This is a genomic window from Hymenobacter sp. 15J16-1T3B, assembly GCF_020711235.1.
Taxonomy (GTDB): domain Bacteria; phylum Bacteroidota; class Bacteroidia; order Cytophagales; family Hymenobacteraceae; genus Solirubrum.
The window spans coordinates 284,651-340,918 of sequence record NZ_JAJFAV010000004.1; the positions used below are offsets into that span (position 1 = coordinate 284,651).

The 56,268-nt window shown below is 62.4% G+C and carries 51 protein-coding genes and 1 pseudogene (1 of these 52 running past the window's edge); 21 read left to right on the plus strand and 31 right to left on the minus strand.

Annotated features, from left to right (window positions below):
• Positions 1-18: 18 nt before the first annotated feature.
• The 5 genes from LJ737_RS09240 to LJ737_RS09260 all read right to left on the minus strand — a co-directional run bounded on the left by LJ737_RS09240 (position 19) and on the right by LJ737_RS09260 (position 3,802).
• The gene (locus tag LJ737_RS09240; RefSeq protein WP_227764943.1) at positions 19-429 is read right to left on the minus strand and encodes a hypothetical protein; all 411 of its coding nucleotides are present in this window, start codon (positions 427-429) and stop codon (positions 19-21) included.
• A 241-nt stretch (positions 430-670) separates the two neighbouring features.
• Entirely contained in the window at positions 671-1,528 is an 858-nt protein-coding gene (locus LJ737_RS09245; RefSeq protein ID WP_227764945.1) for a DUF4097 family beta strand repeat-containing protein, read from the minus strand.
• Positions 1,525-2,421, minus strand: coding sequence for a DUF4097 family beta strand repeat-containing protein (locus tag LJ737_RS09250; protein WP_227764947.1), 897 nt, complete (start codon positions 2,419-2,421; stop codon positions 1,525-1,527). Before LJ737_RS09250 ends, LJ737_RS09245 begins: the two co-directional genes overlap by 4 nt.
• Complete coding sequence (locus LJ737_RS09255) at positions 2,369-3,268, minus strand: zf-HC2 domain-containing protein (RefSeq protein WP_227764949.1); 900 nt, start codon at positions 3,266-3,268, stop codon at positions 2,369-2,371. The genes LJ737_RS09250 and LJ737_RS09255 overlap by 53 nt, the downstream gene beginning before the upstream one ends.
• Before the next feature lie 9 nt (positions 3,269-3,277).
• Positions 3,278-3,802: an RNA polymerase sigma factor gene (locus LJ737_RS09260; RefSeq protein ID WP_227765263.1), complete on the minus strand. Its 525-nt coding sequence runs from the start codon at positions 3,800-3,802 to the stop codon at positions 3,278-3,280.
• Positions 3,803-4,601: 799 nt separating this feature from the next.
• Between LJ737_RS09260 and cphA the strand changes: the two genes are divergently transcribed.
• Positions 4,602-7,247: a cyanophycin synthetase gene (cphA, locus tag LJ737_RS09265; protein ID WP_227764951.1), complete on the plus strand. Its 2,646-nt coding sequence runs from the start codon at positions 4,602-4,604 to the stop codon at positions 7,245-7,247.
• Positions 7,248-7,378: 131 nt separating this feature from the next.
• Here cphA and LJ737_RS09270 read toward each other — a convergent pair whose 3' ends face one another.
• The gene (locus LJ737_RS09270) at positions 7,379-8,326 is read right to left on the minus strand and encodes a DUF8428 domain-containing protein (RefSeq protein ID WP_227764953.1); all 948 of its coding nucleotides are present in this window, start codon (positions 8,324-8,326) and stop codon (positions 7,379-7,381) included.
• Between the two features lie 125 nt (positions 8,327-8,451).
• Here LJ737_RS09270 and LJ737_RS09275 point away from each other — a divergent pair, with 125 nt between their 5' ends.
• The gene (locus LJ737_RS09275; protein WP_227764955.1) at positions 8,452-9,048 is read left to right on the plus strand and encodes a methyltransferase domain-containing protein; all 597 of its coding nucleotides are present in this window, start codon (positions 8,452-8,454) and stop codon (positions 9,046-9,048) included.
• Between the two features lie 140 nt (positions 9,049-9,188).
• Complete coding sequence (kdsA, locus tag LJ737_RS09280; protein ID WP_227764957.1) at positions 9,189-10,013, plus strand: 3-deoxy-8-phosphooctulonate synthase; 825 nt, start codon at positions 9,189-9,191, stop codon at positions 10,011-10,013.
• Between the two features lie 215 nt (positions 10,014-10,228).
• Here kdsA and LJ737_RS09285 read toward each other — a convergent pair whose 3' ends face one another.
• Together LJ737_RS09285 and apaG are read right to left on the minus strand one after the other, a co-directional pair.
• Positions 10,229-11,032 carry an O-methyltransferase gene (locus LJ737_RS09285; protein ID WP_227764958.1) on the minus strand — a complete coding sequence of 268 codons (804 nt, stop codon included), beginning with the start codon at positions 11,030-11,032 and terminating at the stop codon, positions 10,229-10,231.
• Between the two features lie 104 nt (positions 11,033-11,136).
• A complete protein-coding gene (gene apaG / locus LJ737_RS09290) occupies positions 11,137-11,523 on the minus strand; it encodes a Co2+/Mg2+ efflux facilitator ApaG/CorD (RefSeq protein ID WP_227764961.1) in 387 nt (128 codons plus the stop codon).
• Positions 11,524-11,639: 116 nt separating this feature from the next.
• On the opposite strand from apaG, the gene LJ737_RS09295 reads away from it, so the two are divergent.
• Positions 11,640-12,302: a uracil-DNA glycosylase gene (locus LJ737_RS09295; protein WP_227764963.1), complete on the plus strand. Its 663-nt coding sequence runs from the start codon at positions 11,640-11,642 to the stop codon at positions 12,300-12,302.
• A 231-nt stretch (positions 12,303-12,533) separates the two neighbouring features.
• On the opposite strand, the gene lepB is transcribed toward LJ737_RS09295, so the two are convergent.
• From lepB to LJ737_RS09370, 15 genes and pseudogenes are all read right to left on the minus strand, one after another.
• A complete protein-coding gene (gene lepB / locus LJ737_RS09300) occupies positions 12,534-13,694 on the minus strand; it encodes a signal peptidase I (RefSeq protein ID WP_227764966.1) in 1,161 nt (386 codons plus the stop codon).
• Between the two features lie 168 nt (positions 13,695-13,862).
• Positions 13,863-14,582, minus strand: a complete 720-nt coding sequence (gene dapB / locus LJ737_RS09305) for a 4-hydroxy-tetrahydrodipicolinate reductase (RefSeq protein WP_227764968.1) — start codon at positions 14,580-14,582, stop codon at positions 13,863-13,865.
• 5 nt (positions 14,583-14,587) lie between these two features.
• Positions 14,588-15,271, minus strand: coding sequence for a DUF5683 domain-containing protein (locus LJ737_RS09310; RefSeq protein WP_227764969.1), 684 nt, complete (start codon positions 15,269-15,271; stop codon positions 14,588-14,590).
• A 51-nt stretch (positions 15,272-15,322) separates the two neighbouring features.
• Entirely contained in the window at positions 15,323-16,270 is a 948-nt protein-coding gene (locus LJ737_RS09315) for a ParB/RepB/Spo0J family partition protein (protein ID WP_227764971.1), read from the minus strand.
• Positions 16,271-16,520: 250 nt separating this feature from the next.
• Positions 16,521-17,873, minus strand: a complete 1,353-nt coding sequence (locus tag LJ737_RS09320; RefSeq protein WP_227764973.1) for a D-alanyl-D-alanine carboxypeptidase — start codon at positions 17,871-17,873, stop codon at positions 16,521-16,523.
• A 92-nt stretch (positions 17,874-17,965) separates the two neighbouring features.
• Positions 17,966-18,187 (minus strand): hypothetical protein, encoded by a 222-nt coding sequence (locus tag LJ737_RS09325; RefSeq protein WP_227764975.1) that lies wholly within the window; start codon positions 18,185-18,187, stop codon positions 17,966-17,968.
• 208 nt (positions 18,188-18,395) lie between these two features.
• Positions 18,396-18,794, minus strand: coding sequence for an OsmC family protein (locus LJ737_RS09330; RefSeq protein WP_227764977.1), 399 nt, complete (start codon positions 18,792-18,794; stop codon positions 18,396-18,398).
• Positions 18,795-19,020: 226 nt separating this feature from the next.
• The gene (locus tag LJ737_RS09335) at positions 19,021-19,590 is read right to left on the minus strand and encodes a DUF4256 domain-containing protein (RefSeq protein ID WP_227764979.1); all 570 of its coding nucleotides are present in this window, start codon (positions 19,588-19,590) and stop codon (positions 19,021-19,023) included.
• A gap of 185 nt (positions 19,591-19,775) precedes the next feature.
• On the minus strand, positions 19,776-20,066 hold the full coding sequence (locus LJ737_RS09340; RefSeq protein WP_227764982.1) for a DUF4242 domain-containing protein: 291 nt from the start codon (positions 20,064-20,066) through the stop codon (positions 19,776-19,778).
• Positions 20,067-20,230: 164 nt separating this feature from the next.
• Entirely contained in the window at positions 20,231-20,677 is a 447-nt protein-coding gene (locus tag LJ737_RS09345; RefSeq protein WP_227764984.1) for a DUF1572 family protein, read from the minus strand.
• Positions 20,667-21,485 (minus strand): annotated as a pseudogene (locus LJ737_RS09350) (PhzF family phenazine biosynthesis protein). The gene LJ737_RS09345 and the pseudogene LJ737_RS09350 overlap by 11 nt, the downstream one beginning before the upstream one ends.
• Positions 21,486-21,554: 69 nt before the next feature.
• The gene (locus LJ737_RS09355) at positions 21,555-21,950 is read right to left on the minus strand and encodes a RidA family protein (RefSeq protein ID WP_227764986.1); all 396 of its coding nucleotides are present in this window, start codon (positions 21,948-21,950) and stop codon (positions 21,555-21,557) included.
• Between the two features lie 172 nt (positions 21,951-22,122).
• On the minus strand, positions 22,123-22,473 hold the full coding sequence (locus tag LJ737_RS09360; RefSeq protein WP_227764988.1) for a nuclear transport factor 2 family protein: 351 nt from the start codon (positions 22,471-22,473) through the stop codon (positions 22,123-22,125).
• 116 nt (positions 22,474-22,589) lie between these two features.
• Positions 22,590-23,015: an NAD(+)--rifampin ADP-ribosyltransferase gene (gene arr / locus LJ737_RS09365; protein ID WP_227764990.1), complete on the minus strand. Its 426-nt coding sequence runs from the start codon at positions 23,013-23,015 to the stop codon at positions 22,590-22,592.
• A 76-nt stretch (positions 23,016-23,091) separates the two neighbouring features.
• On the minus strand, positions 23,092-23,622 hold the full coding sequence (locus LJ737_RS09370; protein ID WP_227764992.1) for a DUF4240 domain-containing protein: 531 nt from the start codon (positions 23,620-23,622) through the stop codon (positions 23,092-23,094).
• 193 nt (positions 23,623-23,815) lie between these two features.
• Between LJ737_RS09370 and pyrG the strand changes: the two genes are divergently transcribed.
• The 3 genes from pyrG to LJ737_RS09385 all read left to right on the plus strand — a co-directional run bounded on the left by pyrG (position 23,816) and on the right by LJ737_RS09385 (position 29,134).
• Positions 23,816-25,477, plus strand: a complete 1,662-nt coding sequence (pyrG, locus tag LJ737_RS09375) for a CTP synthase (RefSeq protein ID WP_227764993.1) — start codon at positions 23,816-23,818, stop codon at positions 25,475-25,477.
• 391 nt (positions 25,478-25,868) lie between these two features.
• Complete coding sequence (yidC, locus tag LJ737_RS09380) at positions 25,869-27,704, plus strand: membrane protein insertase YidC (protein WP_227764996.1); 1,836 nt, start codon at positions 25,869-25,871, stop codon at positions 27,702-27,704.
• Positions 27,705-27,844: 140 nt separating this feature from the next.
• Positions 27,845-29,134, plus strand: a complete 1,290-nt coding sequence (locus LJ737_RS09385; RefSeq protein ID WP_227764998.1) for a DUF6438 domain-containing protein — start codon at positions 27,845-27,847, stop codon at positions 29,132-29,134.
• A 71-nt stretch (positions 29,135-29,205) separates the two neighbouring features.
• Here LJ737_RS09385 and LJ737_RS09390 read toward each other — a convergent pair whose 3' ends face one another.
• Positions 29,206-30,984 (minus strand): ABC transporter substrate-binding protein, encoded by a 1,779-nt coding sequence (locus LJ737_RS09390; RefSeq protein ID WP_227765000.1) that lies wholly within the window; start codon positions 30,982-30,984, stop codon positions 29,206-29,208.
• A gap of 88 nt (positions 30,985-31,072) precedes the next feature.
• Here LJ737_RS09390 and LJ737_RS09395 point away from each other — a divergent pair, with 88 nt between their 5' ends.
• The 4 genes from LJ737_RS09395 (at position 31,073) to LJ737_RS09410 (ending at position 36,819) form a co-directional block, all read left to right on the plus strand.
• A complete protein-coding gene (locus LJ737_RS09395) occupies positions 31,073-31,753 on the plus strand; it encodes a metal-dependent hydrolase (RefSeq protein ID WP_227765002.1) in 681 nt (226 codons plus the stop codon).
• Positions 31,754-31,850: 97 nt separating this feature from the next.
• Positions 31,851-32,660 (plus strand): ParA family protein, encoded by an 810-nt coding sequence (locus tag LJ737_RS09400; protein WP_227765004.1) that lies wholly within the window; start codon positions 31,851-31,853, stop codon positions 32,658-32,660.
• A 326-nt stretch (positions 32,661-32,986) separates the two neighbouring features.
• Positions 32,987-34,843: an FG-GAP-like repeat-containing protein gene (locus LJ737_RS09405; RefSeq protein ID WP_227765007.1), complete on the plus strand. Its 1,857-nt coding sequence runs from the start codon at positions 32,987-32,989 to the stop codon at positions 34,841-34,843.
• A 356-nt stretch (positions 34,844-35,199) separates the two neighbouring features.
• The gene (locus LJ737_RS09410) at positions 35,200-36,819 is read left to right on the plus strand and encodes a PA14 domain-containing protein (protein ID WP_227765009.1); all 1,620 of its coding nucleotides are present in this window, start codon (positions 35,200-35,202) and stop codon (positions 36,817-36,819) included.
• An 81-nt stretch (positions 36,820-36,900) separates the two neighbouring features.
• On the opposite strand, the gene LJ737_RS09415 is transcribed toward LJ737_RS09410, so the two are convergent.
• From LJ737_RS09415 to serA, 4 genes are all read right to left on the minus strand, one after another.
• Complete coding sequence (locus LJ737_RS09415) at positions 36,901-38,133, minus strand: YHYH protein (RefSeq protein ID WP_227765011.1); 1,233 nt, start codon at positions 38,131-38,133, stop codon at positions 36,901-36,903.
• Between the two features lie 128 nt (positions 38,134-38,261).
• On the minus strand, positions 38,262-38,741 hold the full coding sequence (locus tag LJ737_RS09420; RefSeq protein WP_227765013.1) for a hypothetical protein: 480 nt from the start codon (positions 38,739-38,741) through the stop codon (positions 38,262-38,264).
• A gap of 5 nt (positions 38,742-38,746) precedes the next feature.
• A complete protein-coding gene (locus LJ737_RS09425; RefSeq protein ID WP_227765015.1) occupies positions 38,747-39,340 on the minus strand; it encodes a hypothetical protein in 594 nt (197 codons plus the stop codon).
• Between the two features lie 2 nt (positions 39,341-39,342).
• A complete protein-coding gene (serA, locus tag LJ737_RS09430; protein WP_227765017.1) occupies positions 39,343-41,250 on the minus strand; it encodes a phosphoglycerate dehydrogenase in 1,908 nt (635 codons plus the stop codon).
• A 197-nt stretch (positions 41,251-41,447) separates the two neighbouring features.
• Here serA and LJ737_RS09435 point away from each other — a divergent pair, with 197 nt between their 5' ends.
• Entirely contained in the window at positions 41,448-42,197 is a 750-nt protein-coding gene (locus LJ737_RS09435) for a hypothetical protein (protein WP_227765019.1), read from the plus strand.
• Between the two features lie 90 nt (positions 42,198-42,287).
• Positions 42,288-42,557: a hypothetical protein gene (locus LJ737_RS09440; RefSeq protein ID WP_227765021.1), complete on the plus strand. Its 270-nt coding sequence runs from the start codon at positions 42,288-42,290 to the stop codon at positions 42,555-42,557.
• Between the two features lie 79 nt (positions 42,558-42,636).
• Here the strand turns inward: LJ737_RS09440 and LJ737_RS09445 are convergent, their stop codons facing one another.
• The 3 genes from LJ737_RS09445 to LJ737_RS09455 all read right to left on the minus strand — a co-directional run bounded on the left by LJ737_RS09445 (position 42,637) and on the right by LJ737_RS09455 (position 44,524).
• On the minus strand, positions 42,637-42,960 hold the full coding sequence (locus LJ737_RS09445) for a hypothetical protein (RefSeq protein WP_227765023.1): 324 nt from the start codon (positions 42,958-42,960) through the stop codon (positions 42,637-42,639).
• A gap of 102 nt (positions 42,961-43,062) precedes the next feature.
• Positions 43,063-43,482 (minus strand): DUF983 domain-containing protein, encoded by a 420-nt coding sequence (locus LJ737_RS09450; protein ID WP_227765025.1) that lies wholly within the window; start codon positions 43,480-43,482, stop codon positions 43,063-43,065.
• 178 nt (positions 43,483-43,660) lie between these two features.
• Positions 43,661-44,524: a helix-turn-helix domain-containing protein gene (locus LJ737_RS09455; RefSeq protein WP_227765027.1), complete on the minus strand. Its 864-nt coding sequence runs from the start codon at positions 44,522-44,524 to the stop codon at positions 43,661-43,663.
• 134 nt (positions 44,525-44,658) lie between these two features.
• Here LJ737_RS09455 and LJ737_RS09460 point away from each other — a divergent pair, with 134 nt between their 5' ends.
• The 8 genes from LJ737_RS09460 to LJ737_RS09495 form a co-directional block, all read left to right on the plus strand.
• Positions 44,659-45,675, plus strand: coding sequence for a transglutaminase-like domain-containing protein (locus tag LJ737_RS09460; RefSeq protein ID WP_227765029.1), 1,017 nt, complete (start codon positions 44,659-44,661; stop codon positions 45,673-45,675).
• A gap of 815 nt (positions 45,676-46,490) precedes the next feature.
• Positions 46,491-48,740 carry a peptidase domain-containing ABC transporter gene (locus LJ737_RS09465; protein ID WP_227765031.1) on the plus strand — a complete coding sequence of 750 codons (2,250 nt, stop codon included), beginning with the start codon at positions 46,491-46,493 and terminating at the stop codon, positions 48,738-48,740.
• A 7-nt stretch (positions 48,741-48,747) separates the two neighbouring features.
• A complete protein-coding gene (locus tag LJ737_RS09470; protein ID WP_227765033.1) occupies positions 48,748-50,025 on the plus strand; it encodes an HlyD family secretion protein in 1,278 nt (425 codons plus the stop codon).
• A 182-nt stretch (positions 50,026-50,207) separates the two neighbouring features.
• Positions 50,208-51,989 (plus strand): hypothetical protein, encoded by a 1,782-nt coding sequence (locus LJ737_RS09475; protein ID WP_227765035.1) that lies wholly within the window; start codon positions 50,208-50,210, stop codon positions 51,987-51,989.
• Between the two features lie 399 nt (positions 51,990-52,388).
• Entirely contained in the window at positions 52,389-52,559 is a 171-nt protein-coding gene (locus LJ737_RS09480; protein ID WP_227765037.1) for a hypothetical protein, read from the plus strand.
• Between the two features lie 230 nt (positions 52,560-52,789).
• Positions 52,790-53,809: a grasp-with-spasm system ATP-grasp peptide maturase gene (gwsG, locus tag LJ737_RS09485; protein ID WP_227765039.1), complete on the plus strand. Its 1,020-nt coding sequence runs from the start codon at positions 52,790-52,792 to the stop codon at positions 53,807-53,809.
• Between the two features lie 207 nt (positions 53,810-54,016).
• Positions 54,017-55,105 (plus strand): grasp-with-spasm system SPASM domain peptide maturase, encoded by a 1,089-nt coding sequence (gwsS, locus tag LJ737_RS09490; RefSeq protein ID WP_227765042.1) that lies wholly within the window; start codon positions 54,017-54,019, stop codon positions 55,103-55,105.
• A 205-nt stretch (positions 55,106-55,310) separates the two neighbouring features.
• On the plus strand, positions 55,311-56,268 hold the 5' portion of the coding sequence (locus LJ737_RS09495; RefSeq protein WP_227765043.1) for a helix-turn-helix domain-containing protein. It continues 245 nt past the right edge of the window; 958 of the gene's 1,203 nt are visible here — the first part of the coding sequence; it begins with the start codon at positions 55,311-55,313; its stop codon lies off the right edge, out of view.

The window sequence follows — 56,268 nt, forward strand, 5'->3', positions numbered from 1 at the left end:
GAAGTTGTCGGCAGTAGTCTACTGCGCCGTGAGCCACTCGGCGGCCGGCACGGCATCGGTGAAGTAATGGAAGGCGAGGGGGCTCTGCAGGGCGCTGCCCACCGCCCGGGCCGCCACGGCCGCCCCGGGCAACTCGCTTTCCACGATGGCGCAGCGGGTGTAGCCCGCCGTGCTGATGGCGGCCGGAATCCAGTGCTCGGCAATCCAGCGCTGGGCGTCGGCGGGCAGCGGCTGGCGGCGGCGCTGGTCGGTGAGCAGCTTGCCGGTGTGGTAATGCTGCAGGGCGTGAAGCGTGTGCGCGTACAGGGCGCGCAAAGCCTCTTCTTCGATGGGTACATCGGTCCACTGCAGGCACACGTAGCCGTTGGCGTGGTACGAGACGGTGGCTAGGCTGTTGTGAAAGTAAACGGAAGCGGGTGTGGTGGGCATCGGGTAAGCGAGTAGGCACGGCACATACGCACGAGTCCGGCATTCCGTTGGCGCCCAACTGGATTCGGGGCGGGCAAGGGGATGAACGGCCGGGGCGTACTTGCAAAACAATGCAAATAGCGCAAATTATCCAGGCCCCGGCGCGCCGCAAACGCGCTACACGCAACGCGCCCCGACCGTGAGGGCCGGGGCCCGCGACACTATTCAGTTGCATTCACTCAGGGGTGCTTCATAGGCAGGGCTATTTGGTGCGGCGGATGTAGATGTCGCCTTGTAGGGACTTAAGCAGGATTTCGGCGCCGCCGCCGTTGAGTTTGCCGTAAGTCCACTCGTCCACGTTGAGGCGGTACATGCCGTCGGTGTTGCGGCTGGTTTTGGCCTGCTTTTGCTCGGTCACCAGCTCAAAGTCGCTGTACACCTCGCCGAAATCCGACTTGAGCTTGAGCGAGGCCTTGGTTTTGGCCGGCAGCGAGAGGTCGACTTTGCCGTTGACGGTGGAAAAGGCCATGGGGGCGCCGGCCGTCACGTCGCGGAAGCTGGCGGTGATGGGGCCGTTGACGGTGTTGGCCACCGCCGAGCCGGCCACCTGCGTGAGGGCAATGCCGCCGTTGACGTTGTTGATTTCCAGCTCGCCGTCGACGTTGCTGACGCTGATGTCGCCGTCTTGCACGGTGGCCACGCGCAGGGAAAAGCGCTGCGGCACTTTGATGGTCAGGTTCACGGTGCGGTTGCCGGGCGGCGCCTTCACGTACACGTGGTTGTCTTTTTCCTCGACGGACAAGTCCAGGTTCGAGCCCGTGTCGACGCGGCGCAGGCCTTCGGGGGCCGGGCCGCGGGACGGCCGCCGGGTACCGCCCTCGGCTTCGATCAGCACGTCCTTGCCGTTGTAGCCGGTCACGTTGATGGAGCCGCCGATCAGCCGCACGTGCAGCACGCCGGGCTTGCCGGGGGCGCTCAGGGCGACGGTGAGTTGCTCGTTGGCGGCGCTTTTCGACTGGGCCCGGGCGGGGCCGGGCCCGCTGAGCAGGGCCAGCAGCAGCAGGGTGGAACAGAGGCTGGCGCGGGGAATCAAGGAAAGGGGTGGAGCAGAACGCTTCATCGGGGTTGCTGTTTGATGGTCACGTCGCCGTTGAGGGTTTCGAAGCGGAAATCCTTGCCGCCCTTGCCCAGGCGCACGACCCGGTCTTTGGAGAGTTTGTATTTGGTGCCGCCGGCCGCCGCCTGCTGGGTTTGGCTGACCTGCACGGGGCGCAGTTCGGCCTCCGGAAAGTCGGTGTACAGCTCGCCGTGCATACTCTTGAAGTGCACGTCGGCAGCCACGTCGCGCGGGTAGGTCACGTTGAGCTGTCCGTTGATGGTATTATAGGAGCAAGGACCCGTCGGGCTGCTGGTGTAAGTGGCGTCCACGCTGCCGTTGACGGTGCGGGCCGTGGTGGTGCCGCGCACGTTCAGCAGGCTGATGGAGCCGTTCACGTTGTAGGCCTCGAGCTTGCTGCCCGTCACGTCCTGCACCAGCACCTTGCCGTCGGTGACGGTGGCCACGTGCAGGTTCATGGCCGCGGGCACTTTGATGACGAAGTCGAACTGGAAGTTGTAACCGGGGTCTTCGCGCCGCTCGTTGCGGTTGTTGCGGCCGCGGTTAGGGCGCGAGTCGTGGGGCCCGGCCAAGTACACGACGACGCTGTCGTTGCGCTGCAGAAAGCCGAGCACGGCTTCCCGCTTGCCGGTTTCCAGCGTCTGCGCCGATTCGGCCCGGATGGTTTTGGTGGCTTCCACCACCACTTCGTTGCCGCTGTAGCCCTGCACCGTCACCGCGCCGATGATGTTGTACACGGCCAGGGTGCTGCGGGCCGCGTCGCCGCTCAAGCGGAATTGCTTGCTGATTTTTTCCTCGGCGCGCAGGGGGTTGTCGGTGCGGCTTTGGGCTTGGCACTGGGTGCTACATGCTAAGCTCAGCAGGATGAGCAGGGCGGGCAAGAAAGAACGTTTCATGGGTTTGGGCGTCGGAGGAGAGGGACTTGATGCTTTCCTGAATTTTGGTCTTGACGGCCTCGTTGAGGTCGGGCTGGCGCAGCAGGCGGCGCAGCGGCTGCACCGAGCGTTTTTCCTGCAGCTGCACCATCACGTCGGCCAGGGCCGACTGCACCAGCGGCGAATCCTGCTGGGCCAGGGAGCGGACCAGCCCCTGGCGCACGGCCGGCTCGTTGGGGGCCAGCTGGGCCAGGGCTTCGAGGGTGGCCAGGCGCACGTTCACGTTGTCGTCGTGGTTGAGCGTACCCAGCAGGGCTTCCACCACCTTGGGGTTGGCCTGCCTGAGCTCCTTGGTGTAGCCCACCGCCCGCAGCCGCTCGGTGGCCGAGGGCGCGTCGATAAGCGAGAGCAGCAGCACCTGGCGCATGTCCTGCACCTGCTGGGTGAGCTGGGCCAGCTCCTGCTGGCTGCCCGTGGCCGGCGCCGCCGGCTGCGGCCGCGACATCCAGTAGCCGCCGGCAATGCCCACGAGCAGCAGGCAGAGGTTGTAGGCTACCCGGGCCGCAAACTGCGGCGTGAGCCAGTTTTGCAGCCAGCTCCGGGCCTGGGCCAGCCACACCCGGGCCGGGGAGGGCTTGGCGGCTTGCTTAAACTCGCCGAGCATGGCGTAGAAGGCGGGCCGGAGCTGCTCACTGGGCTCGGGCGTGGGCACTTTCCCCAGCGTAAGCCACAGCTGCCGGGTGCTTTCCAGCTCGGCCTGGCAGTCGGGGCAGTGGGCGAGGTGGGCATCCAGCACCAGCTGCTCGGGCGGACTGAGCTCGTGGTGCAGGTAATCGAGCAATTGCTCTTGGGCTTGTTCGCAACGCATGGCTTCCCGTCAGTTTTCGATTTTCAGATACATGGCCTTCAGCTCGTGCATGGCGCGGTGCACGCGCACCTTCACGGCGCCTTCGGATACGTCGAGCACGCGGGCTATTTCGGCGTACTTCAGTTCCTGAAACCGGCTCAGCAGCAGCACCTCGCGGTGGTCCTCGCTGAGGCGGGCCAGGGCCCGGTGCAGGGTAGCCACCTCCTGCTCCTGCTGCAGCCGCTCATCGGCCCCGGGGCCGCCGGGGATGGTTTCGGCCAGCGAGGCCACGTCGTGGTGGCGGCTGGCGTGGCGGTTTTGCTTCAGGTGGTCGGCCAGCACGTTGCGCGCCAAATGGTACATCCAGGTGCGGAACTCGCCTTCCCCGGTGTAGGTGTGCCGGTACTTGAGCATGCGGTAGAATACCGTCTGCACCAGGTCTTCACTGGCCTCGGCCCGGCCCAGCATGTGGTAGAGGAACTGGAACAGCTTGCGGTGGTACCGCTCGAACAATAGGCCCATCCGGTCCACTTCCCCGGCCTTGACCCGGAGCATGAGCGCGTTATCCGTAAGCGTATCCAAGGCGAGGCAGCAGGGTGGGAGGGTGGCTTTCTGGATGTGGACACCGCCCTTCGCGGCGAAGGTTACAGCCCGCCCGAAAATTATTTTTTCAGCGGCCGTCCCCGCGCATCCCGCCGCCGTTTGGCGGCCGTCATCTTGGCCGCGTGGCTAGGCCTGCTTTCCGCGGCGGCGGGCGCTGCGCCGGTTACCAAATTGGTTACCACGGGCCGCGGAACCCCACTGGGTGGCAAGCAGAGGCCATAAAACGCATAAAGCCCCGACTCAGGGAGTTGGGGCTTTGGGCAAACCTAGCGTGCCGGCTCGTGCCGGACAGCCAGACCTACGAAGCGCAAGTCGGTCTTGGATTTCGGGGCTGAAAATTTTTTCGGGAACGAAGCCCGGGGCCAAACGGAAAAAAGCCGCAACCCAAGGGGCGGCGGCTTTTCTCCTTATTCCAAACAAGGTGCTTTTCAGCACCCTGTCCCCATAACCACGCGCAAACCCGATAAGTGCCTGAACAACTGGCAGTAATTGAGGGAGCTTTTGCATATTTTGAGGGAGTTGGGTCGTTCGGACCAGTGAGGCGGGCGAAAAGAACGGGTAAGCTCGGCCGTAAGCACAGCCGCTATTAGGCTTATTGGCGCGCAGCGCCTAATTTGAAGCGGGGTCGGTAAAACCGGCCCGAAACACGCCGGAAAGGCCGTTTTTGCTGCTCTCGGCTATATCCTTCGCGCTGCCCGGTCCGTAGAAGCGGGCACTTATTTCCTCCCTCTCCTCAACACCACCCCCTTGTATGAAAATCGTTGACCTGCGCACCATGCGCGGCCCGAGCTACTGGTCCGTCAAGCACCGCAAACTCATCGTGCTGAAGCTGGACCTGGAAGAATTGGCCGGCACTTGGAGCAATGCCGTGAAAGGCTTGCCGGCGCGCCTGCTCAAGCTGCTGCCCGGCCTGGAACAGCCCCGCAGCTCTAACCCGCGCGAACAAGCCAAACACCCGCCCCTGACCCTGGAACAACTCACCGACGGGGAACCGTGGGGCCACGTCGTGCAGCAGGTCGCCATCGAGTTGCAGCGCCTGGCCGGCATGCCGCTGAGCTGGGGCAAATCGCGCCCGGCCCACGAGGAAGGGCAGGAAATCGTGCTGTTTGAGTATCAGGAGGAGCGCGCCGGCCGCGTGGCCGCCGAAGCCGCCGTGAACCTGCTCAACGCCCTGCTGCGCAAAGACAAGTACGACCTCAAGGCCATTGTCGACGAGCTGCACGAAATCCGGGAAGAGGAATTCTTCGGCCCGAGCACCTGGAGCATCGTGGCGGAAGCGGCCTCGCGCGGCATTCCCTACATTCAGCTGGAGGGTTCCAACATCATTCAGCTGGGCTACGGCGTAAACCAGAAACGCATCTGGGCCACCACCTCGTCGAATACCTCGCACGCGGCGGTGGAAATTGCCGGCAACAAGAACCGCACGAAGCGCATGCTGCGCAACGCCGGCGTGCCCGTGCCCCGCGGCACCACGGTGTACTCAATAGAAGGCCTCAAGGACGCGGTGGAGGAGCTGGGCTACCCCATCGTGACCAAGCCGCTCGACGGCAACCACGGCAAGGGCGCCACCATCAACATCGCAACCTGGAAAGAGGCGCAGGCCGGCTTCAAGGCGGCGCAGGTGTACTCGCGCGCAGTTATCGTGGAGCAGTTCATCGAGGGCTTCGACTTCCGCCTGCTCGTCATCAACGGCAAGCTGGTGGCCGCCGCCAAGCGCACCCCGGCCGCCGTAACCGGCGACGGAAAGCGCACCATTCAGGAGCTCATCGACGAGGTGAACAAGGACCCGCGCCGGGGTGTGGGCCACGAAAAGGTGCTCACCCAGATCAAAATCGACAAGCACAGCCAGCAAATTCTCAAGGCCCGCGAGCTGACGCCCAAGTCGGTGCTGCCCGAGGGCGAGGTGCTCTACCTCAAGAGCACGGCCAACATCAGCACCGGCGGCACGGCCTCCGACGTAACCGACCTGGTGCACCCCTACAACGTGCTCATGGCCGAGCGCGTGGCCGGCACCGTCGGCCTCGACATCTGCGGCATCGACGTGCTGACCACCGACATTGCCATTCCGCTCAACGAAACCCGCGGGGCCGTCATCGAGGTGAATGCCGCGCCGGGCTTCCGCATGCACATTTCGCCGGCCGACGGGCTGCCGCGCAACGTGGCTGCCCCGGTGGTCGACATGCTGTTTCCGCAGGGCTCGACGGCGCGCATTCCCATCTTCGCCGTGACGGGCACCAACGGCAAAACCACCACCACGCTGCTGCTGGCGCACATTGTGGCCTCCAAGGGCTACAAAGTGGGCAACACCACCACCTCGGGCATCTACATCCAGGGCCGGCAGCTGCAGAGCGGCGACTGTACCGGGGCGCAGAGCGCAGAGTTTGTGCTGAAAGACCCGACGGTGAACTTCGCCGTGCTCGAAACCGCCCGCGGCGGCATGCTGCGCTCGGGCCTGGGCTTCCACTCCTGCGACGTGGCCGTGGTGACCAACGTGGCCGCCGACCACCTCGGGCTGAAAGACATTCACACCGTGGAGGAAATGGCCGAGGTGAAGGGCGTGCTGCCGCGCACCGTGCGCAAGGGCGGCTGGGCCGTGCTCAACGCCGACAACGACTACACCTACGCCATGCGCGAGCGGCTCGACTGCCAGGTCGCCCTCTTCAGCATGGACGACGACTCGCCCCGCATCCGGGAGCACGTGGAGGCCGGCGGGCTGGCCGCGGTGTACGAGGAAGGCTACCTGAGCATCTACCGCAACAGCTACAAGCTGCGCATCGACCGGGCCGTGGAGCTGCCGATTACCTTCGGTGGGCGGGCCCGCTTCAACATCGAAAATGCTCTGGCCGCCGCCCTGGCCGCCTACTGCTACGGCTTCGACAAGGACGACATCAAAACCGCCCTGCGCACCTTCGTGCCGTCGGCCACGCGCACGCCCGGGCGCATGAACATCTTCCGCTTCCCGAGCTTCGAAGTCATCGTCGACTACGCCCACAACACCCACGGCATCGAGAAATTCGCCGAGTTTCTGGAGGCCACGCCCGCCACGCACAAGGTGGGCATCGTGTCGGGCCTGGGCGACCGGCGCGAGCAGGACACCATCGACTACGCCCGCGTGGCCGGCCGCATTTTCGACGAGGTGGTGCTGCGTCAGGACCGCGACCTGCGCGGCAAAACCGCCGCCGAGCTGGAAGCCCTCATGCGCCAGGGCCTCGTCATTGATAAGCCCGACCTGCCTATCACCTACATCGAAAACGAGCCCGACGCCATCGACTACGTGCTGCAAACCGCCCGCGAAGGTTCGGTCATCACCATTTTCACCGAGGACATCAAAGCCACCATTGCCAAGCTGGAAGCCTTCGAAGCCAGCGTGCGGCAGCAGCAGCCCCAGCCCGCGTAGCGCCTCCCGCAGGAATTGGGTGCCTGCCAGTGGGCGCCATGCTCGCCGAAATGCAAAAAGCCCCGCCGGATGGTCCGGCGGGGCTTTTGCTTGCTTGAGTCAGCGGCTTGGTCGGCCACGGAGTCCGCGGTTTATTTCAGCGTGAAGGTGGTTTTGCCAATCAGGTAGCCGTCGGCGTACAGTTCCACGGTGTGCTGGCCGGTTTTGTACTCGGTGCCCTTGGCGTAGACGAATTGCACGCCCTGGCGGGTGTTGTCGTATACCAGTTCCTGCTTGGCGGTGTAGAACGCCTCGTTGCCGTCGATAAGGAAGGTGCCGCCGCCGGTGCTCAGGTTGTACAAAGCCGCGCCGTCGGGCTCCAGCAGGCGCATCATGATCTGCTTGGTTTCCTTCGGGGCCACGTCGTTTTGCGAGAGGTTGAAGGTCACTTTGATCTTCTCCACCTTCTTGGCCTTAAACTCGTTGTTGTCGTCGTCGTCCTCCTTGTTGCGGCGGTTGATGACGCCGATGCGGATGTTCTCGGCCCGCAGGCGCGAGGCAATGGCCACTTTCTCGCTCAGCTCCTGGTTGGTGCGCGCAATGGTGCCGATGGTGTCGGTGAGTTTGTTCTGCCGCTCCTTGAGGGTTTGCGTCTCGGTGAACAGCATCTCGTTGTCCTTCTTCAGCTGGGCAATTTCGTCGTCCTTCTGGCGCAGCTGCCGCTCGAAGTTCTGGGCGCGCTGCTGAAAGCGCTTCTGATCGGCCACCGAGAAGGAGCTGGCGCGGAAGGAGCGCAGCTTGAGCAGGTCGGCGTTGACGGAGGCAATTTTGGCTTCCAGCGAGTCATTGGCCAGGCCCATGCTCTGCAGCTCCTGGCTCTGGCGCTCAAAATCGGCCTTCAGTGTTTCGTACTGCTTGATCTGTTCCTCCAGCTTGGTGTCTTTGACCTTGATGTCGGCGGCCAGCTGTTCGTTCTGCTTCGTCTTCTGCTGGTTCATGTAGAAGAGGATGCCGTTGATGCCGACAAGCACGAGCACCAACGCCGCCAGCAGCAGCCAGCGGTTGTTATTGCGGCGTTCGGGAGCTTGTTGTTGTTCCATAAGCGGGGGAAAAGTGAATGAAGCCGGGCCGGTCCGAGGTGCGGCCACAACGTTACCTTTACGCCAAAAATACACGGATTAGTTAGGCGAGCAACTTTACGAGCCCGCGCCGCGCGGTTTTCCCTATGCCCGAATCCAATTTCGACGCCGCCTACTGGGCCGCCCGCTACGCCACCGGCCAGGACCAGTGGGACGCCGGCCGCATCACCGAGCCGCTGCGCGCCTACTTCGCCCAGCTCGGCCCGCCCGACGCGCGCCGCATCCTCATTCCCGGCGCCGGCCGCGCCTACGAGGCTGAGTACCTGCACCAAGCCGGCTGGCCCCAGGTCTTCGTGGCCGACTTCGCCGCCGAGCCTCTGCAGGCCCTGCAGCGGCGCGTGCCCGGCTTCCCCGCCGCCCACTTGCTGCAGGCCGACTTCTTCGCCCTGACCGGTGAGTTCGACCTTATCGTGGAGCAGACGTTTTTTTGCGCCCTCGACCCGGCGTTGCGCCCCGCCTACGCCCGCAAGTGCGCCGAGCTGCTGCGCCCCGGCGGCAAGCTCGTCGGCCTGCTGTTCGACGGCCCGGTGGGCCCCGGCGACGGGCCGCCCTTCGGCGGCACCCGCGCGGAATACCGCCAGCTGTTAACCCCGTACTTCGACTTTCTGCACTTCGAGCCGGCCCACAATTCCATCAAGCCGCGGCAGGGGCGGGAGCTGTTCGTCAGCCTGCGGCGCAAGTAGAGCGCAGCTCTGCTTCGCGCAACCGTGGTGAACCCAGACAGCAATGCGGCGGTGGAGCGTAGTTAAGTGTCGCGGCGCGCTACTATTCCTGGCACTTCCCGACCTTTGCCCGGCGCTTCTTCCAACCGCGCCCGATTCCCATGATTGACACGCTCGCCCAAGCCCTGCCGCACTTCCGCAACACCAACTCCGGTCAGTTCTTCCTGATGGCCGGGCCCTGCGTCATCGAGGGCGAAGACATGGCCCTGCGCATTGCCGAGCAGGTGCGCCGCCTCACCGACCGCCTGCAGATTCCCTACGTCTTCAAGGGCTCCTACCGCAAGGCCAACCGCTCCCGCATCGATTCCTTCACCGGCATCGGCGACGAGACGGCGCTGAAGATTCTGCAGAAAGTCGGCCGCGAAATCGGCGTGCCCACGGTCACGGACATCCACGAGTCGAGCGAAGCCGCGCTGGCCGCCGAGTACGTCGACGTGCTGCAGATTCCGGCCTTCCTGTGCCGGCAAACGGAGCTGCTCGTCGCCGCCGCCGAAACCGGCAAGGTGGTCAACATCAAAAAGGGCCAGTTTCTCTCGGGCGAGGCCATGGGCTTTGCCGTCGACAAGGTGAAGCAATCGGGCAACCCCCACGTCATCCTCACCGACCGCGGCAATAGCTTCGGCTACACCGATCTGGTGGTCGATTTCCTGAATATCCCGGCCATGCAGCGCTTCGGCGTGCCGGTGGTGATGGACGTGACGCACTCCCTGCAGCAACCCAACCAGAGCAGCGGCGTCACCGGCGGCAAACCCGAAATGATCCAGACCATTGCCAGCGCCGCCATTGCCGCCGGCGCCGACGGCCTCTTCATCGAAACACACCCGACGCCTGCCACCGCCAAATCGGACGGCGCCAACATGCTGCAGCTCGACCGCCTCGAAAAGCTGCTGGAGCGTCTCACCCGCATCCGCGAAGCCGTGCGCTAGGCGTTGGCCGTTTGCATGCAACGGCTCACCTGGTAGTCATGGCGAGGACGAAGCAATCGGTCCTGTACAAAGAGCCAACCGTAAAATGAGCACCGCCCGAAGCTGGTAACTCCAGTTTCGGGCGGCTTCTTTTTTAGCAGGTGCTTCTCGTACCGTTGTGCCGTGAGAGGAAGGACTGCCGCGCTTCGCTCGCAATGACGGCCAGTGAGCCGTTATTACACGCCCAGCCCGCGGCCTTCGATGCGCAGCGTGAAGTGCTGCTTGGGCGCATTGTTGCGAAAGAACACCAACCCGATAAAGAACAGGTCTACGGTCGTAGTCACGGCCGGGTGGGCTTTGATGGCCTCCCAGGCCTGCTCCATTTCAGCGGACCAGTGAATATCGTCGAACACGAACACCGACTCCTCGGTGGCGTAGGGCAGGCACTGCTCCAGGTAGCGCAGCGTGGGCTCGTAGCGGTGGTTACCGTCGAAAAAGGCGAAGTCTACGGGCTGCGCAAGCTGGGCCAGGGCGGCGGGCAAGGTGTGGTCGAAGTTGCCTTCGATCAGCTCCACGTTCTGCAGGTTCAGCTTCTCGAAGGTTTCGCGCGCCACGGCGGCCGTTTCGGGGCAGCCTTCGAAGGTGAGCACGCGGGCTTGCGCGGAGGCAGCGGCCAAATAAGCCGTGGTCAGGCCCAGGGAGGTGCCCAACTCCAGTACGGTGCGCGGGCGGCGGTAGTTCACCAGTCGGAACAAGAGCTGCGCCAGCCGGGCAGGCTTGGCCGCGTGCCGGGCGACGTCGCGCACGGCCCGCTCGCGGCCGGCGCCCGTCTGGGAGCCCGCGCCGTAGTCGGTGATGCGCAGGTGGCGCTGGTCGGCCCGCAGCGCATCGCGGCGGGCCTCGATATTATCGAAGGCGTAGAACTCGCCGGTGTGGCAGATGACGTCGAGGTAGAGGGAAAAAACAAACGGGGAATGCAGCCCGTGTGCATTCCCCGAGCGAAGCCAGTAGCGGAAGTAGCGCAGTGCTTGCTGAAGCAAGGGAAATCGGTGGTTAAACGGCGGAATGGTTAAATGGCGGATTGCTCTGGCATCGTCAGAACAATCCGCCATTTAACCATTCCGCCGTTTGGCCAGGGGGCCAGTTAATTCAGTCGGAACGGTACCACGAGGGTAAACTCGGGAATTTCGACTTCAAAGGTACGGCCGTCGGCCACGCGCTCCATCAGGTAGGTGCCGCGCATCTTGCCGATGCCGGTCTTCAGGTTGCAGCCCGACACGTACTGGTGGGCGTCGCCGGGTTCCAGGGTAGGTTGCTGGCCCACCACGCCTTCCCCCTCCACCTCGCGCACCACACCGTTGGCGTCGTAGATGTGCCAGTGGCGGCGCAGCAGCTTCACGGTGTACTCGCTGTGGTTGCGAATGTCGATTTTATAGGCAAACACGAAGTGCTCCTGCTGGGGGCTGGAATACTCCGACAAATAGTTGGTCGAGACGCTGACGGTGACGCCCTGGGTGGTTGTTGAGTTCATGGCGCGGGAATGACAACAGGTGTGAATGGAGCTAACAGCAGCCTTTCAGATTTGGTTTACGTACGCTCCTCGGCTACGTTTGGCCCGCCGAACCGCATTCCGTCACCCCAAGAGGCATGAGTGTAAAGATAGAAGAAAGCTGGCGCAAGGTGCTACAGCCCGAGTTTGAAAAGCCCTATTTTCAGGAGCTTATTGCGTTTGTCAAGCAGGAGTACGCTACCCAAACGGTGTATCCGGCCGGCAACCAGATTTTCCACGCCTTCGACGCGGCGCCCTTCGACCGGGTGAAAGTCGTCATCCTGGGCCAAGACCCCTACCACGGCAAGGGGCAGGCGCACGGCCTCGCGTTTTCGGTGCAGCACGGCGTGCGCACGCCCCCCTCGCTCATCAATATCTTCAAGGAGCTGGAGGACGACCTGGGCACCCCGCGTCCGCCCGACGGCAACCTGGACCGTTGGGCCGAGCAGGGCGTGCTGCTGCTCAACGCCACTCTGACGGTGCGCGCCGCCACCGCCGGCTCGCACCAGAAACGGGGCTGGGAGGAGTTTACTGACGCCGTCATCCGCAAGATTTCCGAGCAGAAGGAGCACGTGGTATTCATTCTCTGGGGCGCCTACGCCCAGAAGAAGGCCGAGCTTATCGACCAGCGCAAGCACCTCGTGCTCAAAGCCGCTCACCCCTCGCCCTACGCCGCCGACAAAGGCTTCTTCGGCTCCCGCCCCTTCAGCAAGACGAATAAGTACCTGCAGGAGCACGGCGAGGCCCCGATTCAGTGGTAGTCAACTGGCGTTGCAGGCTGCAGCGGTTCACCTAGCAGTCATTGCGAGGAGGCACGACGACGCAATCCTTCTTCTCGCGGCACAAACGGCCCAACTGGTACAACCCCAAAACAGCCCCGCCCGAAACTGGAGTTACCGGTTTCGGGCGGGGCTGTTTTGGGGTTGTGCTACTGGAGGAACGATTGCCGCGCTTCGCTCGCAATGACTGCTAGTGAGCCGCTGCTTTCGGACTTAGTTAATCGTGTTGAAAATGCGGTTCCAGCGGATTTTGCCGCCCACGCCACCGTTCGGGTCCACCGACATCCAGATCAGCACCGCCTTGCCCACCACGTGGTCCTCGGGCACGAAGCCCCAGTAGCGCGAGTCGAGCGAGTTGTGGCGGTTGTCGCCCATCATGAAGTAGTAGTTCTGCTTGAAGGTGTAGCTGGTCAGCGGCTTGCCGTCCTGCAGAATCTGGCCCACGCCCAGCGAGATGTTGTCGTTGTGCTCGTAGCGCAGGATGATCTTCTCGTAAATCGGAATGTTTTGGGCCGTGAGCTGCACGGTCTGGCCTTTCTTGGGCACGGGCAGCGGGCCGTAGTTGTCGCGGTTCCAGTTCACCACTTGCGCCGGGGCCGAATGGGGGTAGTCGGGGTTGTTCGGGAAAATGTCGATTTCAACCTTGCCGGGCTCCGCCGTTTCGCGCTCCAAGCTGCGCACGTAGGATTGCTGCTTGAAGAAGGCGGCCGTGGTAGCCGTCATGTCCACCAGGTAGGTGGGCGTCGGAAACATCGGGTTGGGCGTCGGAATGCCCTCCGCGTCGTTGTAGCTCACCACGCCGTGCTCCCGGAACGCCATCTTCAACTCGTCGTCGGGCTGCGGAATGTCCAGGCGGTAGCTGGTTTGCGACTCGGCCGGCGTCTGCTGAATCTGCCCGTTGATGAACACCTGCTGGTTTTTGATTTCCAGCACGTCGCCGGCCACGGCCACGCAACGCTTGATGTAGTTGGTGCGCAAGTCGGCCGGGTGCTGGTCCTCGAAGGGCACGTTGAACACCACCACGTCGCCGCGCTTGATTTCGGAGAAACCCGGCAGACGGAACGAGGGCAGCTGAATCAGGTCGGAGTAGCTCTTGATGCCCGTGCCCCACAGCGTCTGGTGCGTCAGCGGCACCTGCAGCGGCGTTTGGGGGGTGCGCGGCCCGTAGTGCAGCTTGCTCACAAACAGGTAGTCGCCCACCAGCAGGGAGTGCTCCATGGAGGGCGTCGGGATGGTGTACGCCTCAAAGGTGGCCCAGCGGATGAGCGTGGCGGCCACCACCGCGAAGAGGATGGCGTCGCCCCACTCGCGCCAGAAGCCTTTGGGTTTGGTCGGCTGCTCGGCCGGCTTTTTCTTCCAGAAAGTAACTGCCATCAGGCTGTCGGGGTGGTTAGGTGATTGGGTAAGTAGGTGATTAAGAAAGCGGCAATCCAGAAAGTTCAGGGCGAGCCGAACGCGGGCCGGAAGCACGACGGCCCAAGGCCGCCCGTAACCACCAAGCCCAAACCTACTCACCTAATTTCTTAATCACCTAATCACGCATTAAAGTCCGAGCAAATCCTTCATGCCGAACACGCCCTGCTTGCCGGGCAGCCACTCGGCGGCCAGCACCGCGCCGTGGGCGAAGCCTTCCCGCGAGAGGGCCTCGTGCTTGAGCTCCAGCACGTCGACCGGCGAAGAGTAGGTGACGACGTGCGTGCCCACCGTTTCGGCCAAGCGCTCCGAGATGATGGCTAGCTCGTCCGGCGCTTGGGCCGGGTCGTTGCGCCATCTTTTCTTTTCGGGGTAGTGGCGCATGATGCCTTCGGCCGTGGTCAGAGCCGTGCCGCTGGGCTGGTCTACCTTGTGCACGTGGTGGATTTCGCGCACCTGCACGTCGTAGCCGCCGAACTGGTGCATTTTGGCCGCGATGTACTCGTTGAAGTGAAAAAACAGGTTGACGCCCACGCTGTAGTTGGACGCGTAGAACAGGGCGCCGCCCTTCTCCTGGGCCAGCGCCCGGGCCTCGCCGAAGTGGTGCAGCCAGCCCGTGGAGCCGCACACCACCGGCAACCCCTGGCGCAGGCAGGCCTGCACGTTGGCAAAGGCCGCGTCGGGGTGGGTGAATTCGATGGCCACGTCGGCGTTGTGCGGGCCGAACTGGTCCAGCTGCACGTCGGGGCGCGAGGGGTCAATGATACCGGCAATCTGGTGCCCGCGGCTCAGGGCGAGGGCTTCAATGGCCCGGCCCATTTTGCCGTAGCCAATCAAAAGAATGTTCATGGTTGCTAGAAGCGACGCGGCGCGACGGGTTTCGTCGCCAAGCGCGGGGTAAAGGTAAAAGCCAGGCCGACTGCCGGGCTACCCGGTATCGGGAGGGCGTAGGGTTGCACGTTCAGCGACAGGTTGTCACTCACGTCAAAGTCGTGCAAGTGCCCGTCCACCAAGGCGTCGAGAATCTGCGCGCCGTAGGCCAGGCCGATGTAGGCGAAAAACACGTCGCGGTTGGTGCGGTAAAAGTTTAGCGCATTGGCCTGCTGGGCGTCGCCGGCGGCATCCTGCGAGTACTGTTTGGAGTGGTCACCGGTATCAATGGCGCGCGGGTCCTCGGCCGGGTCGATGCCGCTTTGGCGCAGGCGGCGGGCATCGATGCCCGCCTTGAACTCTTTGTAGCGCTTCCAGTAGAACACCTCGCCGTAGACGGTGCCGCCCAGCGCCGCGTATACCAGCGGCAGCTTCCAGTACTTGTGGTTGTATACCTGACCGGCGCCCGGGAGCATGGCGGCCAGCAGCACGGCCTTCTGCGGGCGCGTCACGCGCATCCACAGCAGGCGCTGGTTGCGGCGCAGCGAGTCGGCCACGGTCGGGCCGGCTTGCACTTTCACTGAGTCGGGGCCGGCCGTAACGGTCTGGGCCTGCGCTGCCGGGACAGTCAGACAAAACAGCCCCACTGCCGGTAGCAATGGGGCCATTCGAAGCCAACTAAATCTTGGGTTGCTCATAATTGCTCCCCACAACGCTGCTTACGCCGGTTGCAGTATGCTGATGATGCGGTGCATGTCTTCGGCCGAGTCGAAGCTGATGCGAATCTCGCCCCGTCCCTGCGCCGTAGGTTTCACTTGTACGCGCGAACCAAACCGGTCGGACAGGTGCCGTTCGGCCCGCTTGATTTCGGCCACCGGCACCAACGGCGCGTCCGTGGCCGGCGTGTCGGCGTTTTTGGCCGCCGGGGCCGATACGCCTTGGCGCACCAGCTGCTCCACGCGGCGCACCGACATTTCCTCCGTCACGATGCGGCGGAAGAGGTTCAGCTGCGCCGCCGCGTCGTCGACGCTGAGCAGGGCGCGGGCGTGGCCCATGCTGATGACGCTGTCGCGCAGCCCGATCTGAATATCGGGCGGCAGCTTGAGCAGGCGCAGGTAGTTGGTGACGGTCGAGCGGTTTTTGCCCACTCGGTCGCCCAGCTCTTCCTGCTTGAGGTTGCACTCGCTCACCAGGCGCTGGTAGCTGAGGGCAATTTCAATGGCGTTGAGGTTTTCGCGCTGAATATTCTCGATCAGCGCCATTTCCAGCATCTGCTGGTCGTCGGCCTTGCGGATGTACGCCGGAATGGCTTCCAGGCCCGCCAGGCGCGAGGCCTGCAGGCGACGCTCGCCCGAAATCAGCTGGTAAGCCGCCGGGCCGGTCTGGCGCACCGTGACGGGCTGTATGATGCCCTGCACCTTGATACTCTCGGCCAGTTCCTGCAGCGCCTCCTGGTCGAAGTGCGTGCGGGGCTGGTAGGGGTTGGCCTCGATCTGGTCGGTCGGAATCAGCCCGACGGAATTGGCGGGGTGGGGCACCAGGCCCAGCCGCTCGCTCTTCTTCTCGTAGCTGCCTTCGATGAGGGCATTCAACCCGCGACCCAGGCCACCCACGCGGCGCTTGGCCAACGGCGTCGGGGTGGTTTTCTCTTCGTGCTTCTCTGACATACTCACTCTGAGGTCCATCGGCCAATCACCAGCCGACGTGAAATCAAAAATAGCAGAATCGACCGTGAAACTTCCGATTAATTTTGTGGAACGTTGGGGTACTGCGTTGTTAATTTATTATTTATCAATATTTTATTCGTGGAACATTTTCTCGTGGGCACCCTGAACGAGCTGCTTGGTTGCGGCAGGACGATTCGCGTTGTAGCACCTGAAAGCCCACTGGTCGGGCTGGCCCCGCCGCCCTGGTGGCTCACAGCTGCTCGCGTACCAAGGTTAGCACGCGCTCCATCTCGCGGCGGATGACGCTGGTTTCGGCCAGGTGGTTGTTGTTCATGAAACTCACGGCCAACAACCGGCCCGAACGGGTGCGCAGGTAGCCGCAGAGGTTGTGGTTGTTGGTAAGGGTGCCGGTTTTGCCCCAGAACCACAGGCCTTTCGGGTCGCGGTAGGCGCGTTTGAGCGTGCCCTGCCGGCCGCCCGCCGCCAGCAGGTCGAACAAGCGGGCCTCGGGCACCAGCTTGTGGAGCTCTAACAGGAGGGCCACTTGGTTGCGCGGGGTGGTCAGGTTTTGGCGCGAGAGGCCCGAGCCGTCGACCCAGGCCACCGAATCGGGCAGGGGGCGCAGCCAGCCCTGCTGGCGCACGTATTTCATCGTCCGCGCCACGCTCAGCGTGTCGTGGCCGAGCTGGGCCGAGCAGAGCAGCAAGGTTTGCTCGGCCAGGAAATTGTCGCTGACGCGGATGCAGCGGCGCAGCAAAGAGTCGACGTTCAGGCCGTAATACGTCTTGGCCGTTTCGCCGGGGAGCAAGCGCCAGCGCACGGGCTGCACGTCGCGCTTCAGGGTGTCGCGCAGCAGCGTGAGCAGCAGGTTGCGGTCGGTGCGGAAGGGCACTTCGTCGACCCAGGCCCGCGGCGCCGGGAACCAGGTGTAGCGGTTGGCTTCCAGTTCGCGGCGCACGTGGTCGGGGCTGGTGGCAGCGGCGGGCGCTTTTTGGGTGGCCGCCGCAAACCACGCCGGGCGGACGGCTACGGTGTTCTGGCCGGGGCGGCGGTAATAAAAGCGCACGGTGTGGCCGTAGATGGGAAAAGGGCCGCGCTCGGGCTGGAAATAATAGGGATAATCGTCCCAGCTCCAGCCCGGGCCGAGCTTGGCATCGGCCATCGGGGTTTCGGCGTAGCCAAGCCGACCGGGCCAGCGGCGCAGCAGCGCGTAGGCGCGGGTGCTGGGCACGTCGCCGTGGAGAAAGGTCGGGTCGGCGGTGCCCCGAAACAGCAGGGTGTCGCCGTGCACCACGTAGCGCAGGGCCGGCACCGAATCGGGCAAAATGCGCAGCGCCGCGTAGAGCGTGAGCATTTTCTGGGTGCTGGCCGGGGTGAAGTACTTGTCGGCGTGCCAGGCGGCCAGGACTTCGCCGGTGGCCACGTCGCTGAGCTGCAGGCCGGCGTGGTGCTGGCGCAATACGGGCGAGTTGTCCAGCTCGCGCAGTAGCCAATCGGTGGGCGCGGCGGGCAGGGCCGGGGGCGCGGCGGGCGGCGTAATCTGGGCCGGAGCAACGGACGCACAACCAGCCCAGCCAAGGAGAAGCAACAAGAAACGGCGCATGGGGCGCCTAAGCTACGGCGAATGGCGCGGCAATACGCGGGATGCGCAAGAATCCCGCGTATTGCCGCGCCATCAAGCTTGACTGGGGCTGGTTAGCGCAGCAGTTCGTTGCGCCGCAGGGCGCGGTTGTAGTCGGATTCCTTGGCTTTGCGACGGGCAAACAACGGGGCGCGGGCCTTGGCCTTAGGCGCTTTCCGCACTTTGGCGTTGCTGGCTTCTGGCTGGGTTTTACCCGGTTCGTCGGGGAGAGAACCAGCGTTAACAGGGGCATTGGTGCCCATTAGCGCTAGCAATAGCAGGGTAACAAGTTTCATACGCAACGGGACTAGGATTAGGAAGGGGTTGATAAGAGCCAGCTCAGCGCAACAGCAACTGGACAGGATTGCTGTATACGAGCTTCTAATTGTTGTGATGCAATTATGCGTTAAATATTTTCTTATTAAAAGTATATAATAACTAAATGCGTAGCCCAGCGTGCTTGCTAGGCTGCGCTGTAGTGGAGCTAAGGGAGTTGGGTGGCGCTTAGGGCAGGCGCGTGACGGTCACGCCCTGGCGCAGGGTGTTGTGCACTTCCGCCACGCGGTCCGTGTGGGCCAGTAGTTCTTCCAGGTCGGCGGCCGGCGCGTCGGCTTCAACTTGGGCGCGGTAGCAAAAACCAGTGCCGGGCTGGCCTTCAGCTCCAAATTCGGCGCTGCATTCTACGGCTACGCTCTTCAGAGCAAGTCCCCGCCGGGCCGCTTCGCGGTACAGATCGTTGCAGAAGCAAGTAGCTAGGGCTAGCAACAACAATTCGCCTCCGTTTACTGCGCCACCCTGCCCGGTTGGTTTGGGCGGCAGCGGCAGGATTTGGACCGTGGCATTGGTTTGCACCGCCGTTTCGAAGTGGTCGGCGCTGCTGTGGATGCGGGCGTGGATGTGCATAAACGGAGCCGTAAGTAGCGGTTAGCAAGCGCTTTAAGTTAAGCAGTGCCGAGTGGCTTACGTAGGGCGCTGCCCCTGCCGCCGCAAGCCCGACGCTGGACTGACAGCGTCGGGCTTGCGGCGGCAGGAGTTGCCGGTTCCTGCGCCAAGCAGATTGCGCGGGCTGTTGGCTGGGCAGGACTAGCAAGCGCAAAAGGCTCTCAGAAGCTGCTCCCGTGGTTCGGACTCAGACCCGGAGCCAGCCGCGGAAGCCGCGGGCGGCGTAGTACGACGGCGCCCCGTTGTGGTACACGAACACGCGGCCGTAGCGGTGGTCGCCGAACAAGGCGCCGCCGAGCTGGCGCACGGCGGGGGGCGTCAGTAGCCAGCTGGATGTTTTTAAGTCGAACTGGCCTAAGCGCTGCAGCGCGCGGTACTGCTCCTCGTTGAGCAGCTCGATGCCCATTGCCGCGGCCAGGTCGAGGGCGTTGGCGGCCGGCTTGGGGTCCTTCCTCGATTCCTGTGCTTCCCGGTCGTAGCAGACGCTGCGGCGGCCCTGGGGGCTTTCCGCTGCGCAATCGAAGAACAGGTACTCACCCGTCTGCTCGTCGCGGCCGACTACGTCCGGCTCGCCGCCGGTGCGTTCCATCTCGTGCAGCGACCAGAGCTTGCCGGGGCTGGCCTCCAGGTTGGTCAGCACGCCGGCCCATTCCAGGCCAGGGTGGCGGTGCGGGTGCTTCGCGAAGCGGGCTTGCAGTGCGCCAAGCAACTCCTGGCGTTGCGCGGGAGCCAATGCAGTTTCGGTTTGGGGAAACATAATGCGCGGATAGGGGAGGGGGCAGGTCGGTTGGCCTGGGGCAAGTACGCTTTCTGGCGCCACAAAACCCGCACGCCGGCGCGAGCAACAAATCATCCAGCTCGGCGTCCGGCGTGCGGGGAGGTAGCAAAAAGCCCCGGCCGGTAACGGCCGGGGCTGCTAAGGCTGGCGGGAGCGGCCGGGGCTTAGTGCTGCAGCACGGTTTCTTCCGCCGTAACGGGGTCGATGATTTCTTTGACTTCGCTTACGGCGTTGGCTGGAAACCCGCCTTGGCGGGCATGCTCGCGGATGTGCGCCTCGTCGGGCGCGATGTACACGCAGTAGATTTTGTCGGCCGTGACGTAGCTGTGCAGCCACTGGATTTCGGGGCCCATGTTGCGCAGCACGTTGCAGGAAGTTTGGGAAATACCTTTCAGCTGCTCGGCGGTCAATTGACCGGCGCCGGGAATTTCCCGCTCGATGACATATTTCGGCATGGCTTCAGAAGTAGCTTTTTCCCTACTCGTATGGCTTTTCGGCGCGCCCCGTTTTTGTTCTGGTCGCTGGACTCCAGTAGATATATCAAAGTACTATTATTTATAATTTAAATCAAGTAAATGGCTTGGCGCAAAGCGCTTGGGGCAAGGCTATCCAAGCGGCTTTACACGTCGAGCAGCCGGCGGTGGTAGTTGATCTGGCCGAGGTGGTAGGTGAGGTGGGTGGTCAGGTGCGTCAGCAGAAATTCGGTGGAAGTGGGGTGCTCCAGGACCAACACGGGGTACTCCTGCTGCAGCGCCGCCGGCGGCAGGCTCGCCAGCGTGGTAGTCACGACCTGCAGCGTCGCGTCGATGCCCAGCAGCAATTCCGGGCGGGGCACACCGCGTTGGGAAAACTCCAGCTCCCGGTTGCGCACGTAGCCCGTGTGGCCCAGCTCCCGCCCGATGTAGGTATTGAGGTTGCCCAGCAGGTGCAGGCACAGGTTGCCGGCCGAGTTGGCAATGGCGCCCGTTGTGCGCCACAGGATTTCCTCGCGGCGGTACAGCTCGATTTCCCGGCGCAGGCGCAGCAGGTCGCGGCGGAACAAGGTCGATAACGTATCAGTGCTCATGGGAGTCCAGGAAAAAAGTACCGGCCAGCACCGTCACGGCCTGCCCGTAAATGGCCACGCCGTCGGGCAGCAGCTCGGTACGCATGTGCCCCGTGCGCGCCGACGACTGAAACGCCCGCAACTGCGGCTGCTGCAGCCGTTCGGCCCAGTACTTGGTCAGGAAGGTTTGCACGCCGCCCGTCACGGGGTCCTCGTTGGTGCCGGCCTAGGGCCAGAAGTAGCGGTAATGAAAATCGTAGGCAGGCGTATCGGAGCGGGCCGTCACCAGCACGCCGTTGATGCCCTCGTAGGCGCGCAGCAAGGCCGCAAAATCCGGCTGCAAGCGGGCCAACGCGGCTGCGCTGTCGATTTCGAGCAGGATGATCTTGTTGCGCGGGCTGTAGCGCGTGTTCAGGCAGTCCGTCAGCCCCAGCGCCTGTAACAGGGCATGGGGTACGCCGAGGGGCTCGGTTTCGTACACCGGAAAGCGCAGGCGGATGCTGCCGTCCTCCTCCTGCGCGCACGCCAGCTCCACCCCGGCGGGATTGACGAACACTGCCCGCCGCAGGCCGGTAGCGTCGAAGGTGATTTTGGCCGCCGCCAGGGTCGCGTGCCCGCAAAGCGGAATTTCCTGCTTGGGCGTGAAAAACCGGATGTGGTACTGGGCATCCGCCCCGGCCGGCCGCACAAAGGCCGTTTCGGAAAAGCCAATTTCGGCGGCCACGCGCTGCATGGTCGCCGCACTCAATTCGTGCGCGGGCAGGCACACGGCGGCCGGGTTGCCCGCGAAGCGCGTGGTCGTGAAGGAGTCAACAAAATAGGTTTGCATGGCCCAAAGATGGGAATGGGCCGCGGGTGGTGCTGACCCGGGAGCAACCGGGCTGCCATTGCGCCCGGGCTACTTGACCGCCGTGGCTTCGATTTCGACCAGCAACTCAGGAAACACGAGGCGGTTCACACCGAGCAGGTTGACAACCGGCTTGGGGCTGGTGTTGGCCAGTTTGGCTTCGAGCAGGCCGTAGTGCTGAAACAACCGGTCGAAATCAACCGTGTAGACCGTCAGGCGGACCACGTGAGGCCAATCGTAGCGGCTCTGGTGCAGCACCGTTTCCAGGTTGGCAAGCGCCAGGCCGAGCTGAGCCGCCATATCGTCGGGGTGCAGAGGCTGGCCTTCGGCACTGATGGCGGCCTGCCCGGCGCAGTACAGCGTCTGCGTGCCGCCGCTCACGGCTACGGCCTGGGAAAAGCTGAAATTATCCTGCCATTGCCACGGATTTACTGCCTGCTTGTCCATGATTTTCGGGCTATTATCGGGTATGAATTGGTTGCCCGGTGGGGTAGCAGCCTTGCGCACTGGGAAGCCAGTTCAATACTACGACGCGGCAGCGGCAACTCCTGGCGGCAAACGGGCGCGGCACCGAAACCAGCAAGCACGGGGGCCGCTATGTCCGGCAGCGCGGGGGGGGCTAGGGCTTGATGACGAAAGCCCGTAGCTCGGCCATTTTTCCGTCGCGAAACCGCCACACGTCGCAGTACGCGTGCTCCACGGCGGCCCCGCTTGCGTCGGGCAAAGTGATGGTGCCCAGCGCTGTCACAAAGTCCTCCTCGGCAATCAGTCGTTCAACCCGAAACCGGGGCGGCTGCTGGTACGCCGTGGCCATCCACGCGCGCACGGCCTGCTTGCCCCGCAGCGTCTGCTCGCCCACGAAGGTCCACTCCGTATCGTCGGTGCAGTGCGCGAGGAAGCCTTCGGTGTCGCCGGTGGTAAGGGCGGCGTTGGCCTGTTCCAGCGTGGTTTTGTTGGCGGCAGCGGGCATAAACTAGTTGGCTAAGGTGGTAAGAACAGTACGCAAGACGGCCTGGAAAACAGCGGAACTGCATTGCCGGTTGCGGCTCGCCGATGATACAGTAGCGAGAGGGCGCCGCTACGGGCTCAGTTGATAATTTCCCCTTTGTTCTTGGCCAGCAGCTCACGCCAGTGTTGGATTTGCTCCGGCGTCTGCCGCAGCCAGTCGGTCAGCTCGCCAACGATGCGCAACGGCGCCTGGCTGCGGTAGGAGCGCGTTGGATTGCCCGGAAATTTCTTGTCCGTCACGTTCGGGTCGTTTTCAAAGCTGCCCGTCGGCTCCACAATGTACACCCGCTCGGGCCCCGGGCCTTGGGCCAGGGCCGCGGCCAAGCCCGCCCCGTTGGGCAAGGCCGTGAAGTAGATGTGGTTCATGACGATTTCGGGCTTGTAATTCGAGTTGAACCCAGCGGTCAGCAAGTCGCCAATTCGCAAATCGGCCCGGGTGCCGTGGTAGAAGGGGCCTTCGTCCAGCACGGTTGTGGGCGTAGGTGCGGTAGTCTCGTCTGCCATCTTTCAGGGTGGAAGTGTTCGTGATGGGGGCTGTGCGGAACGCGTACTGGTAGGATGGATGGCCCGGCAACCCGGGCTACCGGAATTTCTTCCAGAGCTTCGGCAGCATCTTGGGCAGGTCTTCCTCTTCCCAATCGGCCCCGGTGGTCGGCGGGGCCAGGAAGTCATAATCCAGGCCCTGGCCTCGGGCTACCGCGCGCGGAAACGTCTCGTCTTCCTCCCGGCCGGTTTGCTGCTCGTAGGCCTTGGTCGCCACGAGCAGCAGGCTTTCAAAGTCACACTCGTAGGGGCCCGGTGCTACGGCGGCCAGGGAGTCGGGGTGTTGCAAGGCCGCCGTGAACACGGCCTGCCCCTGCCCGATCAGCCAGCAGCGGAAGTAGAGGTAGGGGTCGTCGGAAACGTAGCCGTCGATAATCTTCTGCGCGGCCATGATGCCGTAGTCGTCCGCCTCGATGATAAACCGGCGTAGCGTCAGCTCGAAGCCGATGATGTCTTCCAGCGGCCGGGCGGCAAGAGCACCGATCAGGTGTTGGGCCTTGGCATCGGGGTCGGCGGGAGTGGCGGCGGCGGCCTGGTCGATAAGCTGCCAGAAGGCGGCGGTGGGCATGGCGTTCATTCGGTTGGGGCTTTTTTTCGGGGGGCTGTTGCAGACGGCGGCCAAATTTGGCGGTGAACATAGGCAAACTTGCTAGCGCACGGGATGGCCGATTGCGGAATTAGCAGTCGGGAAAAGGAAAAGCACCGAGTCGGCTGGCCGAGCACGGGTCTGCCCAACTCTTTCCCTACCTTTGTTTCCCGTTATGCCAGACCGAACCCCCACTTCCACGGCTGCCACTACGGCCAAGTTCATTTTTGTCACGGGCGGCGTGACCTCCTCGCTGGGCAAAGGCATCGTTTCGGCCTCCCTGGCCAAGCTGCTGCAAGCCCGCGGCTTTCGGGTCACCATCCAGAAGTTCGACCCCTACATCAACATCGACCCGGGCACGCTCAACCCCTACGAACACGGGGAGTGCTACGTGACCGACGACGGGGCCGAAACCGACCTCGACCTGGGCCACTACGAGCGGTTCCTGAACGTGCCCACCTCGCAGGCCAACAACGTGACCACCGGCCGCATCTACGACTCGGTGATTCGCAAGGAGCGCGAGGGTGCCTACCTCGGCAAGACCGTGCAGGTCGTCCCGCACATCACCGACGAGATTAAGCGCCGGATGCTGCTGCTGGGCCAGAAAGGCGAGTTCGACGTGGTCATCACCGAAATCGGCGGCTGCATCGGCGACATCGAGTCGTTGCCCTTCGTGGAGGCCGTGCGCCAGCTGCGCTGGGAGCTGCCGCCCACCGATTCGCTGGTCATTCACCTCACGCTGCTGCCCTACCTGGCGGCGGCCAAGGAGCTCAAGACCAAGCCCACCCAACATTCGGTGCGCGACCTGCGCGAAGCCGGTCTGCAGCCCGACATCCTGGTGTGCCGCTCCGAGCACCCGATTCCGGCCGAGATGCGCAAGAAGATTGCCTTGTTCTGCAACGTGCAGGTCAACTCGGTTATCGAAAGCCTTGACGCCGACAGCATCTACTCCGTGCCCTTGCTCATGCGCAAGGAAAAGCTCGACGAGCGCGTCATCAAGAAGATGAAGCTCGTGGGCGGGGCTGCCGACCCTGACCTCGACGCTTGGAAAGACTTCCTGGGCCGCCTCAAAAACCCCACCGAGGAAGTTACCGTGGCGCTGGTGGGCAAGTACGTGGAGCTACCCGACGCCTACAAATCCATCCTGGAAGCCTTCGTGCACGCCGGGGCGCAGAACGAGTGCAAGGTGACGGTGCGCATGATTCAGTCGGAGCACATCACGGCCGAAACCGTGGCTCAGCAGCTGCACGGCGCCGACGGCGTGCTGGTGGCCCCGGGCTTCGGCGAGCGGGGCTTCGAGGGCAAGCTGGCCGCCATCCGCTACGTGCGCGAGTCGGGCATTCCCTTCTTCGGCATCTGCCTGGGCATGCAGTGCGCCGTGGTCGAATTCGCCCGCAACGTGCTGGGCCTGACCGGCGCCAACTCCACCGAAATGGACCCGCAGACGCCGTATCCGGTTATCGGGCTGATGGAGGAGCAGAAGACCATCACCCAGAAGGGCGGCACCATGCGCCTGGGCTCCTACGTGTGCGAGCTGCGCAAGGGCTCGAAAGCGGCCAAGGCCTACGGCACAAACCGCATCGAGGAGCGCCACCGCCACCGCTACGAGTTCAACGGCGACTTCCGCGAGCAGTACGAAGCCGCCGGCATGGTGGCCTCGGGCACCAACCCCGACACCGGCTTGGTGGAAATGGTGGAGCTGACCAACCACCCCTGGTTTGTGGCCGGCCAATTCCACCCCGAGCTGAAGAGCACCGTGCAGAACCCGCACCCGCTTTTCGTGCGCTTCGTGCGCGCCGCCATTCAACACCACAAGCAGCAGGTGGCCGTGGCGTAAGCGGCCACCACAACGGTAAGCAGAACGTCATTCCGAGCTTGTCGAGGAATCTCGCGTGTTTAGCCGGATAGTAAACTTCTCGTTGAACGAGAAATACGCTACCGGCCGTCAGCACGCGAGATTCCTCGACAAGCTCGGAATGACGTTCTGCTGTTAACGCTTTGGTGTTAACGCTCTTTTTTGGCGGATGCTTACCAATGCGCAGCCCTCTCGGCGGCCAATTTGGCATAGCCCCCTGGCCGCGCCCGGTTGTTGCAGACGCGGCCCGGCTGCGCAGTTCAGGCAGGGTGCAGTCACTTCGCTGATTACCACGTACTTTTGCGGCTCCATTTGGTGGCGCTGAACTGCGTAGGCGGCGCTAACTGCTTTTTACCCAATACCTAATCCATTCATGGATAAGAATCAGGCCACGGGCCTCATGCTCATTTCGGCGCTGCTGCTGGCGTACTTGTTCTTCTTCAAGCCCAAGGCCGAAGAACAAGCCAAGCAGGCCGAGAAACCGGCCGCTGCGGCGGCCGCCAAACCCGCCGCCGCGCCCGTCCCGCTCGACTCGGCCGCCACCGCGCGCCTGCTCGGTGCTTTTGCCGCCGCCGGCCAGGGCCAGGAGCAGAATGTGGAGCTGCGCAACAGCAAAGTGAGCGTGATGCTGAGCACCCGCGGCGGCCGCCCGCAGGTAGTGCTGCTCGAAGGCGAAAAGACCTTCACCGGTCAGCCGCTGTATTTGCTCGACAAGCAGAGCGCCGACATCGACGTGCAAGTGCCGACTTCGGAAGGCCGCCGCGTGAAGCTCAGCAGCCTCTACTTCCGCCCCTCGGCCGTGACGCCGGTGACGGAAAACGGCAAGAAGGGCCAGCGCGTGCAGCTGACGGCTGAGTTGAGCCCCGGCCAGCAGATTCAGCAGACTTATACGCTGTTTGATGACTCCTACCAGCTGGGCTACAACCTGAAATTCCAGAACCTGAACGGGCTGGTGACGGCCGAGCCGCTGACCTACACCTGGCTGGACCACGTGCGCCAGACTGAGCAGAGCGCCAAGCAGAACCGCAACCACTCGACCATCAACTACTACCTCGCCGAAGACGACCTGGGCTCCATTGCCGAGGCCAGCGAGAAGCCCGAGGAGCAGACGGCCCCCGGCGCGGTGAAGTGGATCGGCCACAAGCACGACTTCTTCACCGCCGGCCTGATTGCCGACAAGCCTTTCCCGAGCGGCAAGTTCAACACCAACGTCAACGCCGCCGACTCGTCGTACCTGAAGACCATGCAGAGCACCCTGCAGATTCCGGCCGCCGATGTGCAGTCGGAGCAGGGGGCGAGCTTTCAGTACTACTTCGGCCCGAACTCCTTCCGGGTGCTGAAGGACGTGGCGCCGCATTTCGAGCGCAACGTGTACCTGGGCTGGGGCGTGTTCCGCTACGTGAACCGCTTCCTGGTCATCCCGGTGTTCAACTTCCTGGAGCAGTACATCAGTTCTTACGGCCTGATCATCGTGCTGCTGGTGGTGTTCCTGAAGACGCTGCTGTGGCCGCTGGTGTACAAGTCCTACCTCTCGCAGGCCAAGATGCGGGTGCTCAAGCCCGAAATCGACGAGATTAAGGAGAAGCACGGCGACGACCAGATGGCCGTGCAGCAAGCCACCATGAAGCTTTACCAGAGCACCGGCTCCAGCCCGCTGGCCGGCTGCCTGCCCATGCTGGCCACCCTGCCGATTCTCTTCGCCTTGTTCCAGTTTTTCCCCAACGCCATCGAGCTGCGCGGGGAGTCCTTCCTCTGGGCCAAAGACCTAAGCACCTACGACGCGCCCATCATCCTGCCCTTCACGCTGCCCTTCCTGGGCAACCACATCAGCCTGTTCACGGTGATGATGACCATCAGCACCCTGCTGATGACCTGGCAGAGCAACCAGATGAACCCGGCGGCCATGCAGGGCCCGATGAAGATGTACAGCTACCTGATGCCGCTGATTTTCTTCTTCGTGCTCAACGACTTCCCCGCCGGCCTGACCTGGTACTACTTCGTGTCGAACGTGGTGACCTTCGCCCAGCAAGCTATTACTCGCCGCTTCGTCGACGAAGACAAGCTGCACGCCCAGCTGCAGGCCAACAAGGAAAAAAACAAGGACAAGAAGCCCGCCGGCTTCCAGGCCCGCTTGGCTGAGGCCATGAAGGCCGCCCAGGAGCGCGAAACCGAAGCCCGCAAAAGCGGCCAGCAGTCCAAGAAAAAATAATTTAGGCTTCTGCCTCAAGTAGTTAAAAGCCCTTCCGCGCCTTGCGGAAGGGCTTTTTTGTAGTCGAATATTAGCAACTTGCAGTGTTGGTCCGCTTTTTGGAAAAAGCCAGCCGCATCCCTTCTCCCTCTACAACCGCTATGCGCGCAAACTTACTTCCGTTGGCCCTCGGGGCCCTGTTGCTCGGCTCGCTCTCGGCCTGCTCCGTGAACTACTACGTGGGCGGCACGCGCTACCAGCAAGCTCCGCCCCAGCCCGGCTACGACTACGATTACCCCGCCACCCAGCCCGGGCCGGTGGTCGTGGTGCCCGGCCCCACTTCCCAGCCACCCATCCGCACGGCGCCGCCCGTGCGCAACCCGCCGGTACGCACGCCTCCGGTGCGCACCACGCCCGGTACCGGGCACGGCGGCGGCTCCGGCCCGGGCCACTCGGGCGGCTCGGGAGCCGGCCCTTCGACCCCGCCCAACGCCGGCGGCGGCACCTTGCCGACGGCCCCGCCCAAGCCCATTCCCGGGCAGACCACCACTACCGGCCCGACCCGCCAGCCCGTACGGCAGCAGCCCGACTTGCTGCCCACGGCGCCCCCGAAACCCATGCCGAGCCAAAGCGGCAACCCGGGGCCCACGCGTCAGCCGCCGGTAAAGCAGCCCGACTTGCTGCCCACGGCCCCGCCCAAGCCCATGCCGGAGCAGGCCCCCAGCCCCGGCCCGACGCGCCAGCCCGTGAAGGAAAAGGACTCGGACCTGCTGCCGACCGCGCCGCCCAAGCCCATGCCGACCTCCGCCCCGCAGGGCGAGGCCGTGCCCGCCAGCGGTACTGAGCTGCTGCCGACGGCCCCGCCCAAGCCCGCGCCGAGCCACAGCGAGCAGGCTCCCGCGGCTCCCGAGCCAACCAAGGAGCCCGACCTGCTGCCCACGGCGCCACCCAAGCCCGCACCGCAGAACGAGTCGGAGGGCGCCGGGCCGCGCCGCCGAGGACGCGTAGAGGAAGGAGCAGAAAAGACGCCGTTGGGAGTAAACCAAGGAGCGCCGGCCCAAGCGGCCGGCGCTCCTGTTTTGGTGCTGCGCAAAACGCCCTGCCTGGGACCTTGCCCGCACTTCGAAGCCTCGATTTACGCCGACGGGCGCGTGCATTATGTGGGCTACCGGAACGTGGCCAAAGTGGGCACCTACGAGCTGCAGCTGCCCGCCGACGCCGTGCGCGAAATGATGCGCCGGGCCGATGAAATCGGCTTCAGCAACTTTCAGGACCAGTACGTGAGCGGGGCCACCGACATGCCCTCGACCTACCTGACCTACAACCGCCCGGGCCAGCCCGGCAAAACGGTGCAGGTCGAAGAAGGCGCTCCGGGCGAGTTGATGGGCCTGCTCAATTACGTCGGCAACCTAGTCGACAGCGTGAGCGGGGGCGTAAACCCGGACCGCTAGGCGGCTTTGCCCCGACGCAAAACGGCCCGGCTAGCTAGCCGGGCCGTTTTGCGTCGGGAGTCACTCGGAAGTTAGTCTTTCCACACCCGCTCCAGCACCAGCTGGTTCATGGGGTTGGGGGTGAGGCCGTGCACGTTGTTTTGGGTGAGGCGCACCACTTGGTCGTAGTAGAGCGGAATGACGGGCACGTCGCGCACCACGAGGCGGTCCATGGCTTGGTAGAGGGCCCAGCGGCGGCGGTCGTCGCGCTCCAGCTTGGCTTGCTCGTAGAGCTTGTCGTACTCGGCGTTTTTGTAGTGCGTTTTATTCGGGCCGGCGGGGCTGAAGTTGGGGCTGTAAAACAGGGCCAGGTAGTTTTCCGCGTCGGGGTAGTCGCCCAGCCAGCTTTTGGTGAAGAAGCCCACCCGGCCGTTGTCGACGACCTCCTGCTGGGCCGCCGACTGGTTCACGTCGATGCCGACCTGAATGCCCACCTCGGCCCACTTTTTCTGCAGGTACTCGCACACTTCCTTGCGCTCGGCCACGGTGGTCAGCGTGAGGGCGAGCGGCTTGGCGGGCCCGTAGCCGGCCTGGCGCAGCAGCTCCCGGGCTTTGGCGGGTTGGTACGAGTAGCCGGGCACTTCCTTTTCGCTGTAAGAGGGCAGCGAAGACGGCACGAAGCCCGAGGCGCCGGGCACGCCTACGTTATTGAGAAAGTAAGCCAGCAGCTCAGGCTTGTTCAGCGCGTAGTTCAGGGCCTGGCGCACGCGCCGGTCGCGCAGGGCGGGCTGGTTGGCGGGGCCGCGCAGGTTGGTAGGGTCGAGCTGGAAGCCGAGGTACTCCGTGTTCAGGTACGGCACCTTCTCGAAGCGGAACTTGCCGGCAAAATCCTCGCGCACCTGCCCGTTGGGGTACAGAATCAGGTCGCGGGAGCCGGCGCGGATGCCTGAAAGGAAGTCCAGCTTGCCCTGCTGAAAGGTCAGAAACTCCGATTTACGGTCGGCAATGAAGCTGATCTGCACCGCGTCGAGGTAGGGAAGTTGCTTGCCCTTGGCGTCGCGGCGCCAGTAGTTCGGGTTGCGGTGGTACACGATGGCCGAGCCCTCGTCCCAGCGCTTGAACACGAACGGCCCGGTGCCCACCGGATGCTCCCGGAAGTCTTTGCCGTAGCGCTGCACCGCCTCGCGCGGCACCACGTAGGCGTAAGGCATGGTCAGAATGCCCAAAAACGGGATGAACGGCTCCTTCAGGTAGATGCGCACCGTGGAATCATTCGCCGCCACGAAGGCTGTGTCGGAAGGCTCCCCGTCGGGCGTTTCCAGAATTTTGCCGCGGAAAATCCAGCCGCCGGGGCTGGCCGTGGGCTTGTCGAGGATGCGGCGGAAGGAGTAGACCACGTCCTGGGCCTTCACCTCCCGGCCCTTGCCGCCGGCAAATACCTCCGAGTCGTGGAAGTGCACGCCCGGGCGCAGCACGAAGGTGTAGGTTTTGCCGTCGGGGCTGATTTGGTAGCGCCGGGCCAGGGCGGGGGCGGGGCGCAGCGAGTCGTCGAGGTCGACGAGGCCGTTGTAGAGCTGGGTGACGGCCCAAATATTGGCCTGGTTGCGCGAAAAAGCCGGGTCGAGCGAGGTCAGCGCCTCGGGCTGGTTGTAGCGAAACACCCGGCGCGCGTCGGCCGGCTTATCGGCTGAGCCACAGCTGGCTAAAAAACTTAGGCTCAGCAGGCCGAGCCCCGCGGCGCGGGGGGCACGGCCGTTGAACGGCAAGCGGAAAAGCCGCGGGAAAATCGGCGTTTGCCGGGCCGCAATGGCCGAAACAGCTGATTCTGAGGAGCCCTGAAAGCGGCCCAAACGGGCTAAAAAGCGGGGCATGCGAACGGGAAAGAGGTGTATATTTGTAGCAAAGTACGCCGAAAACCGCGGGCCGCCGCGGCCGTACTACGCAGCTAAAACTCGTCGCATGGAACTCACCTACTACGGCCACGCCAGCTTTGGCCTGCAAGTCGCCGGCTCCCGGCTGCTCTTCGACCCCTTCATCAGCCCCAATCCGCTGGCCAAGGACATCAAGGTCGACGAAATCGAAGCCGATTACATCCTGCTCTCCCACGGCCACGGGGACCACGTCGCCGACGCCGAAGCCGTTGGCAAGCGCACGGGCGCCGAGCTGGTGGCCATAGCCGAAGTGGCGGGCTGGTTCGGCCAAAAAGGCCTGAAGGCCACTTACCAAATGAACATCGGCGGGCGGGTGAAGCTGCCCTTCGGCTCGGTGAAGATGGTGGCCGCCCTGCACAGCTCCTCTCTGCCCGACGGCTCCTACGGCGGCCTGGCGGCGGGCTTCGTGCTCGAAACGGCCGAGGGCAACCTGTACTTCGCCGGCGACACGGCGCTGACCTATGACCTCAAGCTGCTCGGCGAGCAGCACAAGCTTGACGTGGCCCTGTTGCCCATCGGCGACAACTACACCATGGGCATCGACGACGCGCTGACGGCCGCCAAGTGGGTGGGCGTCAAGAAAGTCATCGGCATGCACTTCGATACCTTCCCGGTCATCAAAATCGACCACGCGGAGGCGTTGCGCAAAGCCGAGGCGGCCGGCATCGAACTCATTTTGCCGACCATCGGGCAGAAGATTAATTTGTAAAGTGGTCCGTTGCGCGTTGTCAATTGGCAGTTTCTTACCTTCGAAAACTGAATTGTAGACTGACAACGGACAACTGACCACTGTCAACTAGAAAGAAATGGGCAAAATCATTGCGGTAGCTAACCAGAAAGGCGGCGTGGGCAAAACCACCTCGTCCATCAACCTCGCGGCCTCCCTGGCGGCGCTGGAATACCGCACCCTGCTGGTGGATGCCGACCCGCAGGCCAACGCTACCTCCGGCGTGGGCTTCGACCCCAAGGACATTCAGCACAGCATCTACGAGTGCATGGTCGACGGCATCAATGCCCAGGACATCATCCTGCCGACCAACATCCTGCCCCACCTCGACCTGATGCCCTCCCACATCGACCTCGTCGGGGCCGAAGTGGAGATGATCAACCTGCCAAACCGGGAGGAGAAGATGAAAACCGCGCTGGCCCCCATCGTGGAGCAGTACGACTTCATCATCATCGACTGCTCGCCCTCGCTGGGCCTCATCACGGTGAATGCCCTGACGGCGGCCAACTCGGTTATCATCCCGGTGCAGTGCGAGTACTTCGCCCTGGAGGGCCTGGGCAAGCTCTTGAACACCATCAAGATCATCCAGAGCCGCCTGAATCCGCAGCTGGAAATCGAGGGCATCCTGCTCACGATGTACGACGTGCGCCTGCGCCTCTCCAACCAAGTGGTGGAGGAAGTGAAGCTGCACTTCCAGCAGCTCGTGTTCGACACCATCATCCCGCGCAACGTGAAGCTGTCGGAGTCGCCGAGCTTCGGCATTCCCGTCATCCTGCACGACGCCGAGAGCAAGGGCTCGATCAGCTACCTGAACCTAGCCCGCGAAATCGTGGAGAAGAACGTGGTGCCCGGCGGCGAAGGCGCCTACGCCGAAGACGATGCCGCGTAAGCACCGCCAACGTGAAACCCGAAAGCCCCGGCCAGCGCCGGGGCTTTTTTTATGAGCCGGCGCGAGGGTAGAACGTGACGCCAAGCCTTGCCACGCGGGCACCGCTGATTGGCGGACCCGGGAACGGAAGCAGCAGTGGGCTTGGCCAACCGGGAGGCGTTTCACCGTTTGCCCAGCAAAAGCCACCGTTCGCACAGAGGGGGCGGGCCCCAGCCGAAACGCCCGGTTGGGCGGGGGAGGGGCCACCTAATTTTGGCTCAGTCAACCGGAGATAAGGGCGCGAGACGCCGCCGGATGCCGCTCAACCACTGCTTCTTCTGCTCATCATGGCCCCTGTTTTTGCCTCCGCTTCGTCCTCCATCCGCCGCGCTGCTCTGGCCGGTTTCCTGGGCTTGCTGGCCACCGCCGCCCAGGCTCAAACCATTTCGAGCTTCTCGCCCCAGGGCGGGGTGACGGGCACGCAGATTACCATCACCGGCCTGGCCCTGGGCAACACCTCGGCCGTGCTGCTGAACGGGCAGCCGATGCCCATCGTGTCGAAGGGCACCACGCAGGTGACGGTGAAAATTCCGGCCGCGGCCAGCTCGGGCAAGATCCTGCTGGTGTCGACCGTCAGCGGCGTGTCGACCAGCGCGGTGAGCAGCAACGTGCTCTTCGCCACCCGCACCTCGGCCGGCGTGTACCTGCCGCAGGTGGGCACCGCGGCGGTTATTGCCGCGGCGGGCACCACGGCCGGGCAGTACTCCACCCCGACCTTCGCCGACCTGAACAACGACGGCGCGCAGGACTTGCTGGTGGGCTACTCCGACGGCACCATCAAGAGCTACACCTTCAACAGCGCGGCCGGCACCTTCGGCGCGGGCGTGAACCTGACCAACACCACCGGCAACACCGTGTTTACCACCGTGGCCGGCACGGCGGGCAGCTACGCCAAGCCCACGGCCACCGACCTCGACGGGGACGGCCTGCTCGACCTCATCGTGGGTACGGGCACCAACCAGACGCTGGCCCGCTACGAGCAGACCACGGCCGGCGGCACGGCTTTCGGCGCCCAGCAGCTGCTGACGGCCAGCTATACCAACACCCCGACCAGCTTCTTCAACATCGACATGGGCTACAACTACCCGCGCCCGGTGGTGACGGACCTCGACGGCAATGGCAAGCTGGACCTCATCGTGGGCGACGACAACGGCATGCTGGCCCGCTTCGAGCAACTCGACAACACGACCAACGCCGGCAAGTTCTCGACCCTGACCACGAGCACCACCGCCGCTTTTTCCTACCTGAAGCTGGCCAATGGCACCACCATCGACGTGGGCAATACCTCCAAGCCCCAGGTGACGGACCTCGACGGCGACGGGAAAATTGACTTGCTGGTGGGCACCCGCACCGGCTACGTGCAGCGCTACGAGCAAAGCGTCACCAACGGCGTGGCCTTCAACGACCTGGGCACCGTGGCCTACACCAATACCAACACGGCCATCAAAGTCGGCACCGCCGGCACCGACAACAACTACGCCGCACCCGCCATCGGCGACGTGGACGGCGACGGGGTAGAAGACCTGGCCATCGGCAGCAACGACGGCGCCGTTATGCGCTTCGAGCAGGTGGCTGCCACGCCCACGCCCCTGCCCGTGGTTCTGACCAGCTTCGGCGGCCAAGCTACCCCGGCCGGCGTGAAGCTGAGCTGGATTACCGCCCAGGAGAAAAACAGCGCCGCCTTCTACGTGGAGCGCTCCGCCGACGGCAAAATCTTCGCGACGGTGGGGGAAGTAGCCGCCGCCGGCAACAGTACCACCGCCCGCAGCTACCAGTTCCTCGACGCCGGCGCCGCCGGCACCCGCTACTACCGCCTGCGCCAGGTCGACCAAGACGGCACCACCGACTACTCGGCCGTTGTGGTGGTGAGCTCCCAAGCCACCGTGGCCGGCCCCGGCGCCGCCGCTTACCCCAATCCCTTTGTGGATGCGCTCTACGTGGCGCTTCCTGCCGGCACCGAGCCCCAGGCGGCCCACGCCGAGCTGCTAAACCTGGCCGGCCAGCCTATCTTCAGCGCTAAACTGCAGCTGCAAGCCACGCCCCAGCCGCTGAGCGGCCTGCCCGCCCTGACGCCCGGCATCTACGTGCTGCGCCTCACCACGGCCGCCGGCACCACCACCGTGCAGCGCCTCGTGCGCCGCTAAATCCTGTTGCCTCATCGGTTGCCGCCCCGCCGTCGTTCAACTCCGGACGACGGCGGGGCGGCGGCATGTAGACTGCGGAGCCGGCCCCGCTCGCCGGCGAAAGAGCCGCCAGCATGACCAGCGCCCAGCCTACTGCCGGGCCCTGGCCGTCGCGCAGGTTAGCACAGGCCCCCGATGCAGTTAGGCTCAGCCGGGAAAATATGAAAAAAGGTGGGGGGCGGCGGGGCCGAAACTTGGCATGGCTGGCTGATAAGCCGTAGATTCAACCCACCGCTTGCCCTGCTCCGCCACTGCGGGGTGGGAGCAGCGGCCGCTTCAGCCCCGCGGCCAGCGGTACCACCTCTAATTCTCCTGCCGTGCGTAGACTTCTACTCTGCTCGCTGCTCGCCGGAATCAGCTCCGGCAATGCCTTTTTGACCACGGCCGCCAGCGGCCCGACGCTTGCGCCGGCGGCGCTGGCCGCCCCGGTACAGGGCATCGGCACCGGCCTGACGGCTTCGTATTTCACCAACGGCACGCTGGCCGGCGCGCCCGTGCTGCGCCGCGTCGACCCGAGCTTGGATTTTCGCTGGAACCAGGGCGTACCCGCGCCGGGCATTCCGCAAGACAACTTCTCGGTGCGCTGGGAAGGCATGCTGGCCTCGCCCGGCACCGGCAATTACCGCTTCGTGGCCCGCACCGACGACGAAGTGCGCCTCTGGATCAACGGCAAAATTGTGCTGGATACTTTCAACGGCAAAAAGAAGAACGGGGAAGGCTCGGTAGGGCTGGCGGCCGGCGAAAAAGCCACCATCAAGCTCGAATTTGCCGAAGCCGACGGCGACGCCCACCTGCAGCTGCTCTGGGCCGGCCCGGGTCAGGCGCCGCAAATTATTCCGACGAGCTACCTCTACCCGCTGGAAGGCCCCGGCATGCCCACGGCCACTCCCCCGGTAGCGGCGCCCGCGCCGGCCCCCGCCCCCAAGGCCGTAGCCAAGGCCAGCGCCGAGGTTGACAAAGCCGAAACCAAGGCCGCTAAGGCCGAGGCCAAAGTCGAAGACAAAGTGGACAAGGCCGAAGCCAAGGTGGCCAAGGCCGAAAGCAAAGCCGATAAGGCCAGCGCCAAAGTAGCCGAAGCCGAAGCCAAGGCCAAAGCCAAAGCGGAGGCTACCGCCAAAGCCAAGGCCGACGCCCAGGCCAAAGCCGAGGCCGACGCACCCGTTGCGGTGGAGCCCGGCGTGTACGTGCTCACCTCGCGCACCACTGGCAAGCCGCTGGAAGTGGTGGACCCGGCCCGCCCCAACAGCCGCGCCTACCAAGCCGCCGGCCTGACCACCACCGACACCAACAAGGGCGCTCCGCAGTGGCGCATCGAGAGCCTGGGCAACGGCTATTATCGCCTGCTGGTGCCCGGCAACAACAAAGTGCTGGAAGTGCTCGGCTCGTCGACCTCCAACGGCACGCCGATGAACGTGTGGACCTACTACAGCGGCAACAACCAGCTCTGGCGCATCGAGCCCACCGAGCACGGCTACTACAAGCTGCTGGCCAAGCACAGCAACAAGGCCCTCTCGGTGCGCGACTCGGTGGACGGGGCCGTGCAATGGCGCTACAGCGGCAAGGAAAGCCAGATGTGGAAGCTCACGCCGGTGCAGGACGAAGAGCCGGCCCCGCTCATCATGGCCGGCGCCCGGCCCGGCGTGGGGGCCAACAAGATGAGCATCTACCCCAACCCCTCGAACGGCGTGGTGCAGCTGCGCTACGAGCTGCCCGAGGCCATTCCCATGGGTTGGGTGCTCTACAACCAGAGCGGCGCCCCGGTGCGCGTGTCGGACTACCGCCGCCAGAACGCGGGCCTGCACCACCAGACCCTGGACTTCACCGGCCTGCCCCCGGGCGACTACAACCTGCGCATGACCGTGGGCACCGTGACCACGCGCGAGCAGCTGCAGCTGCGCAAGGTGCGCCCGGCCGAGGCCGCCCCGCTCGGCGAGTAAGCCCCGCAAACCTTCCATAGAAAACGCCAACGGCGGCCCTGCTCAGGACCGCCGTTGGCGTTTTTAGTTCGTAGGCCGGCCTCAGTGCGTGACGAGTACCCGGCCCACGGCGGCGGTGCCGGCCCCCTCGATGCGCAGAAAGTACACGCCGGCGGCCAGCCCGGATACGTCGAAGGTGTGCGGCACGGCGGGGTGCACGGCGGCGCTCAGGCCGGTGGGCTGCCCCAGACTGGTGAGCAGGCTGGCGCGCAGGTCGTTGGCCGTGCCGCCGTCGGGCATTACCGTAAGGGTGCTGGTAGCAGGGCTGGGGTAGGCCTGAATGCGCACGCCGGTGGCTGCGAAGCTGGCCGTCACCACGTAGGTCGTCACCGGCTCGGTGACGGTAGCGTGGCCGGAAGTGGGGCCAATGGCGCCGGCGGGCACCACGCCGTAGTACGTCGGGCCGGCCGTGTAGGGGTAGGCGCCTTCGTAGAGGCGGTTGATGGTCACGAAGTAGGCGTAGGTGCCCTGTGGGTACTCGGGCGTCACGCAGAAGCGGCCGTTGTGGCTGTCCAGGTCGCCGCGGCCGGCCACGTACTCGTAGTCTTCCACGTAGTAGCCCAGCGGCCGGGTGGTGGATACCGGCGGGCCGTATTGGCTGGCGCTGAGCACCGTGCCGTTGGGCAGCGTGGTGCGGGCGCTGAGGCTGCGGGTGCGGTAGGCGGTGCGCATGCTCTTGACCGGGCCCGGCGTGCTGGCGTTGGCGTAGCCGTAGGCCCCGTAGATGGGGTAGCCGTCGAGGGCGAAGCCGATGAGCGGGGAGTGGCGCGAGCTGTCGTGGTCGTCGTAAAGGCAGCGCGGGTTCAGGTGGTGGTGGTACTCGCCGTTGCCGGCCGGGTGACCCAGGCAGCTGTCGAAACTGGGGCCTTCCACCACCACGGCGTTCTGGTTCCACACGCCCTGGTTGTTATAGCTCATGGCATCCAGGGCGTTGAACATGCTCACCCCGTTGCTCCAGAGGCCCGAGTGGCCCAGCGGCGTGGCGGTGGGCGTGCCCGCGTTGGGCTGGGGCGTACGGGTGATTTTGAACACGAAGTTCTGGTTGGTCGCCGTGTTCGGGTTGTTCGGCCAGGGCCCGATGGTGTAGCTCGGCACGCCGGTGCACGTCACGTACACGTTGCCGGCCGAGTACTGCACCCGCTGCACGTTGCTTGGAATGCCGTTGAAGCCGGCCGCCCCGGTGGTATTCACAATCCAGGCGCTGACGTTGGGGGTAACCTGAGCCCGGGCTAGCGCGGGGAACAGCAGCAACAGAACGTAGAGGTATTTGGGCATGCGGCGGGGAATGGCGCCGGCAGCGGCGTTGTCGCCGGCCCGGCGAAGCTACGGGCGCGCCGCCGCCGCCGCGTGCCTAATCGACGGAAAGCTAGCGTGAACCGACCAACGGCGCGTATGCCCACGCCTCAGTCGCCCTGCTGCAGCCAGGTGTAGCGCCGCCCGTCCCAGTACACCAGCCCGCCGCTATACTGCTCGTCGGTGGCCAAGATGAGCAGGCCCGGCCGGCGCAGCCGCACGGGGCGCGTGCCCGCCACGTCGCCGCCGGCAGTGGTGACGGTGGCCTCCGCCGAGGTTGCCTTGTACAGCTTCCACTCCGTGAGCCAGTCGAAATTGTCGCCGCCGTTGCCGAAGCGGTGGCCGGCCCCCAGCACCGCCGGCGCGGCCGCGCCCTGGTGCAGCACCACGATACCCCGGCGCTGCCGCCGGTCGACGACCAGCACGGCCACATCGGTTTTGCCGTCCCCGTCGAAATCTGCCTGCTGCGTGGCCGGCTGCAGGTAGGCCTTGCGGGAGTAGGTGCGGCCCAGGCCGGCGGCCTGCCAGCGGGCTTCGGCCCAGGCGGGCAGGGGAGGAGTGGGCGCCGGAGGCAACGTGAAGGGCATCATGAAGGCTAGCGGGACTGTTTGTACTCGCGGTTGAGCTGGGTGAAATACTTGTCGAGCAGAATGTAAGCGGCTTGGGTGGTAAGTAGCTCATCCAACTGATGCACGTCGGCATCGGGTACCAGCTGCGGCCCGCGGCGCCGCAGCAGCTGTGCGACGCTTCTTTTTAGCACGGTTGGCTGGAAAGGGCCTTTCATGTTATCCAGCACATGCAGGCAAGCCAAGGCCGGTTCGCCGGGGTCGGTGCTGCGCAGCAGCAGGCGTACAAAAAACGGCAGGTGCTTGGTGCAGTCGTAGGAGCTGCAGGCCCAAATGAAATTGGCCGCAAAACCCGTGTTGCCGGGGTCGGCAATAGCTTTCAGCAGGGGCCGCAGCACCCGTTCGTCCTTCGCCTTTTCAAAGACCCGGCTGATGAAATACTTCACCTCCTGGTGAGGCGTCGCGTTCAAGCGCTTCATCAGCAGGCCGATGGCCTTGGCCCGGGGCTGCTCCAGCCCGTGTAGCACCTGCTCAAAATCCGCGGCCAGCGCGGTATTGCCGGCGGCCTGGGCTTCGCGCCAGTACTGCCGGGCGCGTTGGCCGTGGGTTTGCTTTTTGGTCATTATTAGTACAGCACCCGGAACTTGATGGTATGCTCCACCACCCGCAGGGCCTGAATCACGTCCTGGTCGTACTGGCGGTTCACGTCGGTAATCACGTAGCCGATGTGCTCGTTGGTTTTCAGATACTGGCCGAGGATGTTCACTTGGTGTTCGGCCAGCACGTTGTTGATGCGGGCCAGCACGCCGGGCACGTTGTGGTGAATGTGGATGAGGCGGTGCGCTTCCTGTTGAGCCGGCAGCTGCAGGTTGGGCAGGTTCACGCTCTGCTGGGTGTTGCCGGTGTTGATGTACTGCATGATGCGCTCCGGCACAAACTCGGCGATGTTGCGCTGGGCCTCGGCCGTGCTGCCGCCGATGTGGGGCGTGAGCAGCACGTTCGGGAGGCTGCGCAGCTCGTTTTCGAACGTTTCGTGGTTGGTTTTGGGCTCGTAGGGAAACACGTCGACGGCGGCGCCGCCGAGGTGGCCGCTGCGCAGGGCGGTGGCCAGGGCTGGCACGTCCACCACGTGGCCGCGGGCGTTGTTGATGAGCAGGGCCCCGGGCTTCATCTGGGCCAGCTCCTCGGCGCCGATGAGGTTGGTGTTTTCCTTACGCCCGTCCACGTGCAGGGTCACGATGTCGGCCTGCTGCAGCAGCTCCTGCAGCGTGCGGCACTTCACTGCGTTGCCCAGCTGCAGCTTTTCGGCAATGTCGAAGTACAGCACCTGCATGCCCAGGTTTTCGGCTAGCACCGAGAGTTGGGCCCCGATGTTGCCGTAGCCCACGATGCCCAGCTTCTTGCCGCGCACCTCAAAGGCCCCGGCGGCCGACTTGTCCCACTCGCCGCGGTGCATCTTCTCGCTCTTGACGGGCAGGCGCCGGGCCAGCGAAATGATTTCGCTGATGGTCAGCTCCACCACCGAGCGGGTGTTCGAGAACGGGGCGTTGAACACGGCAATGCCGCGCTGCATGCACCCCGTGAGGTCAATCTGGTTGGTGCCGATGCAAAACGCGCCCACGGCAATAAGGCGGTTGGCCCGCTCCAGCACCCGCGGCGTCACCTGCGTCTTCGAGCGGATGCCCAGGATGCTCACGCCCTCGATGCGCTGCATCAGCTCCTCCTCGTCCAGCCCGCCCGGCACGATTTCCACCTGGTAGCCCTCCTCCCGGAACAGCTTTTCGGCGGTGGGTTCGATGTTTTCGAGCAGCAGAGCCTTGATGCGGTTCTTGGGGTAGGAGAGGGTCATCGGAAGCTTGTTCTGGTAGAGAAATTCGTCGAAGGTGGGGGCCACTTGGTCGGCGTTGGCCACCACGGCCGGGCGCGACACGTTTTCGGTGAAGGCGTAGAAGCGGTTGGCCAGCCCGGCCTCGCGGATCTGGTAGTCCGTGATTCCGTCGCCGAGCACGTACACCTCAGCGCCTTCCAGGCCCAGCTGCTGCAACTGCCGGATTTTGCCGCCGTCCTGGCTGAGCGGGTTCGTGGGGTCGAAGCCGGTGATGTTGCCGGCTTCATCGAAGGTGAAGGTGTTGGCCAGCACCTGCTCGGCCGGAATGCCAAACTCGGCCACCACCGGCACGATGAACTCCCGAAACCCGCTGCTGACGATGTAGATGCGGCCCGGGGCGTGCTCGTGGAAAAAGCTCTGGTTGCGGCGGATGCTCTCCGACACCTTGCCGCGCAGGTGCTGCACCAGCTCGTCGAGGTGCTCCCGGCGGGCGGGCAGCAGGGCAATCCGGCGCTTGAGCGACTCGCTGAAGGAGAGGGAGCCGTCCATGCCCGCGTCGGTCAGGGCCTTGATGTCGGCCACCACTTGGGCCCGCTCGGGGCGGCCACGCAGGGCAATGTCGGCCAGCTCGTCCAGGGCTTCGACCTGGGTGAACGTGCTATCGAAGTCGATTACCAGAAAGGGTAAGGGCGCAGGTGCAGTCATGGCCGCAATATCGGGCAGAATGCGCAGCGGCAGCCCCCATTCGAAAATTACCGCAAAACGCGGCGGGGTGCAACGTTCCACCGCGCGCCGGACTCTACCCTACGCGGGCCGCCGGCCCGGCGTGCGGCGGTTGTGGCCTGCCCCGCTCGCCGACTGCCTAACCCACGGCCTGGTATTCCCCTTTATCGTTTTTTTCTATGCTGCATTCGTACCCCCATCCGACCACCGCCACCCCCCATTTGCGCCCCGTGGCCGCCGGTCTGCTGCTCGCGGCCGCGCTGGGGCTGAGCTCGGGCGCTCAGGCCCAGACCTGGGAAAGCGCCGCGCTGCTGACGTCGACTGGTTTCAATTTCCGCGGGGCCTCGGCCGCGCGCGAATCCATGATCAATGTGCGCTCCAATTCCAGCAACGGCTACACCAACAACCCCTACGGCGCCTTGCCGGGCGTAGCCTACGGGGCGGCCTTGCAGCAGCAGCGCGTCACGCGCGGCAAGGTGCTGTTCGGCCTGCAGGCGGGCTACGAGCGGCTGCGCAGCCGCGTCAACAACGTGCTGGTATGGTCCGGCGGCGACGTGCTCGAAGAGGCCCGCGGGCATACCAACCTGATTCATGATTTCGTGAACGTGCACCCGTACGCGGGCCGGCGCTTCGGGCTGGGGCCACTTAGCCTGGACGCCGCCGCCGGCCTCGACCTAGGCCTGCTGCTGCACTGCCAGGAAAAGGGCTTTGCCACCACCAGCGCCCAGCGCTTCACCACCGACCTGGAGCGTGGGCAGCCCGGCCTCGATACCCGCCTACGCCTCGACCTGACCGGCTACTACCACCGCGTGGGGCTGGCCGCCAGCTACTCGCACGGCCTGACCAACTACCGCAGCGGCTGGGTGGGCGGCGCCAACGAAGCCTACAGCCAGGTGTGGCGCCTGGGCGTGGTCTACCGCCTGTTCTAACCCGGCACGGAGGCGGCCATTAAACCTGGCGGCGCACCAACCCTCCAAGGAAAGCAACTCGTTGATGTTTCACCTTAACCGGTCTTTCCCATGACACTCCGCCCCGTCATTGCCGCCGCTACGCTGTTTTTGGCCACGTGCGCGGCGCTGCCCGCCCAGGCCCAACGCGTGTACTACCGCCGGCCCGCCCCGCGGGTGATGGTGCTGCGGCCCGCGCCGCGCCCGGTAGTGCTGGTGCCCGCGCCCGTGGTGCTGCGGCCCCTGCGGCCGGTGGCCTACGCGCCGGCGCCGGTCGTGGTGGTTCGTCCGCGGCCCGCCGTGGTGCATCCGCGCCCGGTGGTGCGCTACCGCTACTACTAAGCCCTCCGCCTGAAATGCAACGGCCCGGCGCACCATTGCGGTACGTCGGGCCGTTGGCAGTTAAGCCCGTTAGCCGGGCCTAGTTGTCGACTTTGGCTTTCGACTTACGACGCTTGTCTTTCACTTTTGCGTCGTCGGTGCGGGGCGTCACGGTGCCCTGCGTCACGCCGGTGCCCGACTGCGTCTGCAGGCCGGTGCCGCCGCCCGTCGTGGTCGATTCCACGGTCGTGGTGGTGGTTTCGGTGGTCGTGGGAGCCGGGGTGGCCGGCTGCACGATTACCGGGGCCGGGGTGGTCGTGGCGGGCGTGGTGGTGGTTTGCTGGGTGGTCGTGGTGGTGCGCGTCTGGGCTTGGGCGGCGGTGCCGGCGGCCAGCAGAGCAGCAAATACGAGGAGCTTCTTCATGGCTAGGTCAGTTTCAGGTTGGGGTGAAACAAGGGCCGCTAGAAATTCGGCGGCGAACTAGCCCTTAAACGAAGCTCGGCTGCAGAGGTTGGGGCCCGCGGTTTAGCCCTGGGTGGACAGCCGCGCGGTGGAGCGGCCGTGCCGCCACTGCGGGTCGTAGTGCACGCCGCCGAAAAGGTAGAGCATCAGGGCGCGGGAGTAGCGCAGCACCAGCGGCGTGGTGACCAGAGCGGCCAGGCCCACCGTCACCACGTACACCCACAGGGGCGGGTCCCCGGCGAGGTAGTAGAGCAACACGCCCGAAACGGCGAAAATGGCCACCGTGAAGGCGTAGCTCACGAACATGGCCCCCCAGTAGAAACCCGGCTCGGGCTCGTAGGCTTGCTCGCACACGGGGCAGTGCTCGGGCATCTGGGCAAACTTGGTCACGTTAAACGCGGAGGTCGAAAACAGGTCCCCTTCGTGGCAGTGGGGGCACTTTAGGCGCAGCAGCGCCAGGGTAGAAGAATCAACGGCAGCCATAGCAAAAGCGAAGTTGAGTGGGAGGGAGGCCACCGGGCAGCAAGCGTCGCGGCGGCCGAAACCAGCACCACCGGGGCCCTTGCGGCGCGCGGCGCGGGGTGGTGCTGAAGTTCTACGGCAAAATTACTGCGGCGGTACACGGCCGTTGTGGACTGCTTGCGGGGCGTTCTGGTACAAATTACCGGTGCTGCTGGCGGTAGGCTTCGGGCGAGTGGCCGCTGTACTTGCGGAAGTAGCGCCCAAAGTAGCTCGGGTCGTCGAAGCCCAGCTCGTCGGCCACCTGGGCCACCGTCAGGGCCGAGTGCGTGAGCAGGCGCTGGGCTTCCACCACCACCCGCTCGTGAATCAGCGCGCTGGCGGTTTTGTTGAGCACCCGGCGGCATACCGCGTTCAGGTGGTTGGCCGTCAGGTGTAGCAGCTCGGCGTACTGCTGCACGGTGCGCATCTGGCGGTAGTGTTGGTTGAGCAAAGCCCCAAACTGCCGGATCTGCTGCTGGGCCAGCGCCGCCCCGCCGGTGGCCGGGGCGGCAAAGTGCCGGGTGGCCAGCTCCAGCAGCAGCAGCAGATAGGCCCGCACCACTTCGGGCTGCGGCGGTTCCGCCGCGCGGGTTTCGGCGTGCAGCCGCAGCAACAGAGGCCGCAGCTCCGCTTCGTCGGCGGGCAGGTAGAGCACCGGCGGGTGCACCCCGTCGAAAAACGGGTACTCGTAAAGGCGCTGGCCCGGGTAGCGGAACAGGTAGAACTCGGCGCTGAAAAACACCACGTAGCCCTGCACCTCGGGCGGCAGCTGCCAGTGGTGCACCTGCCCCGGCGCCACAAAAAACAGGCTGCCCGGCCGCAGCTCGTAGGTGACCTGGTCGATGGTGTGGGTGCCTGCGCCCTCGGACACGTAGATGAGCAGGTAGAAGTCGTGGGCGTGCGGCTCGCGCACGTGCGGAAAGCGCGCCAGGTGCTCGGCCAGCCCGGCCACGTAGTACGACTGCGGCCCGGCGGAGGGCGGAAACGAGGTCAGCGCAAGAACGGGCGGGGCGGTGGGTTTCATCGGCGGGCGGCAAAATAGCGGAAAGCCCGCGGCCCGCGGGGCTTTCCGCGCTGAACTAGCCCCGCGGCGGCCGTACCTTTGCCGGCTGGCAGCTCGGACCAAACCCGGCGGGCTGCTGGCCGTTTCCAGGTTATATGTCCTTGCTCGTTCGTTTTACGCCGCGCCCGGCCGGGCTGCTTGCCGCCGCTGCCTCCCTGCTGATGCTCACTGCCGCCTCGCCCATCGTGCCGCGCGTGCGCACGTTTGCCTTCGATTACCAGACCACCGTGGCTGCCGCGCCGGCCGGCGCCAAGGCCCTGGACCTCTGGCTGCCTGTGCCCCACGACGATGCCTCGCAGGACGTGGCCAAGCTGAAAATCGACGCGCCGTACCCCTACGAGGTGCGCACCGGCGAGTACGGCAACAAGATGCTGCACCTGCGCGTGAGCCCGGCGCCGGCCCAGCCCTTTGCCGTGGCCTTGCACTGCCAGGTCACGCGCCGGGAGCACATCAACCCGCTGCTGCCCAAGGTGGCTGGCGGCAAGAAAGCCCAGGAACCCGACGACCCCAACCTGAGCCGCTGGCTGGCCCCCGACCGCCTCGTGCCGCTCGACGACTCCATCCGGGTGTGGGCCCTGCGCGTGACGGCCCAAGCCGGCGCCCGCACCGACCTCGACCGGGCCCGCGCCATCTACAACCACGTGGTGAGCACCGTGAAGTACGACAAGAGCGGGCAGGGCTGGGGCCGCGGCGACATTTACTACGCCTGCGATGCGCGCCGCGGCAACTGCACCGACTTCCACGCCCTCTTCATTGGCTACTGCCGCGCCCTGGGCATTCCGGCCCGCTTCAGCATCGGTTTTCCGCTGCCCCCGGAGCGCGGCGCGGGCGAGGTCAAAGGTTACCACTGCTGGGCCGAATTCTACACCAAGCAAACCGGCTGGGTGCCCATCGATGCCTCTGAGGCCGCCAAGAACCCCGACAAGCGCGAGTATTTCTTCGGCCACCACGACGAAAACCGCGTGGAGCTGACCCGCGGCCGCGACCTGACGCTGACGCCTCGCCAGCAGGGCGAACCGCTGAACTACTTCGTGTATCCCTACGCCGAGGTCGACGGCCAGCCCTTCACCAGCCTCACGAACCAGTTCCGCTACCGCGACGCGACGGAGTAGCCCGCCCGGCGGCGTTGAACGACCGTCACGCGGAGCGCCGCAACGGGTGTGTTTGACCAACTGCCTCAATCCAGGTGGCGGGCAGGTTGATTCCTCGCCGGCCGACTGCTTCTTGTCGCCTGCTGTTGAGTTTGGGAGAATATTACCCAGCTAGACGCGGACGAATTGCCGAAACAAACCGGCGGCGCGCCGATTGCAATGATGCACAGGCCCTTGCTACGGGCACGTCTTGGCGCTGTGCTGGCGGAGGCTGCAGTTGCTGTTGCCTAATCCCCAAGGATGAAAACCCTCTTCGATTTCTAGCGGCGGCAGAAGCCGCAGAATTCAGAGAAGGTAGTTGCGCGGATTTAATCTGTTGTTCTATATTGCAGCCGTCACCCGGTCGAAAACCGGCTACGCGCTCCGCTTACCTCCTTTTTACACACCTGTCTCGCAACAACTCAAGGCATTCTCCCAAATGCTTTGGGTTTGACCTTTGGCACTTGCGGCTTAGGCGCTAGCCTCGCAAGGGACAGGATGTTTGTGCGCGCCCTCCGCGTAGTGACGTGCCCTTTATCCTTTATGTTATACCCGAAGACTTCTCGACCGGAGCCGGGTGCACTACTGTTTTTTGTTCTTCGTTAGCCATTGCCCGAGCACCCGGTAACAGGTGTGGTGTTTTGCCAATCGATAAGTCGTTTCTGAATTCTTTCGGACTCTCCTAAGTCCCGCTGCGGCCAAGCTGAGCTCGGTACGTTAACCGTGCTCATTCCTGATTACCCCTGGTTCTGAACCGCATATCTACTGCTCGGCAACGAGCCGTTAATTCCTATCATTTGAAAACGTTTCCCTTTTACCGGCAGGTCGATACCATGGATTGTGGGCCCAGTTGCCTGCGAATGATTGCCAAGTTTTATGGATATCAACTGAACCTCAATAAACTACGAACCAGCAGTCAGGTAGGCGTGCACGGCAGCTCGTTGTTGGGTTTGAGCAAAGCCGCCGAGTCGTGCGGATTTAAGACCATAGCGGCCCGCGTCACCCTGGAACAACTGACCACGCAGGTGCCCCTGCCGTGCATTGTGCATTGGGAGCAGAAACACTTCGTGGTCGTCCACGCAGTAGGCGAATCCCGGAGCGCTTGGTTACGCAAGTTCAGGGCAGGCAAGTCAACTGCAGAGGGTAGCGCTTTGCGTCTGCAGGTGGCCGACCCCGGGCTGGGGCTGGTAAGCTATTCGGCCGCGGAATTCCTGAAAGCTTGGGGAGGGGAGCAGGCCGAAGTTCACGGTGGTGTATGCCTGATACTGGAGCCGACTGCTGCCCTAGCCGCGCCAGACGAGCAGGAGCAGCGCTCAAAATATGGGTTGCGCCACGTCCTGAAGCAGTTAACCGATGCGCGCAAGCTCGTTGTCCAACTCTTGCTGGGCCTTCTGGTAGGCAGCAGCGTGCAGTTTATATTTCCTTTTTTAACCCAATCGTTGGTTGACATTGGAATTGCCACCAAAGACTACGGCATAGTATATACCATTCTGCTGGCGCAGGGCCTGCTGTTGATTGGGCGCCTGGTAAATGACTTTGTGAGAGGCTGGATTCTGTTGCACATTAGCACCAGAATTAATTTACGAATTCTGTCTGATTTTATCATAAAGTTAATGTCGTTGCCCGTAAGCTATTTCGAAAGAAAGACTTTTGGGGATATTATGCAGCGGATTAATGATCATGGTAGAATCGAACAGTTTTTGACTAATCAATCATTAAATATATTGTTTTCTTTTCTGCAGCTAGTTGTATTTGGTGGGGTTATATTGATATACAGCAGAGTTATATTTATTGTATTTTTTGTTCTGTCCCTTATTTATATATTATGGACGGCTTATCTACTAAAAAAACGCAAGGTTCTAGACGCTGAGCGTTTTCAACTGGCTTCGAAAAGCCAGAATGCAATAAATCAGATCATTCAAGGTATCCATGATATTAAGCTAGCCAATGCAGAACAGCCCATGCGCTGGGTATGGGAACGAGTACAAGCCAAAAACCTGCGCCTGCAATACAAAGTGTTGTCTCTGTCGCAGTTGCAACAAACCGGGGCGTTTATTCTTAATGAAGGTCGAAACCTGTCCATAAGCTTTCTAGCTGCCAAAGCAGTCATTGATAATCAAATGACGCTGGGCATGATGCTCGCAATGCAATACATCATTGGGCAGTTAACCGGTCCCATTGAGATGCTGGTTATGTTTATTCAAACGTATCAGGATGCCAGCCTGAGCCTAGAGCGTCTCTCGGAAGTGCACGAGCTGGATGAAGAGGATAAGTGGACGGACGCGCAGGTGGGGCAAGTGCATGCTGGCCAGAGCTTGCATCTGCGAAACGTGACCTTTGCCTACCCGAATACGCCGACCAAACCAGTGCTGCGCAACATTGACTTGCACATTCCGGCTGGCAAAATAACGGCCGTAGTGGGCAGCAGCGGTAGCGGCAAAAGCAGCCTACTTAAGCTGCTGATGAAAACCTACGAGCCCTTAGAAGGCAGTATTCACCTGAGCAATACCAATCTGAAGCATCTTACCCACAGCTCGTGGCGGTCCAAATGCGCAGTGGTAGCGCAGGAAGGCTTTATTTTCTCCGATACGGTGGCCGGAAATATTGCGGTTGGTGACGAAACACCCGATTTGACCAAGCTACTGTATGCGGCCAGAATGGCTAATATTTTAGAATTTATAGAAACGTTGCCGCGGGGCTTTAGTACCAAAATTGGTAGCGACGGGCAGCAAGTTAGCCAAGGGCAAAAGCAACGCATATTAATTGCCCGTGCAATTTACAAGGAACCCGAATTTCTGTTTTTTGACGAGGCTACTAACGCCTTGGATACGGAGAATGAATCTATTATCGTTCAGAACCTAAGCAATTTCTTTGATAATCGTACCGTTGTTATTGTGGCGCATCGTTTGAGTACGGTGCGCTACGCCGATCAAATAGTGGTAATGGAAAATGGGCAAATAAGTGAGCAAGGTTCGCACGAGGAATTACTCCAGCAATGCGGTACCTACTGGAATTTAGTTCGGAATCAAGTAGAATTAGTAGGATAAAGCGGCTATGCCTCAGCAGCAAATTGCAAGACCGCCCGTTACCCATACCCACGAACTTGACGTTGTTATTTCCCGCGCGCCGTCTTGGCTGATATGGTGGGGCAGCAGTATCGCCTTTCTCGTATTGCTGAGCTTGTTTGGCGTGGCTTGGTTTGTACAGTACCCAGATACGGTGCAGGCGCGTATGATAATCACGTCCGTACGAGCGCCCAAGCAGGTGAGTGCACGCGCGCAAGGAAAGATTGTGCGCTTGACGCACGCGGCCAACCAGCCGGTGGCGGAAGGCACGGTGTTAGCCGTTATCGAAAGCACTGCCGACCCGCAGCAGGTGTTGGGGCTGCTACGTGGTGCCAAAGCGGTTGAGGCTGCTGGCAGTAATGCAGTGGCTGCCACCCAACACCTCAAGCAACTCCCGCACTCCCGGCTAGGGGAAGTGCAGGCGGCTTACCTCGCGTTCATCCAGGCGGATGACGAACTAAACCGCTACAGCGGCCGCGGTACCGAAGCTCGAAAGGCGTCTGTGCTTGCTGCTAGCTTGCAACTGCTGGCCCGCCGCCGTGCCAACCTGGAAACCCAACTCGCGCTTGCACGGCAGGAGCTGGGGTTGGCACGCAAAGAGTTTGCTGCTCAGGAGCAGTTGTTTAAGCAAGGCGTTTTGGCTCCTCTGGAATTCAACCGCTTGCAAGCCAATCAATTGCGGGGACAGGCGCCGGTAAAAAACTTGGAAATGAGTTTGTTGGATGCGCAAGCCCAGGTGCATACCGTGGAAATGGCTTTGATCGAAGTAGAGAGCCAACGGCAAGCCCGGGTTGTTGAGCAGGAACGTCGGCTGCACGAATTGGGCACGGCTATTGAAAATTGGCAGGCCAAGTACGTGGTCACCAGCCCGGCGCAGGGGACATTGATGGTGGAGCCCCTTACGCAATTCAATCAGCCGGTTGCCGTTGGGCAGCACCTGTTCACGATTGCGCCCCCGCGCCCCGAATACATTGGGGTGGTGGAATTACCCCAAAGCCGTATCGGGGAAGTCCGGGTGGGCAACGAAGCCTATGTGCACCTGGATGCCTACCCGTACCTGAAGTATGGCAAAACGGCGGGCACCGTCACGGAGCTGCAGGAACTGAGCACGAACAACGCAACCTACCGAGCTAAAATCAAACTGTATCAGCCCGGCAACAGCACCCCGGCCATGCCGTTGCACGTCGGCATGGGAGGCACGGTATTCGTCGTTACCAAAACCTCCCGCTTGCTAGAAAAGCTATTCGACAAAGCCATACGGCAGTAAGCGACTCCGCAAAACAGCTGCCGTGCTGCCGCCGCTTCTTTGGCGGAACAGGCCCCGGTTGGCAGTTGCTGAAGACTTCGCCAATAGTACTGATTGCCAACTTATTTCAATTGATTGTGCACTCTCGGCTACCGCAAAATCTGTCCGGCGCAATGCGGCTCACTCATGTAAGCCGGCATCACGTGGCTGCACTCATGCTAGTGGGGGCAGGGCTGCTAGGCTCGTGTACCACAGCCAACCACTGGCAGCAGGTTGGCCACGTGCGGCAGAGTTACATCATTCGCTACTGCAATGACAGTTTAGGAACTTGCCTTACCACCAACGGGGATTTCATCCTGCGTCAAGACCGCCGGGCCTTCACCCGGAAGGAGCGCCGCGTGGCCGCCAAAAAGCTGGGGGTAGCCGCGCGACAGTTCTTGCCCCTTTTCACGGGCACCACCAACGTACCTCCCTACTACCGCCTGCGGGCGGCTTTCATTCGGCACCGGCCAGGAAGCTGGTGGCTGACGGCGGGATTCACCGCTGTAGGGGCCGGACGGTTTGCCCGCAGCATAACCCAAGCGACGGAGTTGTCGAGGGAGTATGCCTACCAAGTGCCAAACAGAGATGGGTTCCTGTACTTAGTCGCGACGGAGGCTCCCGGCAAGAAAAATGAGGGTAAGCCTCTGGTTGATCGGGCTTTCGACATGGACATGGAATTCAACGCCTATGTCTTTCCCTCGGTACAGCCCCGCGGTGACTCCACGCTGCTCAACGTGTCAGAGCAGGTGGACCAAGCCTTTTTGGCAAGTTCCGGCGGCAATTACCTGGCCCCGCTTATTGCGCTGCTCGACGCCCGCCGCAATCCGGCCCTGATCAACGACGCGTCGCAGCATCCGCTGTTGCAACAACTGTTAGTGCAGTATCATGCAATGGCGGGCAACCAGGATTCTGCCCGGTATTTCCGCTTGTGCAGCAAAAAGGCACTGCTGCGCACCAGCGTCCCGTTGCCCGCAGAACCGGATTTTCCTCATTCGTCGGTACCGCCGGCAATTGAATCGTTTCAGACCGAACCGGCGGTTCAGGACATTTTGCAGCGCGCTGCTTCCGCCAAGGCATTGCTTATCAACGAACACCATGGCTCGGCCCACCACCGGAGTCTGCTGGCAGCCCTGCTGCCTCAGGTCTATGCATTGGGTTACAGATACTTGGCTTTGGAAACCCTAAGCGACTCTGGTTTCAACGAACGCGGTTTTCCGCTGATGTCTTCGGGCTTTTACACCCGCGAGCCAACATTTGCCAACCTGGTGCGCACCGCCCACCGCATTGGGTTCAAACTCGTTGGCTACGATGACATGCGTGCGGAAAACCGGGAGCTAAGTCAGGCCCAGCACTTGTTGCAGGCGCTGAAAACAGACCCCCAAGCTCGGGTAGTCGTGTATGGAGGCGGGCAGCATATGGAAGTCAGGCCAGGCACCCAGGCTGGAGCGCCGGGTGGGGCTAAAAAATGGATGGGCCAGTACTTGGCCGAGCTAAGTCAGTGGCCTCTGACCAGCGTCAATCAGACGTATCTGGAAGATGTTTCCTTGCCGGCCGTTGACTCGCTCCAGCCCGGAAGCGCTACTGCGCTGTACAAAATGGTAAACAACCGTCGGGCCCCCTTAAGAGCGGTGCAGGACGTATATGTGCGTAATAAAATGATGGTCAGTTATTTACCGGTTCCTTACTTCGACCAAAGTCAAACTCCTTGGGTGAATCTACCCTTGCCTGCGCCCAGCAGCCAAGCCGCCGGGCGTCAGCGACAATTGATCCAGGTTTACCTAGCCCGTGAGCTTAACCGCTACCCCGATCCGGTGCCGGTTTATACCGCTGAGCTAACTCCTCGACAACAACAGCTGCATCTGAGACTCTGCCCTGGCCAGTACAGCTACAAAATCTATGACGAAGCGGCTGAGGTGATAACCGGAAATTGGAATATAGAATGATATGAAAGCTGAGATGAAAGAATTAGGGGTTAAGCAGAAAATATTTTTTCCATGTAAAACGGTTGCCTTTTGCAATGGCTCCTGTGATTATCGGAGTTGGGGCTTCTGAAAGAGCTCGTTTAGTTACTCATTATGGAAATGTTTTAAAACAATGCCAGGTTCGGACAAAATAAAATTGTAACGACGAAATAGTTAATTATAAAAAATGCAGTAATGGTGCATTTAATTGCGTTGAAAATACTTGACGCAAAACAGAATTGCTATGTCTAAAATTTATGTTTAAAATATTTTTTATTAATTCTATTATTGGTCTTGATTTGCATGATTGCTTTGTACTAGTATTGCATCACTAGCAAGCCAGAGCAACGAAGCCGAGGTATTATGCTACCAAAAAAAATTATGTTAAAGTTTGAAAACCTTAGCGAAGACAAATTCCAAAAGCTGTCCGAGGAAGAACAGAACAACGTTCTCGGCGGTAAATTCGACAACGAAGGCGCTACGGCCGCTGACTTCACGAAATACAGCGACGGCAGCTGGGCCAAAGACGGCGAAGCCCAGTGGGATAACTAATATCCGCTGAATAAAAAGGGCAAGACTTGTGGTTTGTACAGGTCTTGCCCTTTTTATATAACTTATTAATGCTTCAAATAGCGCTCAATCTAAATATTGCTTAGATTGAGCTGAAAATGCTCTTGGTGGTGCTAGTTGTTATGTGTTTGATAGATTTGAAAAATAGAGCAAGAAGTTGATGCTATTACTGATAGTAATTTACGGTTAGGATACCGACACTTTTCTCAGCCATGATCTTAATTCTAAGCACCAGTGGTGAATACACTACCGACATAGTAATCGATTGGCTAGATGCCAAACAGCAACCTTGGATCAGGATCAATGACGATGACATTGCTGCAAGCCACGAAATCGTGGTAACGGAGGGCGTGTGCGAGGAGCCTGCAACGGGTACCGGGGGCCAGCCGGGAGGATTTACGGTTAACGGGGAGTGGGTAGCTCTGGAGAGCATCAAGACGGTCTGGTTCAGGAAGTATGGTTTCTATAGCACAGAGCATCTGATCAAGAAGTTAGAGACCAGCTACGGGGTCGACACGGCCATACATCTGCAGAGCGAGTACACGGCATTTGCACGGGCCTTTGCGGGTGCTTTTGATCATGGAGTCAAGTGGTTGACCGATCCATCGGTGCTGCCGATCAACAAAATTACTACGCTGCGTTTAGCAAAATCCTTGGGGTTGGACGTGCCCCGAACTTTGCTTACCAATTCGAAAGCCCAGGTGGAGGCTTTCGTAGCGCAAGTAGGACCGGTCATCACCAAGTGCACACGGGATATGTTCGGTATCAAATCCCGAGTCGATGAGGCTACTAATACCACATATTATTTTACGATGTATACGCAGCTGCTGACGGCAGAAATAATAACTCAGCTACCAGCGTATTTTTTGCCATCTACCATTCAGGAGTACATTGATAAAGCCTTTGAGATACGATGCTTCTACCTGGACGGAGCAGTATACAGCATGGCCATCTTCTCGCAGGACCACGAACGAACAAAGCTGGACTTCCGGAAATACGATGTGCACAAGCCCAATCGGATGGTGCCCTTTGTTCTGCCCGCTGAGGTTTCGGACAAACTGTGTCAATTGATGACGCGTCTGGGTTTGAATACCGGGTCGATTGACTTTATGGTGTCTGCTTCTGGAAAGTATTATTTCTTGGAAGTAAACCCCACAGGCCAGTTCGGTTTTTTGTCGACGGCCTGTAATTATGGGCTTGAAGAAAAAGTTGCAGATTACTTAATGAGGTAAGTATGAACAAGGGCAATGAGCAATTTCGTAACAGGATAGGAAAGGACGGTCAGGAGGTTTTCCCGGTTGTTTATCATGTTATGGAAGAAATGCCAGGTGGCGACAAGAGTGACCGTGTAAAAAACAGGAGTGATTATTATAATAATAATATATTTACACCGGTGTCTTTTAAGAAGGTAATTTCAAAAATTAAATTTTCATACTGATATGCTATTTGCGAAGCAGTTTGCTCCAGGCAATACTTTTGAAGTGTATTTCAAATTATTCGCTTGCTGCCTGCCAGTGCGCGGAGCACAGCGCAGCGTTGTGTGTGATTTGCAAAGAGCCAGTTATGATTATATTCCTAACGCGCTGCAAAGCATATTAGAGCAAGACCATCTGCTCTCGGTCGGAGAGGTGTTGAATAAGTATCCGACTCAGCACGCGGATACGATACTTGGGTATTTTGATTTTTTGGTGGAGAAAGAGTACGGGTTCTATACGCAGCAGCCCGAGCTTTTTCCGAAGATGAGCTTGGCGTATAACCATCCCAAGCTGATTACCAATGCCATCCTCGACATCGGGGCGCAGAGTAAATACAACGTCTTGCGGGCCATTGCCCTGATTGAGCTGACTGGGTGCGAGCATCTGCAGGTGCGCAGCTTCGTAGCACTGACGGAAGGGTTTTTCCAGGAGTTGGATCAGCAAATCAAGACGTCGCGCTTTCGATCCATTGAAATTATAACGAAGCACAGCCCCGGGCTAAGCGAGGACTTCTGCCGACTTCTGTTGCAACAGAATCCGCGCATAAGTCAAATCATTGTACACTCTGCTCCGGACGAAAAACAGGAGTTTATTTACAACGAGGTGAGCCAGTGCTTAATTCACGCCCGGGCTCCAATTGATTCGGAAGCTCACTGCGGCTACATCCATCCGGCGCTATTTTCGATTCACCTGTCGACGTTTACCGAAGCGCAGCAATTTAATTCGTGTTTGAACCGCAAAATTGCCGTTGACCAGTTCGGAAACGTCAAAAATTGTCCGAGTCACGCGGCTTCCTATGGCGCTGTAGACGACCAGGCCAGCTTACTGCCGATTGCGCAGCAGAAACGCTTCCAGGAAATATGGGGCGTGAGCAAGGACCAAATCAACGTCTGCCAAGACTGCGAATTTCGTTACATCTGTACTGATTGTCGGGCCTACGTAGAGGCGGGCCCCCTTTCCAAACCGGCTAAGTGTACGTATGACCCTTACGCCGCTGCTTGGCAGCAGCCGCAGACTACAATGGCTAACCAAAGCCGCTTGGTGCCGGCGTAAGCATGCCGCTGTTTGCCCTTCCCGCAACCCTGATCCGCTAGTAGATCAGGGTTGCGGTCTGAAAGCGGGTGCGGACCAAGTTTTCTGGAAAGCAAGGAAACGCGAGGGAGGCGGCCAGCAAAGACCGGGCTGGGTAAGCAGCAGCAGAATCAGAATGGGGTAAAGTCAGCGGCTGCTACCTTGCCGGCTTCCGAGCCGCTCCGCTATGCAGATACCCTTTACCCCCGTTGTGGTGCTCTTGCTAGCCGTGGTGGCGCAGGCCGTCTTTGCGGCCGGGCTGCTGTGGCTGGCCCCGCACAACCGCCGCCCCAACCGCCTGCTAGCCCTGCTCATGCTGGCCATTGCACTCTGGATTCTAGATGGGTTTTTTCGCGCGGCCAACGTGTACGGGCAGAATGCCAACTGGTACTTCGCCCCGATTTACTACTCTTTCGCCTTCGGGCCGCTGCTCTACTTATACGTGCGCAGCCTCACCAACCACGCCTTCCGGTTGCGCCCGCGTCAGCTCTGGCACTTCGCGCCGGTGCTGCTGCAGGCCGGGCTCTACGCCACGCTGCGCCTGACCGATTATCCCACGCGGCTCTGGTTTTGGGAGCACGTGCATCGGCCCTACACCTACCGCCTGGAGTTTATCGGCACTTGGCTGTCCTTGATGGTGTACTTAGCGCTGAGTCTGCGCCTGCTGCGCCAGTACCGCCGCTACCTCGACGACAACTTCTCCGAAACCTCCCAGCTGCGCCTGCGCTGGCTGCGCGTGTTGCTGGTGCTGCTGGCTGTCGTCAGCGCGCAGTGGCTGGTGGAGGTGGTGCTGCGTGAGTTTTTCGGCCTGTATTACCGCTACGACTACTCCACCGAACTACTTGGCGCGGTGGTGTTCTGCATTGGCGTGGTAGGCCTGCGTCAGGCCGATATGCAGGCCGTGCATTTCGCCGCCGACGTTGAGCCACTTGGCAAAGCACCCACCGCGCTGGTGTGGGCGACTGAAACCGCACCGCCAGCTGCGCCCGGTGGCCCGATGCCGGGCGCGGCCCGCAGCCAGGCCCAAGCTGCTGCGCGGCAGCAGCCGGCCGTTGATGCGCGGGTGCTGGAGCGCATCCGTCGGGCCTTGGAGGACGAGCAGCTCTTCCGCAACCCCACGCTCACCCTGGCCGAGCTGGCGGCTC

Excerpts from the sequence above, each read along its gene's own strand:
- LJ737_RS09240 (WP_227764943.1), bottom strand. The coding sequence starts at position 429 with ATGCCCACCACACCCGCTTCCGTTTACTTTCACAACAGCCTAGCCACC.
- LJ737_RS09245 (WP_227764945.1), bottom strand. The coding sequence starts at position 1,528 with ATGAAGCGTTCTGCTCCACCCCTTTCCTTGATTCCCCGCGCCAGCCTC.
- LJ737_RS09250 (WP_227764947.1), bottom strand. The coding sequence starts at position 2,421 with ATGAAACGTTCTTTCTTGCCCGCCCTGCTCATCCTGCTGAGCTTAGCA.
- LJ737_RS09255 (WP_227764949.1), bottom strand. The coding sequence starts at position 3,268 with ATGCGTTGCGAACAAGCCCAAGAGCAATTGCTCGATTACCTGCACCAC.
- LJ737_RS09260 (WP_227765263.1), bottom strand. The coding sequence starts at position 3,802 with ATGCTCCGGGTCAAGGCCGGGGAAGTGGACCGGATGGGCCTATTGTTC.
- cphA (WP_227764951.1), top strand. The coding sequence starts at position 4,602 with ATGAAAATCGTTGACCTGCGCACCATGCGCGGCCCGAGCTACTGGTCC.
- LJ737_RS09270 (WP_227764953.1), bottom strand. The coding sequence starts at position 8,326 with ATGGAACAACAACAAGCTCCCGAACGCCGCAATAACAACCGCTGGCTG.
- LJ737_RS09275 (WP_227764955.1), top strand. The coding sequence starts at position 8,452 with ATGCCCGAATCCAATTTCGACGCCGCCTACTGGGCCGCCCGCTACGCC.
- kdsA (WP_227764957.1), top strand. The coding sequence starts at position 9,189 with ATGATTGACACGCTCGCCCAAGCCCTGCCGCACTTCCGCAACACCAAC.
- apaG (WP_227764961.1), bottom strand. The coding sequence starts at position 11,523 with ATGAACTCAACAACCACCCAGGGCGTCACCGTCAGCGTCTCGACCAAC.
- LJ737_RS09295 (WP_227764963.1), top strand. The coding sequence starts at position 11,640 with ATGAGTGTAAAGATAGAAGAAAGCTGGCGCAAGGTGCTACAGCCCGAG.
- lepB (WP_227764966.1), bottom strand. The coding sequence starts at position 13,694 with ATGGCAGTTACTTTCTGGAAGAAAAAGCCGGCCGAGCAGCCGACCAAA.
- dapB (WP_227764968.1), bottom strand. The coding sequence starts at position 14,582 with ATGAACATTCTTTTGATTGGCTACGGCAAAATGGGCCGGGCCATTGAA.
- LJ737_RS09310 (WP_227764969.1), bottom strand. The coding sequence starts at position 15,271 with ATGGCCCCATTGCTACCGGCAGTGGGGCTGTTTTGTCTGACTGTCCCG.
- LJ737_RS09315 (WP_227764971.1), bottom strand. The coding sequence starts at position 16,270 with ATGTCAGAGAAGCACGAAGAGAAAACCACCCCGACGCCGTTGGCCAAG.
- LJ737_RS09320 (WP_227764973.1), bottom strand. The coding sequence starts at position 17,873 with ATGCGCCGTTTCTTGTTGCTTCTCCTTGGCTGGGCTGGTTGTGCGTCC.
- LJ737_RS09325 (WP_227764975.1), bottom strand. The coding sequence starts at position 18,187 with ATGAAACTTGTTACCCTGCTATTGCTAGCGCTAATGGGCACCAATGCC.
- LJ737_RS09330 (WP_227764977.1), bottom strand. The coding sequence starts at position 18,794 with ATGCACATCCACGCCCGCATCCACAGCAGCGCCGACCACTTCGAAACG.
- LJ737_RS09335 (WP_227764979.1), bottom strand. The coding sequence starts at position 19,590 with ATGTTTCCCCAAACCGAAACTGCATTGGCTCCCGCGCAACGCCAGGAG.
- LJ737_RS09340 (WP_227764982.1), bottom strand. The coding sequence starts at position 20,066 with ATGCCGAAATATGTCATCGAGCGGGAAATTCCCGGCGCCGGTCAATTG.
- LJ737_RS09345 (WP_227764984.1), bottom strand. The coding sequence starts at position 20,677 with ATGAGCACTGATACGTTATCGACCTTGTTCCGCCGCGACCTGCTGCGC.
- LJ737_RS09355 (WP_227764986.1), bottom strand. The coding sequence starts at position 21,950 with ATGGACAAGCAGGCAGTAAATCCGTGGCAATGGCAGGATAATTTCAGC.
- LJ737_RS09360 (WP_227764988.1), bottom strand. The coding sequence starts at position 22,473 with ATGCCCGCTGCCGCCAACAAAACCACGCTGGAACAGGCCAACGCCGCC.
- arr (WP_227764990.1), bottom strand. The coding sequence starts at position 23,015 with ATGGCAGACGAGACTACCGCACCTACGCCCACAACCGTGCTGGACGAA.
- LJ737_RS09370 (WP_227764992.1), bottom strand. The coding sequence starts at position 23,622 with ATGCCCACCGCCGCCTTCTGGCAGCTTATCGACCAGGCCGCCGCCGCC.
- pyrG (WP_227764993.1), top strand. The coding sequence starts at position 23,816 with ATGCCAGACCGAACCCCCACTTCCACGGCTGCCACTACGGCCAAGTTC.
- yidC (WP_227764996.1), top strand. The coding sequence starts at position 25,869 with ATGGATAAGAATCAGGCCACGGGCCTCATGCTCATTTCGGCGCTGCTG.
- LJ737_RS09385 (WP_227764998.1), top strand. The coding sequence starts at position 27,845 with ATGCGCGCAAACTTACTTCCGTTGGCCCTCGGGGCCCTGTTGCTCGGC.
- LJ737_RS09390 (WP_227765000.1), bottom strand. The coding sequence starts at position 30,984 with ATGCCCCGCTTTTTAGCCCGTTTGGGCCGCTTTCAGGGCTCCTCAGAA.
- LJ737_RS09395 (WP_227765002.1), top strand. The coding sequence starts at position 31,073 with ATGGAACTCACCTACTACGGCCACGCCAGCTTTGGCCTGCAAGTCGCC.
- LJ737_RS09400 (WP_227765004.1), top strand. The coding sequence starts at position 31,851 with ATGGGCAAAATCATTGCGGTAGCTAACCAGAAAGGCGGCGTGGGCAAA.
- LJ737_RS09405 (WP_227765007.1), top strand. The coding sequence starts at position 32,987 with ATGGCCCCTGTTTTTGCCTCCGCTTCGTCCTCCATCCGCCGCGCTGCT.
- LJ737_RS09415 (WP_227765011.1), bottom strand. The coding sequence starts at position 38,133 with ATGCCCAAATACCTCTACGTTCTGTTGCTGCTGTTCCCCGCGCTAGCC.
- LJ737_RS09420 (WP_227765013.1), bottom strand. The coding sequence starts at position 38,741 with ATGATGCCCTTCACGTTGCCTCCGGCGCCCACTCCTCCCCTGCCCGCC.
- LJ737_RS09425 (WP_227765015.1), bottom strand. The coding sequence starts at position 39,340 with ATGACCAAAAAGCAAACCCACGGCCAACGCGCCCGGCAGTACTGGCGC.
- serA (WP_227765017.1), bottom strand. The coding sequence starts at position 41,250 with ATGACTGCACCTGCGCCCTTACCCTTTCTGGTAATCGACTTCGATAGC.
- LJ737_RS09435 (WP_227765019.1), top strand. The coding sequence starts at position 41,448 with ATGCTGCATTCGTACCCCCATCCGACCACCGCCACCCCCCATTTGCGC.
- LJ737_RS09440 (WP_227765021.1), top strand. The coding sequence starts at position 42,288 with ATGACACTCCGCCCCGTCATTGCCGCCGCTACGCTGTTTTTGGCCACG.
- LJ737_RS09445 (WP_227765023.1), bottom strand. The coding sequence starts at position 42,960 with ATGAAGAAGCTCCTCGTATTTGCTGCTCTGCTGGCCGCCGGCACCGCC.
- LJ737_RS09450 (WP_227765025.1), bottom strand. The coding sequence starts at position 43,482 with ATGGCTGCCGTTGATTCTTCTACCCTGGCGCTGCTGCGCCTAAAGTGC.
- LJ737_RS09455 (WP_227765027.1), bottom strand. The coding sequence starts at position 44,524 with ATGAAACCCACCGCCCCGCCCGTTCTTGCGCTGACCTCGTTTCCGCCC.
- LJ737_RS09460 (WP_227765029.1), top strand. The coding sequence starts at position 44,659 with ATGTCCTTGCTCGTTCGTTTTACGCCGCGCCCGGCCGGGCTGCTTGCC.
- LJ737_RS09470 (WP_227765033.1), top strand. The coding sequence starts at position 48,748 with ATGCCTCAGCAGCAAATTGCAAGACCGCCCGTTACCCATACCCACGAA.
- LJ737_RS09480 (WP_227765037.1), top strand. The coding sequence starts at position 52,389 with ATGTTAAAGTTTGAAAACCTTAGCGAAGACAAATTCCAAAAGCTGTCC.
- gwsG (WP_227765039.1), top strand. The coding sequence starts at position 52,790 with ATGATCTTAATTCTAAGCACCAGTGGTGAATACACTACCGACATAGTA.
- gwsS (WP_227765042.1), top strand. The coding sequence starts at position 54,017 with ATGCTATTTGCGAAGCAGTTTGCTCCAGGCAATACTTTTGAAGTGTAT.